At 69.7% G+C, this 56365-nt stretch carries 53 protein-coding genes and 1 tRNA gene (2 of these 54 running past the window's edge); 42 read left to right on the top strand and 12 right to left on the bottom strand.

Annotated elements, in window-relative coordinates:
* The 3 genes in view from D4739_RS07745 to ccsB are tightly spaced (each overlapping or abutting the next) and all read left to right on the top strand, a layout consistent with a single transcriptional unit that may run on beyond the window.
* On the top strand, positions 1-313 hold the end of the coding sequence (locus D4739_RS07745) for a cytochrome c biogenesis CcdA family protein (RefSeq protein ID WP_120061795.1). It extends 470 nt beyond the left edge of the window; 313 of the gene's 783 nt are visible here — the last part of the coding sequence; the start codon falls outside the window, past its left edge; its stop codon occupies positions 311-313.
* Positions 313-1968, top strand: a complete 1656-nt coding sequence (gene resB, locus D4739_RS07750) for a cytochrome c biogenesis protein ResB (RefSeq protein ID WP_120060018.1) — start codon at positions 313-315, stop codon at positions 1966-1968. The genes D4739_RS07745 and resB overlap by 1 nt, the downstream gene beginning before the upstream one ends.
* Positions 1965-2843, top strand: a complete 879-nt coding sequence (ccsB, locus tag D4739_RS07755) for a c-type cytochrome biogenesis protein CcsB (protein WP_120060019.1) — start codon at positions 1965-1967, stop codon at positions 2841-2843. The genes resB and ccsB overlap by 4 nt, the downstream gene beginning before the upstream one ends.
* 5 nt (positions 2844-2848) lie before the next feature.
* On the opposite strand, the gene D4739_RS07760 is transcribed toward ccsB, so the two are convergent.
* Both D4739_RS07760 and D4739_RS07765 read right to left on the bottom strand, forming a co-directional pair.
* A complete protein-coding gene (locus D4739_RS07760; RefSeq protein WP_120061796.1) occupies positions 2849-4123 on the bottom strand; it encodes a Glu/Leu/Phe/Val dehydrogenase dimerization domain-containing protein in 1275 nt (424 codons plus the stop codon).
* 157 nt (positions 4124-4280) lie between these two features.
* The gene (locus tag D4739_RS07765; protein ID WP_120060020.1) at positions 4281-4787 is read right to left on the bottom strand and encodes an Lrp/AsnC family transcriptional regulator; all 507 of its coding nucleotides are present in this window, start codon (positions 4785-4787) and stop codon (positions 4281-4283) included.
* Positions 4788-4907: 120 nt separating this feature from the next.
* On the opposite strand from D4739_RS07765, the gene hppD reads away from it, so the two are divergent.
* From hppD to D4739_RS07800, 7 genes are read left to right on the top strand one after another with little or no spacing between them, the layout of a single operon-like run.
* Positions 4908-6107 (top strand): 4-hydroxyphenylpyruvate dioxygenase, encoded by a 1200-nt coding sequence (hppD, locus tag D4739_RS07770; RefSeq protein ID WP_120060021.1) that lies wholly within the window; start codon positions 4908-4910, stop codon positions 6105-6107.
* Positions 6107-7327 carry a homogentisate 1,2-dioxygenase gene (locus D4739_RS07775; protein WP_120060023.1) on the top strand — a complete coding sequence of 407 codons (1221 nt, stop codon included), beginning with the start codon at positions 6107-6109 and terminating at the stop codon, positions 7325-7327. Before hppD ends, D4739_RS07775 begins: the two co-directional genes overlap by 1 nt.
* Complete coding sequence (locus D4739_RS07780; RefSeq protein WP_120060025.1) at positions 7324-8121, top strand: hypothetical protein; 798 nt, start codon at positions 7324-7326, stop codon at positions 8119-8121. The genes D4739_RS07775 and D4739_RS07780 overlap by 4 nt, the downstream gene beginning before the upstream one ends.
* The gene (gene fahA / locus D4739_RS07785; protein ID WP_120060027.1) at positions 8118-9302 is read left to right on the top strand and encodes a fumarylacetoacetase; all 1185 of its coding nucleotides are present in this window, start codon (positions 8118-8120) and stop codon (positions 9300-9302) included. The genes D4739_RS07780 and fahA overlap by 4 nt, the downstream gene beginning before the upstream one ends.
* A complete protein-coding gene (locus D4739_RS07790) occupies positions 9302-10096 on the top strand; it encodes a CoA transferase subunit A (protein ID WP_120060029.1) in 795 nt (264 codons plus the stop codon). Before fahA ends, D4739_RS07790 begins: the two co-directional genes overlap by 1 nt.
* 4 nt (positions 10097-10100) lie before the next feature.
* Entirely contained in the window at positions 10101-10784 is a 684-nt protein-coding gene (locus D4739_RS07795) for a 3-oxoacid CoA-transferase subunit B (protein WP_120061797.1), read from the top strand.
* Positions 10777-11670 carry a phenylalanine 4-monooxygenase gene (locus D4739_RS07800; protein WP_120061798.1) on the top strand — a complete coding sequence of 298 codons (894 nt, stop codon included), beginning with the start codon at positions 10777-10779 and terminating at the stop codon, positions 11668-11670. The genes D4739_RS07795 and D4739_RS07800 overlap by 8 nt, the downstream gene beginning before the upstream one ends.
* Before the next feature lie 23 nt (positions 11671-11693).
* Here the strand turns inward: D4739_RS07800 and D4739_RS16850 are convergent, their stop codons facing one another.
* Complete coding sequence (locus tag D4739_RS16850; protein WP_182920346.1) at positions 11694-11891, bottom strand: hypothetical protein; 198 nt, start codon at positions 11889-11891, stop codon at positions 11694-11696.
* Between the two features lie 39 nt (positions 11892-11930).
* On the opposite strand from D4739_RS16850, the gene D4739_RS16855 reads away from it, so the two are divergent.
* Together D4739_RS16855 and cds1 are read left to right on the top strand one after the other, a co-directional pair.
* Positions 11931-12194 (top strand): DUF4229 domain-containing protein, encoded by a 264-nt coding sequence (locus D4739_RS16855; RefSeq protein ID WP_182920347.1) that lies wholly within the window; start codon positions 11931-11933, stop codon positions 12192-12194.
* Positions 12194-13249, top strand: coding sequence for an L-cysteine desulfhydrase Cds1 (gene cds1, locus D4739_RS07810; protein ID WP_120060033.1), 1056 nt, complete (start codon positions 12194-12196; stop codon positions 13247-13249). The genes D4739_RS16855 and cds1 overlap by 1 nt, the downstream gene beginning before the upstream one ends.
* Before the next feature lie 92 nt (positions 13250-13341).
* Here the strand turns inward: cds1 and D4739_RS07815 are convergent, their stop codons facing one another.
* Entirely contained in the window at positions 13342-14295 is a 954-nt protein-coding gene (locus D4739_RS07815; protein ID WP_120060034.1) for a 1,4-dihydroxy-2-naphthoate polyprenyltransferase, read from the bottom strand.
* A gap of 10 nt (positions 14296-14305) precedes the next feature.
* Positions 14306-14761 carry a GNAT family N-acetyltransferase gene (locus D4739_RS07820; protein ID WP_220699254.1) on the bottom strand — a complete coding sequence of 152 codons (456 nt, stop codon included), beginning with the start codon at positions 14759-14761 and terminating at the stop codon, positions 14306-14308.
* 33 nt (positions 14762-14794) lie between these two features.
* Between D4739_RS07820 and D4739_RS07825 the strand changes: the two genes are divergently transcribed.
* The 5 genes from D4739_RS07825 to D4739_RS07845 all read left to right on the top strand — a co-directional run bounded on the left by D4739_RS07825 (position 14795) and on the right by D4739_RS07845 (position 21004).
* Positions 14795-15802 carry an AMP-binding protein gene (locus D4739_RS07825; protein WP_238473568.1) on the top strand — a complete coding sequence of 336 codons (1008 nt, stop codon included), beginning with the start codon at positions 14795-14797 and terminating at the stop codon, positions 15800-15802.
* The gene (locus D4739_RS07830) at positions 15802-16749 is read left to right on the top strand and encodes an o-succinylbenzoate synthase (protein ID WP_120060036.1); all 948 of its coding nucleotides are present in this window, start codon (positions 15802-15804) and stop codon (positions 16747-16749) included. The genes D4739_RS07825 and D4739_RS07830 overlap by 1 nt, the downstream gene beginning before the upstream one ends.
* The gene (menD, locus tag D4739_RS07835) at positions 16746-18413 is read left to right on the top strand and encodes a 2-succinyl-5-enolpyruvyl-6-hydroxy-3-cyclohexene-1-carboxylic-acid synthase (protein ID WP_120060038.1); all 1668 of its coding nucleotides are present in this window, start codon (positions 16746-16748) and stop codon (positions 18411-18413) included. The genes D4739_RS07830 and menD overlap by 4 nt, the downstream gene beginning before the upstream one ends.
* 65 nt (positions 18414-18478) lie before the next feature.
* Positions 18479-20344, top strand: a complete 1866-nt coding sequence (locus tag D4739_RS07840; RefSeq protein WP_120060040.1) for a Na+/H+ antiporter — start codon at positions 18479-18481, stop codon at positions 20342-20344.
* An 18-nt stretch (positions 20345-20362) separates the two neighbouring features.
* Complete coding sequence (locus D4739_RS07845; protein WP_120060042.1) at positions 20363-21004, top strand: MBL fold metallo-hydrolase; 642 nt, start codon at positions 20363-20365, stop codon at positions 21002-21004.
* A gap of 7 nt (positions 21005-21011) precedes the next feature.
* On the opposite strand, the gene D4739_RS07850 is transcribed toward D4739_RS07845, so the two are convergent.
* On the bottom strand, positions 21012-21449 hold the full coding sequence (locus tag D4739_RS07850; protein ID WP_120060044.1) for a hypothetical protein: 438 nt from the start codon (positions 21447-21449) through the stop codon (positions 21012-21014).
* An 8-nt stretch (positions 21450-21457) separates the two neighbouring features.
* On the bottom strand, positions 21458-22729 hold the full coding sequence (locus D4739_RS07855; RefSeq protein WP_120060046.1) for an isochorismate synthase: 1272 nt from the start codon (positions 22727-22729) through the stop codon (positions 21458-21460).
* Positions 22730-22820: 91 nt separating this feature from the next.
* Between D4739_RS07855 and D4739_RS07860 the strand changes: the two genes are divergently transcribed.
* From D4739_RS07860 to D4739_RS07945, 18 genes are all read left to right on the top strand, one after another.
* The gene (locus D4739_RS07860; protein ID WP_120061801.1) at positions 22821-23510 is read left to right on the top strand and encodes a demethylmenaquinone methyltransferase; all 690 of its coding nucleotides are present in this window, start codon (positions 22821-22823) and stop codon (positions 23508-23510) included.
* Positions 23507-24847, top strand: coding sequence for a geranylgeranyl reductase family protein (locus tag D4739_RS07865; protein ID WP_120060048.1), 1341 nt, complete (start codon positions 23507-23509; stop codon positions 24845-24847). Before D4739_RS07860 ends, D4739_RS07865 begins: the two co-directional genes overlap by 4 nt.
* A gap of 267 nt (positions 24848-25114) precedes the next feature.
* On the top strand, positions 25115-26035 hold the full coding sequence (locus tag D4739_RS07870; RefSeq protein WP_182920348.1) for a DUF559 domain-containing protein: 921 nt from the start codon (positions 25115-25117) through the stop codon (positions 26033-26035).
* Positions 26036-26369: 334 nt separating this feature from the next.
* Positions 26370-26726, top strand: a complete 357-nt coding sequence (locus tag D4739_RS07875) for an NADH-quinone oxidoreductase subunit A (protein WP_120060051.1) — start codon at positions 26370-26372, stop codon at positions 26724-26726.
* A gap of 132 nt (positions 26727-26858) precedes the next feature.
* The gene (locus D4739_RS07880) at positions 26859-27413 is read left to right on the top strand and encodes a NuoB/complex I 20 kDa subunit family protein (protein WP_120060053.1); all 555 of its coding nucleotides are present in this window, start codon (positions 26859-26861) and stop codon (positions 27411-27413) included.
* A complete protein-coding gene (locus D4739_RS07885) occupies positions 27410-28138 on the top strand; it encodes an NADH-quinone oxidoreductase subunit C (RefSeq protein WP_420799016.1) in 729 nt (242 codons plus the stop codon). The genes D4739_RS07880 and D4739_RS07885 overlap by 4 nt, the downstream gene beginning before the upstream one ends.
* Complete coding sequence (locus tag D4739_RS07890; protein WP_120060055.1) at positions 28135-29502, top strand: NADH-quinone oxidoreductase subunit D; 1368 nt, start codon at positions 28135-28137, stop codon at positions 29500-29502. Before D4739_RS07885 ends, D4739_RS07890 begins: the two co-directional genes overlap by 4 nt.
* Positions 29499-30116, top strand: coding sequence for an NADH-quinone oxidoreductase subunit NuoE (gene nuoE / locus D4739_RS07895; RefSeq protein ID WP_120060057.1), 618 nt, complete (start codon positions 29499-29501; stop codon positions 30114-30116). Before D4739_RS07890 ends, nuoE begins: the two co-directional genes overlap by 4 nt.
* Positions 30116-31447, top strand: coding sequence for an NADH-quinone oxidoreductase subunit NuoF (nuoF, locus tag D4739_RS07900; protein WP_120060059.1), 1332 nt, complete (start codon positions 30116-30118; stop codon positions 31445-31447). Before nuoE ends, nuoF begins: the two co-directional genes overlap by 1 nt.
* Entirely contained in the window at positions 31444-33867 is a 2424-nt protein-coding gene (locus tag D4739_RS07905) for an NADH-quinone oxidoreductase subunit G (RefSeq protein ID WP_120060061.1), read from the top strand. The genes nuoF and D4739_RS07905 overlap by 4 nt, the downstream gene beginning before the upstream one ends.
* Positions 33864-35216: an NADH-quinone oxidoreductase subunit NuoH gene (nuoH, locus tag D4739_RS07910; RefSeq protein ID WP_120060063.1), complete on the top strand. Its 1353-nt coding sequence runs from the start codon at positions 33864-33866 to the stop codon at positions 35214-35216. The genes D4739_RS07905 and nuoH overlap by 4 nt, the downstream gene beginning before the upstream one ends.
* Positions 35213-35788, top strand: a complete 576-nt coding sequence (nuoI, locus tag D4739_RS07915; RefSeq protein WP_120060066.1) for an NADH-quinone oxidoreductase subunit NuoI — start codon at positions 35213-35215, stop codon at positions 35786-35788. Before nuoH ends, nuoI begins: the two co-directional genes overlap by 4 nt.
* Positions 35785-36558 (top strand): NADH-quinone oxidoreductase subunit J, encoded by a 774-nt coding sequence (locus D4739_RS07920; RefSeq protein ID WP_120060067.1) that lies wholly within the window; start codon positions 35785-35787, stop codon positions 36556-36558. Before nuoI ends, D4739_RS07920 begins: the two co-directional genes overlap by 4 nt.
* On the top strand, positions 36555-36878 hold the full coding sequence (nuoK, locus tag D4739_RS07925) for an NADH-quinone oxidoreductase subunit NuoK (protein ID WP_120060069.1): 324 nt from the start codon (positions 36555-36557) through the stop codon (positions 36876-36878). The genes D4739_RS07920 and nuoK overlap by 4 nt, the downstream gene beginning before the upstream one ends.
* 7 nt (positions 36879-36885) lie before the next feature.
* On the top strand, positions 36886-38781 hold the full coding sequence (gene nuoL, locus D4739_RS07930) for an NADH-quinone oxidoreductase subunit L (RefSeq protein ID WP_120060070.1): 1896 nt from the start codon (positions 36886-36888) through the stop codon (positions 38779-38781).
* The gene (locus D4739_RS07935; RefSeq protein ID WP_120060072.1) at positions 38781-40265 is read left to right on the top strand and encodes an NADH-quinone oxidoreductase subunit M; all 1485 of its coding nucleotides are present in this window, start codon (positions 38781-38783) and stop codon (positions 40263-40265) included. The genes nuoL and D4739_RS07935 overlap by 1 nt, the downstream gene beginning before the upstream one ends.
* Positions 40266-40309: 44 nt before the next feature.
* Entirely contained in the window at positions 40310-41848 is a 1539-nt protein-coding gene (nuoN, locus tag D4739_RS07940; protein WP_238473721.1) for an NADH-quinone oxidoreductase subunit NuoN, read from the top strand.
* Positions 41845-42855 (top strand): polyprenyl synthetase family protein, encoded by a 1011-nt coding sequence (locus tag D4739_RS07945; RefSeq protein WP_120060075.1) that lies wholly within the window; start codon positions 41845-41847, stop codon positions 42853-42855. Before nuoN ends, D4739_RS07945 begins: the two co-directional genes overlap by 4 nt.
* Positions 42856-43018: 163 nt before the next feature.
* Here D4739_RS07945 and D4739_RS07950 read toward each other — a convergent pair whose 3' ends face one another.
* The 4 genes from D4739_RS07950 to D4739_RS07965 form a co-directional block, all read right to left on the bottom strand.
* The gene (locus tag D4739_RS07950; RefSeq protein WP_120061803.1) at positions 43019-45091 is read right to left on the bottom strand and encodes a PhoX family protein; all 2073 of its coding nucleotides are present in this window, start codon (positions 45089-45091) and stop codon (positions 43019-43021) included.
* 114 nt (positions 45092-45205) lie between these two features.
* Positions 45206-46051 carry a peptidoglycan-binding domain-containing protein gene (locus D4739_RS07955; RefSeq protein WP_120060077.1) on the bottom strand — a complete coding sequence of 282 codons (846 nt, stop codon included), beginning with the start codon at positions 46049-46051 and terminating at the stop codon, positions 45206-45208.
* A 152-nt stretch (positions 46052-46203) separates the two neighbouring features.
* Positions 46204-47271: a 2-oxoacid:ferredoxin oxidoreductase subunit beta gene (locus D4739_RS07960; RefSeq protein ID WP_120060080.1), complete on the bottom strand. Its 1068-nt coding sequence runs from the start codon at positions 47269-47271 to the stop codon at positions 46204-46206.
* Positions 47268-49118 carry a 2-oxoacid:acceptor oxidoreductase subunit alpha gene (locus D4739_RS07965; RefSeq protein ID WP_238473722.1) on the bottom strand — a complete coding sequence of 617 codons (1851 nt, stop codon included), beginning with the start codon at positions 49116-49118 and terminating at the stop codon, positions 47268-47270. The genes D4739_RS07960 and D4739_RS07965 overlap by 4 nt, the downstream gene beginning before the upstream one ends.
* Before the next feature lie 325 nt (positions 49119-49443).
* On the opposite strand from D4739_RS07965, the gene D4739_RS07970 reads away from it, so the two are divergent.
* The 5 genes from D4739_RS07970 to D4739_RS07990 all read left to right on the top strand — a co-directional run bounded on the left by D4739_RS07970 (position 49444) and on the right by D4739_RS07990 (position 54322).
* Entirely contained in the window at positions 49444-50472 is a 1029-nt protein-coding gene (locus D4739_RS07970; protein ID WP_238473569.1) for a sulfate ABC transporter substrate-binding protein, read from the top strand.
* Between the two features lie 7 nt (positions 50473-50479).
* Entirely contained in the window at positions 50480-51331 is an 852-nt protein-coding gene (gene cysT / locus D4739_RS07975) for a sulfate ABC transporter permease subunit CysT (RefSeq protein WP_120060086.1), read from the top strand.
* Entirely contained in the window at positions 51325-52137 is an 813-nt protein-coding gene (locus D4739_RS07980; protein WP_120060087.1) for a sulfate ABC transporter permease subunit, read from the top strand. Before cysT ends, D4739_RS07980 begins: the two co-directional genes overlap by 7 nt.
* 9 nt (positions 52138-52146) lie before the next feature.
* Positions 52147-53127, top strand: coding sequence for a sulfate/molybdate ABC transporter ATP-binding protein (locus D4739_RS07985; protein ID WP_120060089.1), 981 nt, complete (start codon positions 52147-52149; stop codon positions 53125-53127).
* A 262-nt stretch (positions 53128-53389) separates the two neighbouring features.
* Positions 53390-54322 carry a CAP domain-containing protein gene (locus D4739_RS07990; RefSeq protein ID WP_182920349.1) on the top strand — a complete coding sequence of 311 codons (933 nt, stop codon included), beginning with the start codon at positions 53390-53392 and terminating at the stop codon, positions 54320-54322.
* A 51-nt stretch (positions 54323-54373) separates the two neighbouring features.
* Here D4739_RS07990 and D4739_RS07995 read toward each other — a convergent pair whose 3' ends face one another.
* Complete coding sequence (locus tag D4739_RS07995; RefSeq protein ID WP_120060092.1) at positions 54374-54865, bottom strand: YajQ family cyclic di-GMP-binding protein; 492 nt, start codon at positions 54863-54865, stop codon at positions 54374-54376.
* A gap of 104 nt (positions 54866-54969) precedes the next feature.
* Here D4739_RS07995 and D4739_RS08000 point away from each other — a divergent pair.
* A tRNA-Tyr gene (locus D4739_RS08000) sits at positions 54970-55050 on the top strand.
* Positions 55051-55129: 79 nt separating this feature from the next.
* Positions 55130-56365, top strand: the 5' portion of a protein-coding gene (locus D4739_RS08005; protein WP_120060094.1) for a DEAD/DEAH box helicase. Its footprint extends 489 nt past the window's final position; the window shows 1236 of its 1725 coding nt (coding positions 1-1236); the start codon lies at positions 55130-55132; its stop codon lies beyond the right edge, outside the window.

Below are 56365 nucleotides of genomic sequence, written 5' to 3' on the forward strand. Positions count from 1 at the left end.
CTGGTCGCCCTGCATCGGCCCGACCCTGGTCTCGATCACGGCCCTCTCGCTGAACGAGGCCACCGCCGGCCGCGGGGCGCTCCTCTCCGGCGTCTTCGGGCTCGGCCTCGGGCTGCCGTTCATCGCGGCGGGGCTCTTCTACGAGCGCGCGCTCGTGGCCTTCGGGTTCGTACGCCGCCACCAGCGGCTGGTCATGCGCATCGGTGGCCTGATGCTGGTGCTCGTCGGCCTCGCCATGGTCCTCGGGTGGTACGACTACGCCGTCCAGTGGCTGCAGGTCCGGCTCATCGGCCAGTTCGAGACGGTGGCGTAATGGCGGACAACAGCCCGGGCAACAACCCGGGCAACAACTCGGGCAACACGACCGGCTCTGGCAAGGAGGCCCGGCCGCTCCCGAGCGAGCTGAAGCCCCGCGAGCTGCTGCGCTGGACCTGGCGCCAGCTCACCTCCATGCGCACGGCGCTGATCCTGCTCTTCCTGCTCGCCCTCGCAGCTGTCCCCGGCTCGGTGATCCCGCAGACCTCCGTGGACGCCTACGCGGTCACGCAGTGGCAGGAGGACCACCCCAAGCTGGCGCCGGTCTACGAGAAGCTCGGCATGTTCTCGGTCTTCGAGTCGGCGTGGTTCTCCGCGATCTACCTGCTGCTCGCGGTGTCGCTGGTCGGCTGCATCCTGCCGCGCACCCGCGTCTACTTCAACGCGCTGCGGGCAGCCCCGCCCGCCGCGCCGCGCAACCTGCAGCGGCTGCCCGCTTCGGCAGCGGCCGAGGTCCAGGCTTCAACCGACGAGATCCGCGACCGGGCGATCCGACACCTCCGCCGGCGTCGCTACCGGGTTCGGTCCGAGCAACTGAGGGGCGTCGACCACACCGCGCCGTACTCCTTCGAGATCAGCGCGGAGCGCGGCTACCTGCGCGAGGCCGGCAACCTGGTCTTCCACATCGCGGTGCTGGTCGTCCTCGCGGGCGTCGCGCTCGGCAGCGTGTGGGGCTACAAGGGCGGCGCGATCGTGGTGAAGGGCGACTCGTTCACCAACACCCCGACCCTGTACGACGACTTCGCGGCCGGCTCGCTCACGAACGCCGACGCGCTCGACGGCTTCGGCTTCACGGTCGACGACTTCGACATCGAGTGGCTGATCAAGGGCCCGCGCGCCGGCATGGCCCGCAAGTTCGTGGCGGACCTGACCTGGTGGGACGACAAGGGCGAGGGCGACTCCTACCCGCTGCGCGTCAACCACCCACTGACCATCGGCGGCACGAGCGTCTTCCTGATCGGCCACGGCTACGCCCCCGTCGTCACCGTCAAGGACGGCGAGGGCAACGTCGCCTACTCCGGCCCGACGCCGTTCCTGCCGGAGAACCAGCAGACCTTCCAGTCGTTCGGCGTGATCAAGGTGCCCGACGCCAAGCCGCGGCAGATCGGGCTCGAGGGCCTCTTCCTGCCGACCTACAACGAGGACCCGATGCAGTTCGGCTCGATGTTCGGCGACGACAAGAACCCTTACCTCACCATGCAGGCGTACGCCGGCGACCTGGGCATGAACGATGGCGGATCCCAGTCGGTCTACGCGCTCGAGAAGGACGGACTCTCGCTCCTGGAGAAGCCGGACGGCTCGATGTTCCGCGTCGACCTGCGGGTGGGGGAGACCGTCCAGCTCCCGGGAGCCAACGGGTCGGTCACGTTCGAGGGCGTCGAGCCCTGGGTGCGGGTCCAGGTCAGCAAGCGCCCGGGCACGCCGTTCGCGCTCGGTGGCGCGATCCTGGCGCTGCTCGGGCTGCTCGGCTCGCTCTTCATCCGGCCGCGCCGGCTCTGGGTCCGCGCGGTTGCCGGCCCCTCCGGCGAGACGCTGGTCGAGGTGGCCGGGCTGGACCGCTCTGCCGGCGGTGACCTCACGGGCGAGATCGAGGCGATCATGACGTTGCTGAGCGGCAGCCCTGCCGTCGGCGTACCTGAGGAGAAGCAGTGACCAACCAGGCATGGGAGACGCTCAGCAACCAGGCCGTGGCCGGCTGCGGAGTCATCTACTTCCTCGCGATGCTGGCCTACCTCGGCCAGTGGGCGGCGGGACGTGGCGAGCCCGTGGCTGCGGCGGCCTCGGCAGGGAATCGCCCGGTGGTCTTCGGGCGGTTCGCCTACGTGCTGACGGCCTTCGCCACGGTGATCCACTTCGTGGCGCTGGTCGGGCGGGGCATGGCCGCGGACCCGGACCGGGTGCCGTGGGGCAACATGTACGAGTTCACGCTGACCGCCTCTTTCGTCGTCACCTTGACCTACGTCGTGCTGAACCGCCGCCATGTCCACGACTGGCTCGGGCCGTGGGTGGTCCTGCTCATCGTCATCGTGCTCATGGCCGACGTGCTCTGGCTCTACGAGCCCGTGGCACCGCTGACCGAGGCGTTGAACTCGCCGTGGCTGGTGATCCACGTGGTTGCCGCCATCATCGCGACGGGCATGTTCACGCTCGGCGGAGTGGTCTCGATCCTCTTCCTGCTGCGCTCATCGGGACGTCTCAAGGGCCTCCCGGAGGCGGACGTCCTCGACCGGATGGCCTACCGGCTGCACGCCTTCGCCTTCCCGGTGTGGACCTTCGCGGCGCTGATCGCCGGCCCCATCTGGGCCTACTACGCCTGGTCGCGCTACTGGGGCTGGGACCCCAAGGAGATCTGGGCGTTCATCACCTGGGTCGTCTACGCGGCGTACCTGCACGCGCGTGCGACCGCCGGGTGGAAGGGCCGCAACGCTGCGATCATCGCGCTGATCGGCCTGGCGACGCTGTGGTTCAACTTCATCGGGATCAACTTCTTCTTCGGCGGAAGCTCGATCCACTCCTACTCGAAGTGACCTGATCAGGCGCTCTGCGTGAGCGGCACGTCGGCGGCTTGTGGGGTGACGAGCTGTTGCAGCGCGATCTCGACGGCCGCGGCGGCGATGCCGGTGGGCTCGCGCCGGCGTTGGCGGCAGGCCGCGAGAGCGCTGCCGATCGAGGCGGAGACGTCGCCGAAGATGGCCGCGTCGGTGTCCTGGGTGGTGCTCTCCATGAGCAGCGCGAAGGTCCGCGCCATGCCGCTGTTGGCGATGAAGTCGGGGATCACGGCAGCGTGCCGGTCGGCGTGCTCGTAGGTCGGGCCGTAGAAGATCTCGTCGTCGGCGAAGGGCACGTTCGCCCCGCACGAGACCACTTCGAGGCCGCCGGCGAGGAGTGCGTCGACCTGCGGTCGCGTGACCAGGCGCGACGCCGCGCACGGCAGGAAGATCGCGGCGCCTGCCGACCAGATGGCGGCGTCGACCTCCTCGAACGGCACGAGGTCGGGCGCGGAGAGCTGGTTGCCGCGACGGGTCGCCGAGAGCTCGGCGACCCGCTCGGGGCTGAGGCCCGCGGGCTCGAGGATGCCGCCGGAGCGGTCGATGATGCCGATGACCCGGGCGCCCATGCGTGCGAGGTAGTACGCCGCGGTGGCGCCGACGGTGCCCCAGCCCTGGATGACGGCAGGCTTGCCGGCCAGGTCGCCGCCGTACAGGTCGTAGTAGTGGCGTACTGCCTCGGCGACGCCCCAACCGGTGACCAGGTCCGCGACGCTCGGCGGTGTGGTCCCGGGACGCGCGGGCGGGGCGAATGCGGGATCGGTGACCACCTTGGCGACCCCGGCCCGCAGGTGGCCGACGCGCTGGATGCGCTCGAACCCCTCCGCGTGGAAGTGGCCGGTGACAATGCCCTCCTGCGGGTGCCACAGGCCGTTGGCCTCGGTCATCGGCACGACCTCGGACGCCTCGTCGACGTTGAGGTCGCCGCCGGTGCCGTAGTAGGCCTTGAGCAGGGGCGCGACCGCGGCGAACCAGCGGCGCAGCACCCCGTCCTTGCGCGGGTCGGACGGGTCGAAGTCGATGCCCGACTTGGCCCCGCCGATCGGCGGTCCGGCGACGGTGAACTTGACCTCCATCGTCTTGGCCAGGGACTCGACCTCGCGGCGGTTGAGGCCAGCCCGCATCCGGGTGCCACCGCCGGCGGCACCGCCTCGGAGCGAGTTGATCACCACCCAGCCGACAGCATCGGTCTCCGAGTCGTGCCACTCGAACACGACCTCGGGAGGTGTGCTCTCGAACCGGGCCAGGAGGTCCTTCATGTCGCCCACCGTTGCGCTGCGGCAGGCGATCTGCAACATGTGACTGGCAACATGTGCGGCGAGGCAACCTCGGGCCACTTCGGGAGGCTGTTCTCTAGGCAGGATGCCTAGTCGAGCGGTGTCCGGCGCCGTTGGTCGGAGTCGCCGGCCCGATGGGTCAGCGCGGATAGCGGGGTGCGCGTGACGGCTTCGCTTCGACCGTCTGCAGGAGCGGCAGGGTCCGCGGCTTCACGATCGTCGACAGCACCACGATGCTGCTCGATCGTGCGACGAACTGCTGGCGGCTCAGCTGCACCAGCGTCTCCTGCAGGCCCTCGTGCGAGGCGGCCGCGACCCGGCACAGGATGTCGTTGTCGCCGGTCGTGGCCCACGCCTCCAGGACGCCCGGGATCTCCGCCAGCTCGTCGGCCACGGAGTCCAGCTCACCCTGCGCGATGTGCAGCTGGACGAAGCACTGGACGCCGAAGCCGGCCGCGGCGAGGTCGATCTGCGGCTGGTAGCCCGCGATCACGCCCGCCTCCTCGAGCTTGCGCAGCCGTGCCTGGACGGTGGCCCGTGCGACCTTGATCCGTCGCGACGTCTCCAGCACCCCGATCTGGGGCGCCTCGTGCAGCGAGGTGAGCAGGGCCAGGTCGATCTCGTCGAGCTCGATGCCGTGCCGCATGAGCACTCCTTCTATGCAGATTGACTTGCAAACCTCCGACAATCATGGCCGAAGAACGCACGATGACCAATGCTGACTGGTGCAGTTGCTGACCCCGGGTCGCGGGAGTTTGATCGAGGCATGCATGACGTACTCACCGAGTCGGAGCAGCGCGCCGGCCTCGACGTGGAGCAGCTCCGCCAGCTCGTCGGTCTCGTGGACTACGACGAGTCGCGCGACCCGTTCCCGATCACGGGCTGGGACGCGATCGTCTTCGTGGTCGGCAACGCGACCGTGTCCGCGGCGTACTTCCAGCAGGTGTGGGGCATGGAGCTCGAGGCGTACGCCGGCCCCGAGACGGGCTGCCGCGACCACAAGGAGCTCGTGCTCCGCTCGGGGTCGATCCGCTTCGTGCTCCGCGGCGCAGTGCAGGCAGACAGCCCCCTCGTCGCCCACCACGCGCGTCACGGCGACGGCGTCGTCGACATCGCCCTCGAGGTGCCGGACGTCGAGCGCTGCATCGAGCAGGCGCGGTCCGCGGGCGCGACGATTCTCGAGGAACCCCACGACCTGACCGACGAGCACGGCACGGTCCGCGTGGCCGCCCTCGCGGCCTACGGCGACACCCGGCACACGCTGGTCCAGCGGGAGGTGGACGGGCATCGGTACGCCGGCGCCTACCTGCCCGGCTTCATGGCTGCCGCCGGTGTGAAGCGTGAGGGCAGGCGCCTGTTCCAGGCGCTCGACCACATCGTCGGCAACGTCGAGCTCGGCCGGATGGACGAGTGGGTCGGGTTCTACAACCGGGTCATGGGCTTCGTGAACCTGGCCGAGTTCATCGGCGACGACATCGCCACGGAGTACTCCGCCCTGATGTCCAAGGTGGTCGCCAGCGGCAACCACCGCGTGAAGTTCCCCCTCAACGAACCGGCCGTCGGCAAGCGGAAGTCGCAGATCGACGAGTACCTCGAGTTCTATGGCGGGCCGGGCGCGCAGCACCTCGCGCTGGCCACCGGCGACATCCTGCACACCGTGGACGTCCTCCGCAGCCGGGGTGTGGAGTTCCTCGAGACCCCGGACGCCTACTACGACGACCCGGACCTGCGGGCCCGGATCGGTGAGGTGCGGGTCCCGGTCGAGGAGCTGAAGCAGCGCGGGATCCTCGTCGACCGCGACGAGGACGGCTACCTGCTGCAGATCTTCACCAAACCGCTGGGCGACCGGCCCACCGTCTTCTTCGAGCTGATCGAACGCCACGGCTCGCTCGGCTTCGGCAAGGGCAACTTCAAGGCCCTCTTCGAGTCGATCGAGCGCGAGCAGGAGCGACGGGGGAACCTCTGATGCCGCACTATCGGTCGATCGGGGCGGTGCCGCCGAAGCGGCACACGCAGCACCGGGGAGATGACGGGGCGCTGCTCTTCGAGGAGCTGATGGGGGAGGAGGGCTTCTCGTCGGACTCGTCCTTGCTCTACCACCGCTTCATCCCGTCGGCCGTTGAGGCGAGCAGGATCTGGGAGCTGCCCGACCAGTCGCTCACCCCCAACCACCCGTTGCTGCCGCGCCACCTGTCGACCCGTGCCCTGTCCTTCGACGAGGGGTCTGGCACAGACGCAGTGACCGATGCAGTGACCGGTCGGCGGTTGCTGTTCGGCAACGCCGACGTCCGGATCTCGTACGTCGTGGCCGACGCGACCAGCCCGCTCTACCGCAACGCCATCGGCGACGAGTGCCTCTTCGTGGAGGCGGGCTCGGCTCGTGTCGAGACGGTGTTCGGGGACCTGGAGGTCGCTGACGGCGACTACGTGGTGATCCCACGCGCGACGACGCACCGGATCGTGCCTCGTGGCCCGGTCCGCATCTACGCGATCGAGGGCAACTCCCACATCACGCCTCCTCGTCGCTACCTCAGCAAGTTCGGGCAGCTGCTCGAGCACGCGCCGTACTGCGAGAGGGACCTGCGCGGGCCGAAGCGTCCCCAGCTCGTCGAGGACACGGACGTCGACGTCTTCATCAAGCACCGCGTGCCGGGGCTGCCCGGCGGCATCGGTGGCACCGTCCACACACTGCCCCACCACCCGTTCGACGTGGTCGGGTGGGACGGCTGCCTGTATCCCTTCGCGTTCAACGTCGCCGACTTCATGCCGATCACCGGCAAGGTGCACCAACCGCCGCCGGTGCATCAGGTCTTCGAGGGCATCAACTTCGTCATCTGCAACTTCGTGCCGCGCAAGGTCGACTACCACCCGCTGTCGATCCCGGTGCCCTACTACCACTCCAACGTCGACTCCGACGAGGTGATGTTCTACGTCGCCGGCGACTACGAGGCCCGCAAGGGATCCGGCATCGGACCCGGCTCGATCACGCTGCACCCGGGCGGCCATCCGCACGGACCGCAGCCGGGTGCCTACGAGCGGTCGATCGGTGCCGAGTCGTTCGACGAGCTCGCGGTCATGGTCGACACCTTCCGCCCGCTCGAGCTGGGGGCGGCCGGACTCGAGGTCGACGACGGCGTCTACGCATCGTCCTGGTCGCCCGGACGTGAACAGGCCCGGGACCGATGAGCACCCTCGTGCCCGAGGTCCTCGCCGGGCTCCTGGATGACGCCGCGATCTTTCCGCCGGGCAACGCGTCGCTGCCGGAGGCGGTCATCTCGCACGCAGCCCACCTCCGCAACGCCTACGCCGCGGCGCTGGGCCCGCTCGTGGTCCGGGTCGCCGACCTCGCCCTGGTCTGGGACGGGCCGCTGTCCGTGGTCTCCCGGCTCGACGACGCACACGCCGCGGTGGCTGCCGCGGGTCCGCGGCTTCGCGCACTCGAGGTCGCACTCCCCGCCGCCGCGCGCGCCGACGAGGTCCGCTCGCTGGCGTCGCTGGGCGTCGATGTCTTCGTGGAGGTGCCGCGAGACGCCCGGCGCAGCGCCGTACTGGAGGAGCTCGCAGCGACCGGACTGAGCGCGAAGTTCCGCACCGGGGGCCTGACCGCCGACATGTACCCGTCTCCGGCGGAGCTGGCGGGGTCGATCGTGGCCGCGGTGCGCGCGGGGGTGCCGTTCAAGGCGACCGCCGGCCTGCACCACGCCGTCCGGCACACCGATGCCGCGACCGGCATCACCCAGCACGGGTTCCTCAACCTGCTCGTCGCGACGGCTGCCGCGCGGGCGGGCGCCCCGGACGAGGAGGTCGGCGCTGTGCTGGCGTCCCGGGACGAGTGTGGGGTCGCGGACGGTGCACGAGCGCTGACACCGGAGGTTCGCGAGTCGTTCCGCTCCTTCGGCACCTGCTCGATCCGCGAGCCCCTGGACGACCTGGCCAGGCTCGGCCTGCTGCCGACTGCCTGGAAGGAAGGCGCCGCATGAGCCGGCTCCGCGTCGAGCCCGACGATCCGTTCGGCCTCCACAACCTGCCGTACGGCGTGTACCGCGCGGCAGGCGCCGAGCCGCGGGTCGGCGTCCGCTTCGGGGACCGGGTCGTCGACCTCGCGCTGCTGCTCGACGACGAGGTCTTCGCGACCGGGTCGCTCAACCCGTTCCTGGCCCAGGGGCCCGCGCGGTGGGGGAGCGTGCGGTCGCAGATCACCGAGGCGCTCCAGGGCGAGGTCGACGCGGCCGCGGTGCACTACCTGGCCGACGTCGCCCTGGAGCTGCCGTTCGAGGTGGCCGACTACGTCGACTTCTACGCCTCCGAGCACCATGCGTCGAACCTCGGCCGGCTCTTCCGGCCCGATGCGCCCGACCCGCTGACCCCCAACTGGAAGCACCTGCCGATCGGCTATCACGGCCGCTCGTCCTCCATCGTCGTCTCCGGCACCGACGTCGTCCGCCCGTGCGGGCAGCGGCTGCCGCCGGGGGAGAGCGCTCCCGTCTTCGGGCCGTCCACCAGGCTCGACCTGGAGGCCGAGCTGGGCTTCGTGGTCGGCGTCGGCAGCGCGCTGGGCACTCCCGTCCGGGCCGACGAGGTCGAGCAGCACCTCTTCGGCGTCGTGCTCTTCAACGACTGGTCCGCCCGCGACATCCAGGCCTGGGAGTACGTCCCCCTCGGGCCCTTCCTCGGCAAGTCGTTCGCGTCCACGGTCTCGCCGTGGGTGGTTCCGCTCACGGCGCTCGCGGGAGCCCGGGTGCCGGTCCCGCAGCAGGTGCCCGAGCCGTTGCCCTACCTCACCATGGAGCAGCCCTGGGGCCTCGACATCGAGCTGGCGGTGGCCATCAACGGCGAGGTCATCAGCCGCCCGCCGTACGCCGCGACGTACTGGTCGCCGGCGCAGATGCTCGCCCACCTGACCGTCAACGGCGCCCCGACGCGCACCGGTGATCTCTTCGCCTCCGGCACCGTGTCCGGTCCGGACGCCGGCCAGCAGGGTTCGCTGATCGAGCTCACCCGCGGGGGCGCGGAGCCGATTGCGGTCGGAGGGGAGAAGCGCGGATTCCTCGAGGACGGCGACGAGGTCGTGATCGGCGGTTTCGCCCGACTCGCGGATGGCCGACGCGTCGGGTTCGGCGAGGCGCGCGGGCGGATCCTGCCCGCGCGAGGGGAGGACTGATGGACAAGGTCATCGCGACCGCCGCCGAGGCGGTCGCCGACATCGGATCCGGCGCCACGCTGGCCGTCGGCGGGTTCGGCCTGTGCGGCATCCCGTCCGTGCTCATCCAGGCCGTGCTCGACTCCGGCGTCGATGACCTGGAGGTGGTCAGCAACAACGCGGGCGTCGACGACTGGGGCCTCGGGCTGCTGCTCGCCGCCGGCCGACTGCGGCGCATCGTGGCGTCGTACGTCGGCGAGAACCGTGAGTTTGCCCGTCGCTACCTCGCCGGCGAGCTCGAGGTCGAGCTGACGCCGCAGGGGACGCTCGCCGAACGGCTCCGTGCCGGGGGCAGCGGCATCGCGGCCTTCTACACGCAGGCAGGCGTCGGCACGCTGGTCGCGGAAGGCGGCCTGCCCTGGCGCTACGACGCCGCCGGCGACGTGGTCGTCAGCAGCCCGGCCAAGCAGCGCCAGGAGTTCCGCGGCCGGGAGTACGTGCTGGAGGAGGCGCTCGTGGCCGACTTCTCGCTCGTGCGCGCCTCGCGCGGTGACCGGCACGGCAACCTCGTCTTCAAGGATGCTGCCCGCAACTTCAACCCGCTCGCGGCCATGGCGGGGCGGATCTGCATCGCCGAGGTCGAGGAGCTGGTCGAGCCCGGTGCGATCGACCCCAACCACGTGCACCTCCCGGGTGTCTACGTGCACCGCGTGGTGCCGCTGACGCCCTCGCAGGTGGCCGACAAGCGCATCGAGAAGCGCACGACCCTCGTCGGCGGACAGATCAGCGGAGGTGGTCGGGGTGTGGACGCGTGAGCAGATGGCGGCGCGGGCCGCAGCGGAGCTGCGCGACGGCGACTACGTGAACCTCGGCATCGGCCTGCCGACGCTGGTGCCCAACTTCGTGCCCGACGACGTCGAGATCGTCCTGCAATCGGAGAACGGCATCCTCGGCGTCGGCCCTTACCCAGCTGACGATCAGGTCGATCCCGACCTGATCAACGCCGGCAAGGAGACGGTGACCGTACGCCGCGGGGCGGCCTTCTTCGACTCGGCGACCAGCTTCGGGATGATCCGGGCCGGCAAGGTCGACGTCGCGATCCTGGGGGCGATGCAGGTCTCGGCCGCCGGCGACATCGCCAACTGGCTGATCCCCGGCAAGATGGTCAAGGGCATGGGCGGTGCGATGGACCTCGTCCACGGAGCCAGCCGCGTGATCGTCCTGATGGAGCACCTCGCCCGCGACGGGTCCTTCAAGGTCGTTGACGAGTGCTCCCTGCCGCTCACCGGTCGCGGTGTCGTCGGACGGATCATCACCGACCTCGGGGTCGTCGACATCGAGGCCGACGGACTCGTTCTCGTCGAGCTCGCCCCGGGCGTGACGGAGTCCCAGATCCAGGCGGCCACGGAGCCGCCCCTCAAGGTACGCCGCCTGGCCGCGCGCCGCGGCGTACCGATCGAACGAGAGCCAACCGAGCGAGAGGAGGTGGGTGCCGATGTTTGAGGAGGCGCAGCTCTACTCACCCGTGACGACCGACGAGGACGGCAACGTGACGGTGCACCTGGTTGAGGGTCACCCGGGCCTGAAGGACCCGGAGTACCAGCGTCGTCGCAACGAGATCGCGGCCGTGTCGCTGGCGTGGCAGCCCGGTGACCCGCTGCCGCGGATCGACTACACCGAGACCGAGCACGAGGTCTGGCGGACCGTGTGCGAGCACCTCGGCCCCCTGCACTCACGCCACGCGTGCAGGGCCTTCAACGATGCAGTGCGCGCTCTCGACCTGCCGCGCGACCGGGTGCCGCAGCTCTCCGAGGTCACGGACGGGTTGCAGGGGCTGACCGGCTTCTCCTACGTCCCGGCGCCGGGGATCGTCCCGCTGGAGGAGTTCTACGGCTCGCTCGAGGACGGGATCTTCCACTCCACGCAGTACCTCCGCCACCATGCCGCCCCGCTCTACACCCCCGAGCCCGACCTCCTGCACGAGGTGATGGGCCACGGCAACCTGCTGGCCGACCCCTCTGTGGCGTCGCTCAACAGGCTGGCGGGTGCGGCGGCCCGTCGGGTCACGACTCCGGAGGCGCTGCAGGTCGTCGCCGACGTCTTCTGGTTCACCGTGGAGTTCGGCGTGCTGTGGGAGGAGGGGTCGCTGAAGGCCTACGGGGCCGGGATCCTCTCGTCCTACGGCGAGATTGAGGAGTTCGGTTCGATGGAGATCCGGCCGCTCGACTTCGCCGCCATGGCGACCATCGACTACGACATCACGCACTACCAGCCGGTGCTCTTCGCCGCGGACTCGTTCGGGCAGATGGTCGACGAGGTGGGCGGGTTCTTCGCGGCGTGCGACGACGAGACACCGGACCGGCTGGGCGTGGTCCGGAAGCCGGGCTGACCCGGCAGATGTCCGGGGGAGCGTCAGTCCGGGTCGCGCCGCGGGGGCTTGCGACGGCGGTTGAGGTCGCGGAGGAAGTCGGGGTCGTCATCCGGCCCGAGCGGTCGCTGCGGCCCCCTCTGCGGAGGCTTCCTCGGCCCACGCCTCTGGCGCTCGAGGAGCATCACGCAGCCGTAGACCGCAAGCGCGATGACCAGCACGACGATCAGGAACTTGAGCACGTTTCCACTGTAGCCCCGGGCTCCACCTACGCTGTCGGCGTGAAGGATTTCGTCGTCTACACCGCGCTCCGTCTGCTGCTGTTCCTGGCCACTGCTGCCGTCGTGATGGGCGCCTGGCGCCTGATCACCGGCGAGCTGTCGCAGACCGCATCATTCGTCTGCCTCATCGCATCGTTCCTGTTCTCGGGCATCGTCGCGCTGAAGCTCCTCGAGCCCCAGCGCGCACGCTTCGCCCGCCGGGTCGAGGACCGCGCGTCCGCGGCCGCCTCCAAGCTCGACGAGTTGCGGTCCAAGGAAGACTGATGAGCCGTGCGTGGGTGCACGAGGCGGTACGCCGCGTCGACGCGGATGCCAACCGCTCCGCCGACACCCACCTGCACGTCTTCCCGCTCCCGGAGGAGTGGGGCATCGACCTCTACCTCAAGGACGAGTCGGTCCACCCGACCGGGTCGCTGAAGCACCGGCTGGCGCGGTCGTTGTTCCTCTACGGGTTGTGCAACGGCTGGATCTCGTCGGACACGACTGTGGTGGACGCGTCGTCGGGGTCGACCGCGGTGTCCGAGGCCTACTTCGCCCGACTGCTCGGCCTGCCCTACATCGCGGTGATGCCCGAGTCGACCTCGCCCGAGAAGATCGCGCTGATCGAGTTCCACGGCGGGCGGTGTCACCTCGTGCCTGCGGGGGTGTCGATCAACGACGAGGCGCGTCAACTGGCCGCGTCGGTTGGCGGGCACTTCCTGGACCAGTTCACCTACGCCGAGCGGGCCACTGACTGGCGGGGCAACAACAACATCGCCTCATCGCTCTTCTCGCAGCTGTCGCGTGAACGGCATCCGGTGCCCCGCTGGATCGTCGTGGGCGCCGGCACGGGCGGCACCTCCGCCACGATCGGACGGTTCCTGCGCTATCAGCGGCTGGATTCCGAGCTGTGTGTGGTTGATCCGGAGGGCTCGGCCTTCTATTCGTCTTATGTGACTGGGGATCCGTCGGTCGTTGCTGCTGGTTCGCGGATCGAGGGGATCGGCCGGCCGTGCGTCGAGCCCTCGTTTGTGGCGGGCGTGGTGGACCGGATGATCGCGGTGCCTGACGCCGCCTCGATCGCTGCGATGCGCTGGTGCTCGTCGGTCACCGGGCGTCGTGTCGGTGGGTCGACCGGCACGTCGCTGTGGGGCGCGCTGGAGCTGATCGCGGAGATGCGTTCTCGTGGCGAGACCGGGTCGGTGGTCACGCTGATCTGCGACAACGGCGAGCGCTACGCCCACACCTATGACTCGGATTCGTGGCTTGCTGGGCAGGGCATTTCCATTGCTCCGTATGCCGAGCGGCTGGAGTCGTTCCTGGAGACCGGCACGCTCTGACCGCCCCGCCTGTGTGTAACGCGCAGTTCGCCCGACTTCTGCCGCCGTCGACTGGGGCGGAAGTCTGCTGAACGGCGCGTTACACGGGGCAATCAGGCGATCAGCAGGCCGACGAAGACGCCGGCGCCGAGGAGGAGCTCGGCGATGCCGGTCTTCTGCAACACCGGGATCAGGCCGGGGCCGGTGGCCCCGGAGAGTACGACGCGGATGCCTGCGATCGCGGGGGCCAGGAAGACCAGGCCGAGGAGTGCCCACCAGCTGGTGAGGGCTGCGGTGGCGATCAGGGCGGCCAGGGCGACGGCCGCGAGCAGCACGTAGAACCGGCGGGTGTTGGTGTCGCCGAGGCGCACCGCCAGCGTCATCTTCCCGGCGACCGTATCGGTCGGGATGTCGCGGAGGTTGTTGGCGACGAGGATCGCGCAGGCGAGCGCGCCGATCGCGGTTCCGGCGAGGAGGGCGGGGGTGATCCAGTCGTTCTGCCACTCGAGGAAGCGCCGGGTCATCTCGGCCTCGGATGTCTCCGCGCCACCCATGAAGACGTAGAACTCGCGGTGCACCTGCACGAAGGTCGTGCCGACAACCGCGACGAGCCCGAAGAACACGAAGACCATGACCTCGCCGAGGCCGAGGTAGCCGTACGGCTTCGAACCGCCGGTGTAGAACCACGCCGCGAGGATGCAGATCGCGCCGATGCCGAGCAGCCACCACTCACCGGTGGCCGCGACCAGGGCAACGCCAGCGACACCAGCGACCCCGAAGCTGAGCAACATCGCCCGCTTCACGGCCCCAGCAGTTGCCTTCTTCGATCCGACGAGCCGCATGGGCCCGACGCGGTCATCATCGGTACCCCGGATCCCATCCGAGTAGTCGTTGGCGTAGTTCACCGCGACCTGAAGGGCGAGCGAGACGACCAGCGCGAGCGCGGCGTACGTCCAGACCGGCTCGTAGAACCACGCAGCGACACCCGTGCCGGCGAGGACGGGAGCAACGGCGGCGGGAAGCGTGCGCGGGCGGGCGCCGGCGAACCATTCAGCGGGGGTGGCCATGACCCGAGATTCAAGCAGGCGGGCGGACCATGTGGATGTGCGGGATCCCGGCGTCGTCGTAGATCTCACCCTCGGGCACGAAGCCATGGCGGCCGTAGAAGCCGCGCAGGTGGTTCTGGGCGCCCAGCCTGATCGGCAGACCGGGCCACAGCGCCTCGCACGCCGCGACGGACTGCGCGACGAGGTGGCCACCCGTGCCGCCGCGAGCGGCAGCGGCGACGACCACCCTGCCGATGTGGCTCTCGCCGTGCTCGTCCGGTTCGAGAAGCCGGGCATAGGCGAGCAGCGCCCCTTCGGCGTACCCGAAGAGGTGGTGGGTCTCGCCCTCGAGGTCGCGGCCGTCGATCTCGAGCTCGGCCGACACCTGCTGCTCGTCGACGAACACGATCCCGCGCAGCTGGAGCATGTCGTAGGTCTGCCGTGCGGTCAGGTCGCGCTGGTGCACCAGCTGCCAGGTCAGTTCCACGCGCCCAGTATCGCCGGGCGGTAGGTTCGGGCCGTGCCTGCCGACCCGCTTCGCCTGTCCGGAGATCCCCACGCCGACATCGCCGCGCTGCGGCACTGGCTGAACGCCGAGGACGACCAGCGCCTGGTCATCGAGACCTCCGGTTCGACCGGCCGCCCGAAGCGCGCGTTGCTCTCGCGCTCGGCGGTCCTTGCCTCCGCCGGCTCGTCCGCCCGCGCCGTCGGCCATGGGCCGTGGGCCCTGGCACTCCCGTCCAACTACGTGGCCGGCGTCAACGTGATCGCGCGCTCGCTCCTCGCCGGGCACGACCCGGTCGTCGCCGACGGCGCCACGTGGAAGGCAGGCCCACGGTTCGCGAGCTTCGTCCCCACGCAGCTGGCCCGATTCGTGGCCGACCCGGACGCCATCGAGGTGCTGCAGGAGCTCGACTGCATCCTGGTCGGCGGTGGTCCGGTCGACCGCTCGGTCCTGGCACAGATCCGTTCGTGGGGCGTCGACGTCCACGCGACGTACGGGTCGAGTGAGACCTCCGGCGGCTGCGTGTACGACGGGTACCCGCTGCCCGGCGTCGAGATCGCCCTGACCGACGACGGACGGATCAAGCTCGCGGGACCGATGCTCTTCGACGGCTACCTCGACGACCCGGAGCTCACTGCCGAGGCCCTGGTCGACGGCTGGTTCATCACCTCCGACCTCGGCGCCATCGCAGAGGACGGGCGGCTCACGGTGATCGGCCGCGCCGACGACATGCTGATCAGCGGGGGAGTGAAGGTGCCCGCCCCTGCGGTCGCGCGACGGCTGAATGAGCACCCGGACGTCCGTGCGGCCGAGGTCGTCGGGTTGCCCGATCCCGAGTGGGGACAGCGCGTGGTCGCGGTCATCGAGGGCGCGATCGAGCTCGACGAAGCCCGCGACTGGGTCGCCGCGACCTGCCCGCGCACCTGGGCCCCGCGCGCACTCGTCACCGTCGAGCACCTCCCGCTCCTGGCCAACGGCAAGGTCAACCGCGCCGCGATCCGCGCGATCGCACAGGAGGCCTGATGGAGGCCCGCGTCTTCTCGATCCCGATGCGCACACGCTTCCGCGGCATCACCGTGCGTGAGGGCATGCTGCTGAAGGGCGATGCCGGCTGGGGTGAGTGGAGCCCCTTCCTCGAGTACGACGACGAGGTCGCCGCCCCATGGCTCGAGTGTGCCGTCGAGGCAGCCGCCGGCAACTGGCCCGCCCCGGTCCGCACGAGCGTCCCGGTCAACGTCACGGTGCCCGCTGTCGGACCCGAGCAGGCGCACGCGATCGTCAGCGCCGGCGGCTGCACCACCGCCAAGGTCAAGGTCGCCGAACCGGGCCAGACCCTCGCCGAGGACGAGGCCCGTCTCGAGGCCGTCCGCGACGCGCTCGGCCCCCGGGGCAAGGTCCGGATCGACGCCAACGGCGCCTGGTCGGTCGACGATGCCCTCGCCGCGCTGACCAGGCTCGACCGGGCCGCCGGCGGCCTGGAGTACGCCGAGCAGCCGTGCGCCACGGTCGAGGAACTGGCTGCGGTGAGGCGACGCACCGACGTACTGATCGCTGCCGACGAGTCGATCCGGCGGGCCGCTGATCCCTATCGCGTCCGCGACCTCGAGGCGGCCGACATCGCCGTGCTCAAGGTGCAACCGCTGGGAGGAGTCCGTGCTTGCCTGCGGATCGCCGAGGAGATCGGCCTGCCGGTCGTGGTCTCGTCCGCGCTCGAGACGAGCGTCGGCATCGCCACCGGCGTAGCGCTCGCCGCTGCCCTGCCCGAGCTGCCCTACGCGTGCGGACTGGCCACGGTGCAGCTCCTGGCCGACGACGTCGCGGTGTCGCCGCTGTTGCCCGTCGACGGCGCGCTCTCCACGCATCTGCCCGTTGTCGACGAGCACGCCTTCCGTCGCATCGCTGCCGCCCCTGACCGCATCGAGCACTGGCACGCGCGGCTGGACCGCGTGCGGCAGGATCTGGGTCTGTGAACGCCTCGACCGCCCTCGCGCACGCTGTTCTGGACGGTCTGGTCGACGACGGCGTCACCGACATCGTCCTCGCACCGGGATCACGCAACGCCCCTCTCGCCTTCGCGGCGTACGACGCCGACGCGGCGGGTCTGCTCCGCCTGCACACGCGCAGCGACGAGCGGACTGCCGGATTCCTCGCCCTGGGCCTGACCAAGATGGGGCGCCGCACCGCCGTCATGTGCACGAGCGGGACGGCCGTCGCCAACCTGCTCCCGGCGGTGATGGAGGCGGCGCATGTCGGGCTGCCGCTGATCGTCGTGACCGCGGACCGGCCGGCCCGGCTGCGGGGCACCGGCGCCAGCCAGACGACCGACCAGCGCACGGTCTTCGGCCGGTTTGCCCAGAGCTTCGACATTGATCACCCCGACAACGCTGTGCCCGCCATCGCCCGAGGGGGTCGGCAGCAGCCCCCGGACGGCTGGATCGGTGAGGTCTCGGACGTGTGGCACCTCAACGTGCAGTTCGACCTGCCGCTGACTCCGAGCTCTCCCTATGTCCGCGCCGCCGGTGTTCCGACGGCGACAGCGGTCGGTCGCTGCCAGCTGCCGGCACCGGTCACGGCTGACGCGCCCGTCCTCGCGCAGGGCCCGCGCACGGTGGTGGTCGCCGGCGACGACGCCGGGATGCGGGCGCGGCAGGTCGCGGAGGCCGGCGGTTGGCCCCTCTTCGCCGAACCCACCTCCGGATCGCGCACCGGCAGCCACGCGCTGCGGACCTATCGCCTCCTGCTCGACACCGATCTAGGTCGGAGAATCGAGCGGGTCGTCGTCTTCGGCCACCCCACCCTGAGCCGGCCGATCGCCCAGCTCCTGGTCCGCCCGGACATCGAGGTGATCTCGGTGCGGAGCCCCGGCATCTGGCCCGAGCGGCCCTTCCCCGCCACGGAGTACGCCGCGGTATGGGCCGCGGAGGCCCCCGCCGAGCCGGGCTGGCTCGATGCCTGGCGTGAGCTCGACTGCGCGACCGCCGGCGCCGTCGACCGGCTGGTCGGCGCCGAGCCCGGGCTCACGCCGTACCAGGTGGCGGCCAGCGTGCACGCAGCCATCGGTCGCGGGGAGCTGCTGGTCGTCGGAGCCTCGAGCCCGATCCGCGACCTCGACATCATGGCCCGCCCGGGCCCGGTCGGCGGCCGGCGCAAGGTGATCGCCAACCGTGGCCTGGCCGGCATCGACGGCACCGTCTCCACTGCGATCGGAGCGGCGCTGGCGAGGCAGCACGAGGGCCGGACCATCGCGCTGATGGGTGACGTGACCTTCCTCCATGACTCCGGTGCGCTGGTGATCGGTCCGCGCGAGCCGCGTCCGGACCTCACGATCGTGGTGGTCAACGACGACGGGGGCTCGATCTTCACGATGCTCGAGCAGGGTGCGCCCGAGTACGCCGATCGCTACGACCGCCTGTTCGGCACCCCGCACGGTGTCGACATCGCAGCCCTCTGCGCGGCCACCCGCACGCCGCACTGGAAGGTCGAGAGCCTGCCCGAGCTCGAGCAGGCGCTCGCAAGCCCCAACGGCGGCATCGACGTCATCGAGGTGCGCGTACGCCGCGACAACAGGCGGGTACTCGACGCCACCATCCGCGATCTCGTGACCAAACCTGACCCCTCGGCGGGCCAAACCTGACCCCTCGGCGCGCCAAACCTGACGGCTCGGCGCACCAAAGCTGACGGTTCGGGGAGGATGAGCGCGTGGAAATTGCCTTCCTGCTCGTCCTGCTCGCAGCGACCGTCCTCGCCAGCACGGCGCTGGCCGACCGGATCCGGTTTCCGGCACCCCTGCTGCTGATCGCAGTGGGCGCTGCGGGGGCCTACCTGCCGTTCGTGCCGGAGGTCCACCTCGATCCCGAGATCGTGCTGCTGGGGCTGCTCCCGCCGCTGCTGTACGCGGCGGCGCTGCAGACCAGCCTGGTCGACTTCAACGCCAACCGGCGCCCGATCCTGCTGCTCTCGGTCGGGCTGGTCATCTTCACCACCGCGGGTGTGGCCGCGGTCGTCCACGCCCTCCTGCCCGGGATCGGCTGGCCAGCGGCGTTCGCGATCGGCGCCGTGGTGGGGCCGCCGGATGCCGTGGCTGCGACCGCCATCGCACGGAGGATCGGCCTGCCGCGACGGCTGGTCACGATCCTGGAGGGCGAGTCGTTGCTCAACGACGCGACCGCGCTGGTCGCCCTGCGCACCGCCATCGCCGCGGGCGCCGGCGGCGTGACCCTCCTCGAGGTGAGCGAGGACTTCGCGGTCGCCGCTGGCGGAGGTGTCCTGATCGGCCTCGCTGCGACGCTTGTCGTCGCCAAGGTGCGCAAGCTGATCACCGACCCCGTCTTCGACACCGCACTCTCGCTGGTCACCCCGTTCGCGGCGTACATCGCGGCCGAGCGGTTCCACGCCTCCGGCGTCATCGCGGTCGTGGTCGCCGGCCTGCTGCTCGGCCACAAGGCCGCGATCCTGCAGTCCGCGCCGTCGCGGATCGCCGAGCGGACCAACTGGAGCACGATCGCCTTCGTCCTCGAGAACGCGGTCTTCCTCCTGATCGGCCTGCAGGCCGGCTGGATCATCACCGACGCAGGCAGCAGTGACCTCGGCTGGGCCCGGATCGGCGCGGTCTGCGCGGCGTCGCTGGCGGCGGTCATCGTGCTGCGGATGCTCTGGGTGTTCCCCGCGCGCTACCTGCTCGTGCGACCCGGCCCGGACCCGCTCACGGGCAAGCGCCCGCCGTGGACCTACACGTTCCTGCTCGGCTGGGCGGGCATGCGCGGCGTCGTCACCCTTGCCGCCGCCTTCATCATCCCGGACGACACCCCGCACCGCGAGGTCCTGCTGCTCATCGCGTTCACGGTCGTGGCCGGCACGCTGTTCCTCCAGGGCCTCACCCTGCCGTGGCTGGCCCGCTGGATGCGCGTCCCGTCACCCGACCCGGCCGAGGACGCGCTCGCCCGCGCCACGCTCCTGCAGCAGGCCTCGAAGGCCGGCCTCGCGCGCCTCGAGGAGCTCGAGTACGACGACCCGCACGGCGTCGGCGACCTCGTCCGGCAGCGCCTCGACCAGCGCAACTTCGCCGCCTGGGAGCGGCTGGCCACGACCGTCGACCAGGAGTCGCCGAGCGACCTCTACAACCGGGTCCGGCTGGAGATGATCACCGCCGAACGCGAGCGGGTGCTGGAGATCCGTAGTGCCGGGACCGTGCCGGCCGACGTCGTGAGCGAGGTCCTCGCCATGCTCGACATCGAGGAGTCCGTGCTCGACCACTCCGCCCGCGAGCGCGCCCGCGTCGTCGCGTCGACCACCGACCGCTCCCGTCGCACGGGTGACTCCTGCGCCCACCTCGAGGCCCACCCCGCCGTCGTCGCCGAGGCAACAGCCTGCGAGGACTGCCTGGCCGAGGGCACCAGCTGGGTGGCGTTGCGCCAGTGCCTGACCTGCGGCCACATCGGCTGCTGCGACTCCTCACCGCGCCAGCACGCCACCGCCCACTTCCACGCGAGCACCCACCCGGTCATCCAGTCCGCCGAGCCGGGCGAGGACTGGCGCTGGTGCTTCGTCGACCACACCACGGGCTGAACGTCCTACCGTAGGCAGATGCGGATCACGAAGTTCGGCCACGCCGCCGTCAGGGTCGAGTACGACGGTCGCGTGCTGCTGATCGATCCCGGAGTGTGGACCGGCGCCGAGGCGATCGACGGCGCCGATGCGGTGCTGATCACGCACGAGCACCCGGACCACGTGGATCCCGCGCTGCTGCGTCGTACCGATGCTCCGGTGTGGACGATCGAGGCCGTCGCTCGTGACCTCGAGGCCAACGCTCCCGACGTGGCCGAGCGAGTCCTGGTCATCGAGCCGGGGGAAGAGTGGTCAGCTGCCGGCCTCGACATCACCGCTGTGGGCGAGCTGCACGCGGTGATCCATCCGGAGTTGCCGCGCGTCACCAACAGTGGCTACCTGATCACCGACGGGACCACCCGGCTCTTCCACCCCGGCGATGCCCTGACGGGCCCGGGTGAGGAGGTCGACGTGCTCTGCCTGCCGGTCTCGGCGCCGTGGCTCAAGGTGAGCGAGGCGATCGACTTCGCCCGCGGGGTGGGGGCAGGCCGCAACCTCGCGATCCACGACAAGGTCTACTCCGAGGCCGGGCTCGGCATCGTGGACGGCCACCTCGGGCGGTTCCTCGGTGCAGCCGGACAGGACTACGTCCGGCTGCCCGAGGGCGCCGATCTGGACTGACCGCGGACTACTCCGCGCAGGTGGTGAGGCCGTAGTCGGCGGCCAGCTTGTTCGCGTCCGCGAACGCGTCGTCGCCCATGATCGCCATCGGGGTCTCCTTCACCTTGGCCACCTCGGCCTCGAGGGCATCGAGCATGGCGTCGACCTCATCAGCATCGGCCTTCGGGGGCTCCAGGTCGCGGACCTTCTCGACGGTCGAGGTGAGCTCCGGGATGACCTTCTTCTCGAGGAAGGCCGTGATCTCCTCCATGCTCGAGTTCTCGGAGATCTCCGAGCCCAGCTTCTCGATCCGCGCCTCGCTCGCCGCGCAGATCGCGTCGGCCTGCTTGATGAACTCTGCCTTCGTGAGGGCGGACGGCTCAGCCGCTGCCTTCGTCTCGTTCTCGCCGCAACCCGCAAGGGCCAGGGTCGAGCAGGCGGTCAGGGCGATCAGGAGCTTCTTCATCACGGTCCTCAGGAGGTCGGAGCAGGGCCGGGCGCGAGGGCATCGCGCACCGGGACGAACTTGGCTTGCGACTCGGCCAGCTCGGCCGCCGGGTCCGAGTCACCGACGATGCCGCAGCCTGCGAACAGACGCACGGTGTCACCATCGAGTAGTCCGGAGCGGAGCGCAATACCCCACTCGCCGTCCCCGCTGGCATCCATCCAGCCGACCGGGGCGGCGTACCTGCCGCGGTCCATGCCCTCGATCTCGGTGATCAGCTCGCGCGCGACCGGCGTGGGGGTGCCGCCGACGGCCGCCGACGGGTGCAGCGCCTCCGCGAGCTGCAGCGAGCTGACGTCATCGGTGTCACGGATGACTCCGGCGACATCGGTGGCCAGGTGCAGGACATTCGGCAGGTGCAGCACGAACGGCGTCTCCGGCACGTTCATCGAGGAGCAGTAGGGCTCGAGCGACTCGGCGACCGACCGGACGGCGTACTCGTGCTCCTCGAGGTCCTTGCTCGAGTGGGCGAGCATCGCGGCCAGGGCGAGGTCGCGGGAGTCGTCACCGGTGCGCCGGATGGTGCCGGCCAGCACGCGCGAGGTGACCAGCCCACGCTCGCGGCGGACCAGCAGCTCGGGGGTGGCGCCGAAGAGGCCGTCGACGTGGAACGTCCAGCAGGTCGGGTACGACGCGGCGAGCTGCCGCAGGGGCCACCGCACATCGATCGGCTCTGACGCCGTTGCCAGCAGGTCGCGCGCGAGGACGACCTTCTCGAGGTCGCCCGCGTTGATCCGGGCGACCGCATCGGCGACGACCCCCATCCAGCGCTCGCTGTCCAGGGCGCCGTCGGAGAAGACGACGCCTTTCGGAGGAGCCGGCGGCTCTCGACGAGCCAGCGTTGGGGCGACATCGCCGACGGTGGTCACCCAGGCCAGATCGCCGCGGCGGCCCACGATCACCTGAGGCACGACCAGCGTCGATTCGCCCGGCTCGTCGGCGAAGGCGAAGGCGCCGAAGCAGACCAGCCCGGAGCCGGGTTCCTGCACCTCGTCGGTGATGTCGGCCTGTGCGGTCGTCTCGGCCCACCACTTGGCAGCGTCGGAGAACCGGGTGCTGCCGCTGGTGTGGACCTGCGCCGCGATGCCCCAGCCGACGAGGCCCTCGCCGCGGCGCAGCCAGCTGACGGGTGCCTCGGTGGGGAGCAGGTCGAGCAACCCCGACATCCCAGAGGCCGTGTCGACGTCGATCGACGTCGTGCGGACTCTCAGGGCGGAGGGCCCCTCGGAGCTCAGGATCATGCGCGCAGCCTAACGGGAGGGTTATCAAGGTGTTCGGAGCGGCCGGGCAGGTGGATGGGCGTCCCGAGGGGGCACGCCTTACTCTGTGGCCGTGACCCGAGCAGAGCTGGACAAGCAGCCCACTGACGTACGCCGCATGTTCGACGCCGTGGCCAAGCGCTACGACGTGACCAACGACGTGCTGTCGATGGGGCAGGACCGCCGGTGGCGCAAGCAGGTGCTGGCTGCCGTCGACGCGCGACCGGGTGACCGGATCCTCGACCTCGCTGCCGGCACGGGCACCTCCTCGCTCCCGTTTGCCGAGGCAGGCGCCCAGGTCATCCCGTGCGACTTCTCGGTCGGGATGCTGCAGGTCGGCAAGAAGGCTCGCCCGCAGCTGCCCTTCGTGGCCGGCGACGGCACGAAGCTGCCGTTCGCCGACGACACGTTCGACGCGGTCACGATCTCCTTCGGCCTGCGCAACATCGTCGACCCGGTCGCGGGACTGCGCGAGATGCGCCGCGTGACCCGCCCGGGCGGCCGGCTCGTGGTCTGCGAGTTCTCCCACCCGGTGAACCGGGCGTTCCGCAAGGTCTACCTCGAGTACCTGATGAAGACGCTCCCGAGCATCGCCCGCGGCGTCTCCTCCTCCCCGGACGCCTACGTCTACCTCGCCGAGTCGATCCGCGCCTGGCCCGACCAGGCGGGTCTCGCCACGCTGCTGCAGGACGCGGGCTGGGGCTCCGTCGAGTACCGCAACCTGTCCGGGGGGATCGTCGCGCTGCACCGGGGGACCGCGTGACCTCGCCTGCTGACGCGCTCTTCGGGCTCGGTGATGCGGGCGCCGCTTCCGATCGCGAGGCCCAGGTCATCGTCGTCGGTGCTGGCCCGGCTGGCGCCGCGGTCGCCCACCACCTGGCGGCCGCCGGAGTCGACGTACTCCTCCTGGAGAAGGCCGCCTTCCCCCGCGACAAGGTGTGTGGCGACGGCCTGACGCCGCGCGCGGTCAAGCAGCTGATCGGCATGGGCTTCGACCTCGACCAGCCCGGCTGGCAGAAGAACAAGGGGCTCCGGATCCTCGGCGCCGGTCACCGCATCGAGCTGCCGTGGCCCGAGCTCGCCAGCTTCCCGTCGTTCGGCATGGTCCGTCCGCGCATGGAGCTCGACGAACTGCTCGCGCGCCACGCGCAGAAGGCCGGTGCCCGCCTCCTCGAGCGCACTGCTGTCACCGGCCCGGTGCTCGACACGTCCGGTCGCGTGGTCGGAGTGACGGCCCGCCCGCTCGACGAGAACGGCCGCCGGATCCCGGGTTCTGCGGGGGAGGAGGTCACCTACCGAGCGCCGATCGTCGTCGCCTGCGACGGGGTCTCATCCCGCCTCGCCACCTCGCTCGGGATCACCCGCCGCGAGAACCGCCCGATGGCGGTCGCGGCCCGCGCCTACTACAAGACCCCGATGCACGACGACGCGTGGATGGAGTCCTGGCTGGAGCTGTGGGACGGCCCGGTCGGCGCGTCCAACCAGCTGCCCGGCTACGGCTGGATCTTCCCGTGCGGCGACGGCACCGCCAATGTCGGCCTCGGCATCCTCGACTCCTCGAAGATGTTCCAGGACTTCAATCCCAAGGACGCCATGCGCAAGTGGCTGGCGAACACCCCCGAGGAGCTCGGCTTCCGCGACGAGAACCTCGTCGGCGAGATCCGCTCCGCTGCGCTTCCCATGGGCTTCAACCGCAAGCCGCACTACTCCCGCGGGCTCCTGCTCGTCGGTGACTCCGGCGGCATGGTCAACCCGTTCAACGGCGAGGGCATCGACTACGCCCTCGAGGCCGGCCACATGGCCGCCGACATCATCGTCCAGGCGCTGGCCCGGCCGTCCGGGGTCTCGCGCGAGCGCGTCCTCGAGGGGTACGCCGCGGCTCTGGACGCGGCGTACGGCGGGTACTTCACGCTCGGTCGTGGCTTCGCCAAGCTGATCGGCAGCCCGACGTTCATGAAGTTCGCGACCAAGCACGGCCTCCCGCGCCCCGCCCTGATGCGGTTCTCGCTGAAGCTCATGGCGAACCTGACCGACCCGCGCGACGGCGACGCCCACGACCGGATCATCAACGCATTCAGCAAGGTCGCGCCCGACGCCTGAGGCCTGGCGACGGCTCGGCGTGCCGCAGCCACCAACTCGCCCGGGGCAATTGGTTGCTGTCCTTCCGCTGGATCCGCAGCAATGAACTACCCCGGGGCACTTCGCCGCACGCCGAGGGGAGCCGGCTGGACCCACCTCGCCCCTGTGGATGACGCTCGACCTCTGTTGGCCGTGTTGGGGCACGCTGCCGGCATGAGTGGATCTGTTGTCGGACGTAGGAAGCTGAGGCCCCGTCGACCGCCCCGACCGCTGGCGGCCTTCGACAGGATGCAGCCATTCACGCGCGCGGAGGCGCTGCAGGCCGGGATCCCCGACTCGGCGTTGCGCGGACCCGGATTCAGGCGGCTGATGGGCAATGTCTACGTCGACAGCGCAGTCGAGCTCACTCCGGCACTTGCGGCGAAGGCACCGCTCGCGGTTGCGCCGCCGAGTGCGTGGGTCAGTCATGTGTCTGCCGCACGACTTCTTGGCGTTCCCGTTCCCACGCTGCCTGGTGAGCACATCTCCGTCCTCGCGAAGCAGGACCGCCTCCGGCGTTCGGGCGTCACATCGCACGTCGCTCCAGGGACCTCGCTGGTCACACGACGTGGCGGAGCACGCATCTCGGCACCGGCGCAGTTATTCGTGGAGCTCGCATCTCAACTTGGGCTCGTTGACCTGGTCGTAGCGGGGGACTGGCTGGTTCGTCAGGGACTGGTGACGCTCGAAGTCCTTCGCGAGTTCTGTGCCGCGTCGCAGCTGCGGGCCTCGGTTCTGGCGCGCGAGGCTGTCGTGTTCGTCAGGGAGCGGGTCGACTCGCCGATGGAGACGCGTGTCCGCATGCTCCTCGTCCTCGCCGGACTCCCCGAGCCGGTCGTCAACCTGAAGGTGAATGTCGGGGACGGGAGCGGTCGACGCCGCTACGACCTCAGCTGGGCGGCGGTGAAGGTGATCGTGGAGTACGACGGGCGTCATCACGCCGAGCGGATCGAGCAGTGGGAGAAGGACCTGCTTCGCCGGGAGGGGATTGACGACGACGGCTGGCGCATGATCGTTCTGGTGGCGAAGGACGTCTACAGCCGGCCGGATCGCACTCTTGAGCGAGTCGTTCGAGTGTTGCGCGCCCGTGGTCTCGAAGGGTTGCCTCGGCACCTCGATGACTCCTGGCGTGCGCACTTCCCGGTGCGCACGGAGGCCATGGAGGCGTGAGGTCGGGCGGTCGCCGGGAGGTGATCAGTCGGAGCAGTCGGCGACCAACTCGCCCGGGGCAATTGGTTGCTGTCCTTCCGCTGGATCCGAAGCAATGAACTACCCCGGGGCACTTCGTCGTACGCCGCGTGGTGCGGGCCGCTGGCCGCCCGCCGGACGGCCACTGCTGGTACGCGGCTGGTGAGTGTCGGTGGCCAGGCGGGCCGCTTCCCGGACACTCCGGACACACCCTGACCCCCGGGGGTGACAGGTGTCGCGAAAGTCATAGACTGTGACCCGGACCACTTCGTGAATGAATTCACAAGCGCACGAGGTGGGCGACGAGAGGGGAGCAATGGAGCTCTACACACCCGTTCTGGTGCTGGCCGCGATCGCGGCCGGGTTCGCCGTGTTCTCCGTCGTGATGAGCGCGTTCACCGGCCCGAAGCGCTACAACCGGGCCAAGGTCGACGCCTACGAGTGCGGCATCGAGCCGACGCCCCAGGCGCTCTCCGGACGCTTCCCGATCAAGTACTACATCGTGGCGATGCTCTTCATCGTCTTCGACATCGAGATCGTCTTCCTCCTCCCGTGGGCCGTCCGCTCGGATGCGCTCGGCTGGTTCGGGCTGGTGGAGATGGTCATCTTCCTCGGCACCATCTTCGTCGCCTACGCCTACGTATGGCGTCGCGGCGGCCTGGACTGGGATTGAGGCCCGCGATGCACGCACCCTGCCCGCGTTGTCGTCGGTCGACGGCCGCGTCGCTGCGCTCCGCACAAGGGCCGCCTTCCCTCCTCCGCCTTGGCGTGGCACGCACCTCACGACCCTCAACGGAGGCATGACATGGGTCTCGAAGAGAAGCTCCCCAGCGGCGTACTCCTCACCACGGTGGAGGGCGTCGCCGGCTACATGCGCAAGGCGGCTTTCTGGCCGGCCACGTTCGGCCTGGCCTGCTGCGCCATCGAGATGATGACGTCCGGCGGCCCGAAGTACGACCTCGGCCGGTTCGGCATGGAGGTCTTCCGCGCCAGCCCGCGCCAGGCCGACCTGATGATCGTGGCGGGCCGGGTCAGCCAGAAGATGGCCCCGGTCCTGCGCCAGATCTACGACCAGATGGCCGAGCCCAAGTGGGTGCTGGCCATGGGCGTCTGTGCCAGCTCCGGTGGCATGTTCAACAACTACGCGATCGTGCAGGGCGTCGATCACATCGTCCCCGTCGACATGTACCTCCCCGGCTGCCCGCCGCGGCCCGAGATGCTGATCGACGCGATCCTCAAGCTCCACGACCAGGTCCAGCACGGCAAGCTCGGTGCCAACCGCCGCGCGCAGATCGCCGAGCTCGAGCAGGACGCGCTGATCGCCACGCCCACCAGCCTGATGAAGGGCCTCATGCGGTGACCCCCACTCCAGAGGACCAGTCGAAGGCCCAGCCGGCCTCGCACGAGCCCTCGACCCCCGAGATCGAGGCGCAGACCGACTCGACCAGCGGCTTCGTCGTCGCGGCCCCGGCCGTCGGCGTACGCCGCGGCATGTTCGGTGCCACGGGCTCCGGCGACACGAGCGGTTACGCGGGCCTCGTGGCGCCGATCATCTACCCCGCCGCGGCCGAGCGCCCCTTCGGCGGCTGGTACGACGTGGTCGCGGACTCGATCCACGGCCTGATCGAGCGCGTCGTGATCGATCGCGGCGAGATCACGTTCCACATCGCCCGGCAGAACCTCGTGGCCGCGGCAAACATCCTGCGCGACGAGCAGCGGTTCGAGTTCTGCGCGGGTGTGCACGGCGTGCACTACCCGGACGACGCCGGGCGCGAGCTGCACGCGGTCTACTCGCTGCTGTCGATGACCCACAACCGCCGGATCCGGGTGGAGACGACGACGCCCGACGCCGACCGGCACCTGCCGAGCCTGGTCGCGATCTACCCGACCCTCGACTGGCACGAGCGCGAGGCGTGGGACTTCTTCGGCATGATCTTCGACGGCCACCCGGCGCTGACCCGGATCGAGATGCCCGACGACTGGCCGGGCCACCCGCAGCGCAAGGACTACCCACTCGGCGGCATCCCGGTCGAGTACAAGGGCGGCACCATCCCGCCGCCGGACCAGCGGAGGTCCTACTCATGACGACGACCAGCAACACCGACACCGGCAACACCGACGCCTTCGGCGCCGGATCCGAGCCCCACGAGGGCCGCGTCTTCACCGTCACCGGCGAGGACTGGGACCAGTTCGTCAGCGAGCTGGGCTCGGACGAGAGCTTCAGCGAGCGCATCGTGGTGAACATGGGGCCGCAGCACCCCTCGACCCACGGCGTCCTCCGGCTGATCCTCGAGCTCGAGGGCGAGACGGTCACCGAGGCCCGCTGCGGCATCGGCTACCTGCACACGGGCATCGAGAAGAACATGGAGTTCCGCACCTGGGTGCAGGGCGTCACGTTCGTCACCCGCATGGACTACCTGAGCCCGTTCTTCAACGAGATGACCTACTGCCTCGGCGTCGAGCGGCTGCTCGGCATCGACGAGCAGATCCCCGAGAAGGCCCAGATCATGCGGGTCCTGCTCATGGAGCTCAACCGCATCTCCAGCCACCTGGTCTGCATCGCCACCGGCGGCATGGAGATCGGCGCGCTGACGGTCATGACGATCGGCTTCCGCGAGCGCGAGCTCGTGCTCGACCTCTTCGAGCTGATCACCGGCCTCCGCATGAACCACGCGTTCATCCGCCCCGGCGGCGTCGCGCAGGACCTCCCGCCAGGTGCACTCGACGAGATCCGCACCTTCGTCGCCCTGATGAAGAAGCGTCTCCCCGAGTACGCCGCGCTCTGCAACGCGAACCCGATCTTCAAGGCCCGCCTCGAGGGCGTCGGCCACCTCGACCTCGAGGGCTGCCTGGCGCTGGGCATCTCCGGCCCGGTGCTCCGCTCGACCGGCTACGCGTGGGACCTGCGCAAGACCTCGCCGTACTCCGGCTACGAGACCTACGACTTCGACGTCATTACCTGGGACACCTGCGACGCCTACGGGCGCTTCCGCGTGCGCCTCGCGGAGATGGAGGAGTCGCTCAAGATCGTCGAGCAGGCGGCCGAGCGGCTGGCCGGACTCGAGGACGCGCCGGTGATGATCGCCGACAAGAAGATCGCGTGGCCCAGCCAGCTCGCGATCGGCTCCGACGGCATGGGCAACAGCCTCGACCACATCCGCCACATCATGGGGGAGTCGATGGAGGCGCTGATCCACCACTTCAAGCTGGTGACCGAGGGCTTCCGGGTCCCGCCCGGCCAGGCCTACGTGCCGATCGAGTCGCCCCGCGGCGAGCTCGGCGCGAGCATCCACTCCGACGGCGGCACGCGCCCGTTCCGCGTTCACTACCGCGACCCGTCGTTCACGAACCTGCAGGCCACGAGCGTGATGAGCGAGGGCGGCGCGGTCGCCGACGTCATCGTCGCGATCGCGTCCATCGACCCCGTGATGGGAGGCGTGGACCGATGACGCCCACGACGTACGCCGAGCTCGAGCAGATCGCCGCGCGCTACCCCGAAGCCCGCTCGGGGCTGCTGCCGATGCTGCACCTGATCCAGGCCGCGGAGGGCTATGTGACCCCCGACGGCATCGAGGCGTGCGCGAAGATCCTCGGGATCAGTGCCGCCGAGGTGAGCGGTGTCGCGACCTTCTACACGATGTACAAGCGCCGCCCGATCGGTGAGCACCACGTCGGGGTCTGCACCAACACGCTGTGCGCGGTGATGGGTGGCGACCGGATCTTCGCCGAGCTCAAGGACCACCTCGACGTCGGCAACGACGAGACAACGGCCGACGGCAAGGTGACGCTCGAGCACGTCGAGTGCAATGCCGCCTGTGACTATGCGCCGGTCGTGATGGTCAACTGGGAGTTCTTCGACAACCAGACCCCCGAGTCGGCCAAGCGGCTGGTCGACGACCTCCGCGCGGGCCGCGAGGTCACCGCCACCCGGGGCGCGAAGATCTGCTCCTGGCGTGACGCCGAGCGCGTGCTGGCCGGCTTCCCGGACGACCGCGCCGACGAAGGTCCCTCTGCCGGGCCGGCCTCGCTGGCCGGCCTCAAGACGCTTGAAGGTGACGCCTGATGGCCAGTCCGATCACCCCCGTCCTCACCGCCAACTGGGGCGAGGAGCGCAGCTGGACGCTGGAGGCCTACGAGGCCCGGGGCGGTTACGGCGCGCTCCGCACCGCACTGACGAAGACCCCGACCGAGATCGTCGAGCAGGTCAAGGAGTCCGGCCTCCGCGGTCGCGGCGGCGCCGGCTTCCCGACCGGCATGAAGTGGGGCTTCCTTCCCCCTTATGACACCGACGACGAAGCCGAAAATCCCCCGCGGTACCTCGTCGTCAACGCCGACGAGTCCGAGCCGGGCACCTGCAAGGACATCCCGCTGATGATGGCCAGCCCGCACACGCTGGTCGAGGGCGTGATCATCAGCTCCTACGCCATCCGCGCCAACACCGCGTTCATCTACGTGCGCGGCGAGGTGCTGCACGTGATCCGCCGCCTCCAGCGCGCGGTGCAGGAGGCCTACCTGGCCGGCCATCTCGGCAAGAACATCCACGGCTCGGGCTATGACCTGGAGCTGATCGTGCACGCCGGTGCGGGCGCCTACATCTGTGGCGAGGAGACGGCGCTGCTCGACTCCCTCGAGGGGCGTCGCGGCCAACCCCGCCTACGCCCGCCGTTCCCCGCGGTCGCCGGTCTCTACGCGCGTCCGACGGTGATCAACAACGTCGAGTCGATCGCCTCGGTGCCCGCGATCATCAGCCAGGGCTCCGACTGGTTCGCCAGTCTCGGCACCGAGAAGTCCAAGGGCTTCGTCATCTACTCGCTGTCCGGCCACGTCACCCGTCCGGGACAGTACGAAGCGCCCCTCGGCATCACGCTGCGCGAGTTGCTCGACCTCGCCGGTGGTGTCCGTGAGGGCCACCAGCTCAAGTTCTGGACCCCGGGCGGATCGAGCACCCCGCTGCTCACCGCCGAGCACCTCGACGTACCCCTCGACTACGAAGGTGTCGGCGCCGTCGGCTCCATGCTCGGCACGCGTGCGCTGCAGATCTTCGACGAGACCACGTGTGTGGTCCGCGCGGTGCTGCGCTGGAGCGAGTTCTACAAGCACGAGTCGTGTGGCAAGTGCACCCCGTGCCGTGAGGGCACGTGGTGGCTGGTGCAGGTCCTGAGCAAGCTGGAGAAGGGCGAGGGGCGACCCGAGGACCTCGACCAGCTGCTCGACCAGTGCGACAACATCGCGGGCCGCTCGTTCTGCGCGCTCGGTGATGGCGCGACCAGCCCGGTGATCAGCTCGATCCAGCACTTCCGCGAGGAGTACCTCGCGCATCTGGCTCATGGCGGCTGCCCCTTCGACCCCGCGAAGTCCGAGTTCTTCGGTGCCGCTGAGGAGGTCCACGCATGAGCGCCGAGGTGGAGAAGGCACAGAAGGTCACGCTGACGATCGACGGTCGCTCGGTGACCGTCCCGGCCGGCACGCTGGTGATCCGCGCGGCCGAGCAGGTCGGCGTCCAGGTCCCGCGGTTCTGCGACCACCCGCTGCTCGCCCCGGTCGGTGCCTGTCGCCAGTGCCTGGTCGAGGTGCCCGACGCGGGCAACGGCCGTCCGATCCCGAAGCCGCAGGCCTCGTGCACGCTCGCTGTCGCGCCCGGCATGGTGGTCGAGACCCAGGTGACCAACCAGGTGGCCGAGAAGGCGCAGCGCGGCGTGATGGAGCTGCTGCTGATCAACCACCCGCTCGACTGCCCGGTCTGCGACAAGGGCGGCGAGTGCCCCCTGCAGAACCAGGCCATGTCGACGGGCAGTGCCGAGAGCCGCTTCTCCGCGAGCGGTGGCGTCAAGCGCACCTTCGAGAAGCCGATCAACGTCTCGGCGCAGGTGCTGCTCGACCGTGAGCGCTGCGTGCTCTGTGCCCGTTGCACCCGCTTCTCCGACCAGATCTCCGGTGACCCCTTCATCGCGCTCGTCGACCGCGGCGCGTTGCAGCAGGTGGGCATCTACGAGAAGCAGCCCTACGACTCCTACTTCTCCGGCAACGCGATCCAGATCTGCCCGGTGGGCGCGCTGACCAGCGCCGACTACCGGTTCCGTGCCCGGCCGTTCGACCTGGTCTCCACCCCGACCATCGCGGAGCACGACGCGTGTGGTGCCGCGATCCGCGTCGACCACCGTCGCGGCAAGGTCATGCGCCGCCTGGCCGGCAACGACCCCGAGGTCAACGAGGAGTGGATCTCCGACAAGGACCGCTTCGGCTTCCGCTACGTCCGCGCGGCCGCCCGGCTCACCCACCCGCTGGTGCGTGACACCGAGACCGGTCAGCTCCGCGCCGCAAGCTGGCCCGAGGCCTTCACCATTGCTGCACGGGGTCTTGCAGCCGCCCGTGAGGCCGGCGGCGTTGGCGTGCTGACCGGCGGGCGCCTGACCGCCGAGGACGCCTACGCCTACAGCAAGTTCGCGCGCGTGGTGCTCGGCACCAACGACATCGACTTCCGCGCCCGCCCGCACACCGCCGAGGAGACCGCGTTCCTCGCGTCGGCGGTCGCGCTGACCGGCCCCTACGACGGGGGAGTCTCGTACGCCGACCTGGAGCGCGCCGCGAGCGTCCTCCTGCTCGGCCTCGAGCCCGAGGACGAGGCGGCCACGATCTTCCTGCGCCTCCGCAAGGCCGCGACGGCAGCCGGTGCGGGGACCCGCATCGCGTCGGTCGCGCCCTACACCTCGCGGGGACTGGCCAAGATGAAGGGCCGCCTGATTCGCACGGCTCCGGGCGAGGAGGTCGCTGCGATCCGCGCGATCCCCGGCGACACGGAGCTCGCACTCGGCGACACGGGCGTGATCCTGGTGGGGGAGCGGCTCGCGCTCACGCCGGGTGCGCTGACTGCCGCGGTCGAGCTGGCCGAGGCCACCGGCGCCCGGCTGGCCTGGGTGCCGCGCCGTGCGGGTGACCGGGGTGCGGTCGAGACCGGCTGCCTGCCCAACCTGCTTCCCGGCGGCCGGCCGGTTGCCGACGCCGCTGCCCGTGTCGACGCCGCCGCGGCCTGGGGCCTGACCTCACTTCCGGCGGCGCCCGGTCGCGACGGCGACGGCATCATCGCGGGGTTGTCGTCCGGTGACCTCGGGGGTGTTGTCGTCGCAGGTGTCGACGTCGACGACCTGGCCGACCCCGCCGCTGCCCGGGCTGCGCTCGACGCCGCCGGTTTCGTGGTCAGCCTCGAGCTGCGTGAGACCGACGTGACCCGTGTGGCCGACGTCGTCTTCCCGGTCGCACCCGTCACCGAGAAGGCCGGCACCTTCGTCACGTGGGAGGGGCGTCCGCGCACGTTCGGCGCGATCTTCTCCGTGCCTGGCTCACTGCCCGACGTGCGGGTCCTCGCCGGCATCGCCGCGGAGCTCTCCGCGCCCCTCGGCTTCCGCACGATCGAGGAAGCCCGCGCCGAGCTCGAGGAGGTCGGGCCGTGGGACGGCGAGCGGCCGGCACTCCCCGGCGTACCCGTCCATGGGGAGCGCAAGGTGCTGAAGACCAAGCTCACGCTCGCCACCTGGAAGCAGCTCATCGGCACCGCCTCGCTGCTCGAGGACGAGCACACCCTGCAGGCCACCGCCCGCCCGGCGGTCGCACGCATCACCGCCGAGACCCACGCGATGCTCAAGGGGGTCGCCGAGGTGACCCTCAGCGGAGACCGCGGCCAGATCACCCTGCCGGTCGAGGTCGCCGACCTCCCCGAGGGCGTGGTCTGGGTGCCTGCCAACGCCTTCGGGACCGGTGTCCTGGCCGAGCTCAGCTCGCCCGGCGGCATGGTCTCGGTGAAGGGAGCCCACCGATGAGTGCACTCGCTGCCTTGACTCCTCTGCCGTCCGCCCTTCCATCGGTGGTGGAGGACCTCGGCGCCTTCGGCCAGGACCCCTGGTGGCTGGTCCTCGGCAAGGCGGTCGCGATCTTCGTCGTGCTTGTCCTGCTGACCCTCTTCAACATCTGGTTCGAGCGCCGTGTCGTGGCCCGCATGCAGCACCGCATCGGCCCCAACGTGCACGGCCCCTTCGGCCTGCTGCAGTCACTCGCCGACGGCGTGAAGCTGGCGCTGAAGGAGGACATCATCCCGAAGGCCGCCGACAAGGTGGTCTTCGTGCTGGCTCCGGTGATCGCGGTGATCCCGGCGTTCGTGACCTTCGCGGTGATCCCCTTCGGCCCCGAGGTGGGGCTCCCGTGGACCGACCGCACCACCCCGCTCCAGCTCACCGACATGCCGGTCGCGGTCATCTTCGTGATGGCGATCGCGAGCATCGGCATCTACGGCATCGTGCTCGGCGGCTGGGCCAGCGGCTCGACGTACTCCCTGCTCGGCGGGCTCCGCTCCAGCGCACAGATGATCTCCTACGAGGTGGCCATGGGCCTCTCGCTGGTCGCCGTCTTCCTGTACTCCGGCTCGATGTCGACCAGCGCGATCGTCGCAGCGCAGGAGCAGGTCTGGTTCGGCATCGCGCTGCTGCCCTCGTTCGTCATCTACGTGATCGCGATGGTCGGCGAGACCAACCGTGCGCCGTTCGACCTCCCCGAGGCCGAGGGCGAGCTCGTCGGCGGCTTCCACACCGAGTACTCGAGCCTGAAGTTCGCGCTCTTCTTCCTCGCCGAGTACATCAACATGGCGACCGTCTCCGCGCTGGCGACGACGCTCTTCCTCGGCGGCTGGCGCGCCCCGATCGGCGTCACGCAGATCTGGGCCGGCGCCAACGAGGGCTACTGGCCGCTGCTGTGGTTCTTCGGCAAGGTGCTGCTCTTCATCTTCGGCTTCATCTGGCTGCGTGGCACCCTGCCCAGGCTGCGCTACGACCAGTTCATGTCGTTCGGCTGGAAGGTGCTGATCCCGGTCTCGCTGGTCTGGATCATGATGGTCGCGACGTTCCGCACGGCGCGCCAGCAGGGTTCGCTGGACGGCCTGTTCGACGGTCCTGTCGTGCCGATCGCCACCGGTGTCGTGCTGGCGGCGTGCCTGGTGCTGGCCTTCTGGCCCTCGAAGGAGCAGACGCCCGTGCCGACGAACGCCACTCCTGTCGCTCCTCGTCCCGGCTCGTTCCCGGTGCCGACGCTGCCCGAGGGCGGCGCCGTCCGTGGCGCAGCTGCCCCGCTCGTCTTCGCAGAATCCCCACTGTCCGACTCCCGAGAGGAGCGCTCGTGAGCGCCAAAGAGAGCCTCTGGGACCCGGTCGCCGGGTTCGGGGTCACCTTCCGCACGATGTTCAAGAAGGTGGTCACCGAGCAGTACCCCTTCGAGAAGCACCCGACCGCACCCCGCTTCCACGGCCGGCACCAGCTCAACCGTTACCCGGACGGCCTCGAGAAGTGCATCGGCTGTGAGCTGTGTGCCTGGGCCTGCCCGGCCGACGCGATCTATGTCGAGGGCGCCTCCAACACAGACGAGGTCACCGCCGACGCCGATGGCGAGATCCGCTCGGGCCGGTTCAGCCCGGGTGAGCGCTACGGCCGCGTCTACCAGATCAACTACCTGCGCTGCATCCTGTGCGGGCTCTGCATCGAGGCCTGCCCGACCCGCGCGCTGACGATGACCAACGAGTACGAGCTGGCCGACGACAACCGCGCCGACCTGATCTACGAGAAGTCCGACCTGCTCGCTCCGCTGCTGCCCGGCATGGAGCTGCCGCCGCACGCCATGCAGCCGGGCACGGACGACGGTGACTACTACCGGGGCGCGCTCCGCACGCCGTCGGCCGCCGAGGGAGGCGAGAAGTGATCGCCTTCTGGCTGCTCGCGCCGATCATGGTCGTCTCTGCCCTCGGCATCCTCGTGGTCCGCAAGGCCGTGCATGCGGCCCTGCTGCTGGCGGTCGTCATGGTCTCGCTCGCCGTCCTGTACGCCGTGCTCGAGGCCCCGTTCCTCTTCGCGGTGCAGATCATCGTCTACACCGGCGCGATCCTGATGCTCTTCCTCTTCGTGTTGATGCTGGTCGGCGTCGACGCCTCCGACTCGCTCACCGAGACCATCCGTGGCCACAAGCTGGCCGCGCTCGTGGTCGGGCTGCTCTTCGGCAACACGCTGGTGATCGCGATCAGCCAGGTCGGCTTCGGGACCGCGATCGGCCTCGAGGAGGCCAACGCGGGCGGCAACGTCCAGAACCTCGCCGACCTGCTGTTCTCCACCTGGGTGCTCGCCTTCGAGACCACCTCGGCGCTGCTGATCACCGCAGCCGTCGGCGCGATGGTGCTCGCCCACAAGGAACGCCTCGACCCGAAGGAGACCCAGGCGTCCCTGGCCGCTCGTCGCGTCCGGGAGTACGCCGACTCCGGCAAGCACCTCGGCCCGCTGCCGGCCCCGGGTGTCTACGCCCGCCACAACGCGGTCGACACCCCGGCCCTGCTGCCCGACGGTTCGCCCAGCGAGCTGTCGCTCTCGCGCGTGCTCACGGCCCGCGGTGACGGCGAGACGACGGCCAAGGACGCGAAGGCGATCGAAGCGATGACTGACAGCCATGGAGTTGGCAGTCACGGGGAGGAGACCCGATGACCGCCCTGGCCGTGGCCGGGTTCGACCCGGCGCCCTACGTCGTGCTCTCCTCGATCCTGTTCACCATCGGCTGTGTCGGCGTGCTGATCCGGCGCAACGCGATCGTGGTGTTCATGTGCGTCGAGCTGATGCTCAACGCCTCGAACCTCGCACTGGTCGCCTTCGCCCGCCAGCACGGCAACCTGACCGGCCAGGTGGCCGCCTTCTTCGTGATGGTGGTGGCCGCGGCCGAGGTGGTCGTGGGCCTGGCGATCATCATGACCCTGTTCCGGACCCGACGCTCGGCCTCGGTCGACGACGCGAACCTGCTGAAGTTCTGAGGACGCGATGATCACGCCTGCACTCGTCATCGCCCTGCCGCTCCTCGGCGCGGCGGTGCTGCTGCTCGGTGGCCGCTTCACCGACACCTGGGGCCACCTGCTCGGCTGCGCCACCGCGATCGGCTCGTTCCTGGCCGGCCTGGTGCTCTTCTTCCGTCTCCTCGGCCAGGACGCCCACGACCGCCACATCAGCCAGCACCTGTTCGACTGGATCGAGGTCGGCAGCTTCAAGGTCGGCTTCGACCTGCTCGCCGACCCGCTGTCGATCCTCTTCGTGCTGCTGATCACCGGCGTCGGCTCGCTGATCCACGTCTACTCGATCGGCTACATGGCGCACGACCCGCGCCGCCGTCGCTTCTTCGGCTACCTGAACCTCTTCGTCGCCGCGATGCTGATGCTGGTGCTGGCCGCCAACTACCTGCTGCTCTTCCTCGGCTGGGAGGGCGTCGGCCTCGCGTCGTACCTCCTCATCGGGTTCTGGCAGCACAAGCCCTCCGCGGCTGCTGCGGCGAAGAAGGCGTTCGTGATGAACCGTGTCGGCGACATCGGCATGAGCCTCGCGATGATGCTGATGTTCACGACGTTCGGCACGCTCGCCTTTGGAGCCGTCGACGCCGGCGTGCACGGCACCGCTTCGGCGCACGCCTCCGAGTCCACGCTGACCTGGATCGGGCTGCTGCTCCTGCTCGGCGCGTGCGGCAAGTCCGCGCAGGTCCCGCTCCAGGCCTGGCTGCTCGACGCGATGGAGGGCCCGACCCCGGTCTCGGCCCTGATCCACGCGGCGACCATGGTCACCGCCGGCGTCTACCTGATCGTCCGCTCCGGTGCGATCTTCGAGGCCGCTCCGATCGCGCAGGGCGCGGTGATCACCGTCGCCGTCGTGACGCTCCTGTGGGGTGCTGTCATCGGTTGCGCGAAGGACGACATCAAGAAGGCGCTCGCCGGCTCCACGATGAGCCAGATCGGCTACATGATGCTCGGCGCAGGGCTCGGCCCGGCCGGCGCGGCGTTCGCGATCTTCCACCTGATCACCCACGGCTTCTTCAAGGCCAACATGTTCCTCGGCGCCGGCTCGGTCATGCACGCGATGGACGACGACGTCGACATGCGCCACTACGGCGCACTGCGCAAGATGCTGCCGGTCACCTTCCTGACCTTCGCGATGGGCTACCTCGCGATCATCGGCTTCCCGGGCTTCTCCGGGTTCTGGTCCAAGGACAAGATCATCGAGACCGCCTTCGGCCACAACGTGTACGTCGGCCTGCTGGCGCTGCTGGGCGCCGGGATCACCGGCTTCTACATGACCCGGCTGATGCTGCTCACCTTCTTCACCCCGGAGCCTGACGGCAAGGGCCGTTGGGGGGACGGAGTCCACCCGCACGAGTCGCCTCGCGTGATGACGGTGCCGCTGGTCGTCCTCGCGGCGCTCTCCGTGCTCGGCGGCCTGATGCTGGCCGGCGGGTGGATCACCAGCTGGCTGGAGCCGGTGACCGGTCACGCGGAGCACCACGAGCTGCCGATGCCTGCCATCGTGATCACCCTGCTGGTCATGCTGACGGTGGCCGCCGGTGTGGCGACCGCCTGGTTCTCGGTCGGCAAGCACTTCGTCCCGCGCAAGGCCCCCGCCGACGTGCCCTGGCCGGTCCGCGCCGCCCGCGCCGACATCTACGGAGACGCCATCAACGACACCCTCGTCGTGCAGCCCACACGCCGTCTGGTCGACGGCCTGATGGTCTTCGACAAGTCCGGCATCGACGGTGTCGTGATGGGCCAGGCCGGTGCGGTCGGCGGCATCGCCTTCGCACTCCGCCGCATGCAGAACGGCTTCGTCCGCTCCTACGCCCTGTCCGTGCTCGGTGGCGCCTTGGTCATCGTGCTGGCTCTCCTGGTGGTGAACCTCTGATGGGCGCGCTCAGCTTCCTGCTCCTCCTGCCGCTGGTCGGTGCCGTTGTCACGGCCGTCCTTCCGGGTGGTCCCGGCGCAGTCCTGCCGAAGTGGTCGGCGCTCGCGTTCTCGCTGGCCACGCTCGTCTTCGGGGTGGTGCTCGCGGCCAACTACGACAACGGTGGCGGCACGCAGTTCACCGAGGACCACACCTGGATCAAGGCGTTCGGCGCCCACTTCGCGCTCGGCGTCGACGGCCTCGGCCTGGTGATGGTGCTGCTCACCGTCGTCCTGGTCCCGGTCGTCATCGGTGCCTCCTGGAATGACGCCGACGGCGCCAACACGGGTCGCCAGGGGGTCTTCTTCGCGCTGATCCTCGCCGTCGAGGGCCTCGCCCTGGCCGTCTTCTGCGCCCAGGACGTCTTCCTCTTCTACGCCGTCTTCGAGGCGACGCTGATCCCGGCCTACTTCCTGATCGGCAGCTTCGGCTCCGGCGAGCGTCGCGGCTCGGCCGCGGTGAAGTTCCTGCTCTACATGCTGGCCGGTGGACTGGTCATGCTCGCCTCGGTGATCGGCCTCTACGCGCTGTCCGCCCGCAGCGGGGACGCGTCGTACCTGATCTCGGACCTGGCGGAGCTCGACATCTCCACCAACACCGGGCGTTGGCTCTTCCTCGGCTTCTTCCTCGCGTTCGCGGTGAAGGCACCGCTCTTCCCGTTCCACACCTGGCTGCCCGACACGACCGCCGCGGCGACCCCGGGCACGAGCGTGCTGCTGATCTGCGTGCTCGACAAGATCGGCACCTACGGCATGATCCGGTTCTGCCTCGAGCTCTTCCCCGAGGCGTCGCGCTGGGCCACGCCGGTCGTCGTCGTGCTGGCGCTGATCTCGATCGTCTACGGCGCACTGCTCGCGCTCGGCCAGGACAACGTCCTCAAGCTGATCGGCCTCACGTCGCTGAGCCACTTCGGCTTCATCGTGCTCGGCATCTTCGTGATGAACGCGCAGGGGCTGTCCGGCTCGATCTTCTACATGCTCAACCACGGCCTCGCCACGGCGGTCATGTTCGTTGCCGCCGGCTACCTGATCCACCGCTCCGGCACGCCACTGCTCTCGCGCATGGGCGGCGTCGAGAAGAAGGCTCCGGTCATCGCCGGGCTCTTCCTGCTCGGTGGCCTCGGCACCCTCGGTCTCCCGGGGCTCTCGCCGTTCGTGTCGGAGTTCCTGGTCCTGGTCGGTGCTTTCGAGCACCACCCGTGGACCGGCGCGGTTGCGGTGACCGGCATCGTCCTCGCGGCCGCCTATGTCCTCGTGGCCTACCAGCGCGCGATGACCGGGCCACCCCGTCCGGAGCTCGCCGGGGTCGGTGACGCCGTCCCCCGCGAGGTCATCGCGATCGCTCCGCTCGTCGCGGTGATGCTGGTGCTCGGCTTCGTGCCGCAGCCCGCGCTCGACGTGATCAACCCGTCCACCGACCGCACGCTGGAGGTGGTGCAGCCGTGAACGAGTTCCACAGCCCCACGATCGAGTACTCCCTGCTCTGGCCGATGCTGGTCGTCCTCGGCGCCGCGTGCGCCGGCGTACTCGTCGAGGCGTTCGTCCCTCGCAAGGCGCGCTTCCTGAGCCAGGTCGTGCTGTCCCTGGCCAGCCTCGCGACCGCCTTCGGCGGTGTCGTGTACGTCGCGACGCAGCTCACCTCGCGTGGCGACGGCAAGGCGTTCGGCACGGTCGCCGCCGAAGGTTCTGTGGCGGTGGACGGCCCGGCCGTCTTCGCCTGGGGCCTGATCCTGCTGATCGCGATCTTCGGAGTGATGCTCTTCGCCGAGCGTCGGCTCGAGGGTGGCGTCTCCGCGTTCGCCGGTCAGGCCGCTGCGTTGCCCGGGACGTCGGACGAGCGCCGGGTCTCCGAGCGCGGGCTCGAGCACACCGAGGTCTACCCGCTGCTGCTCTTCGCGGTCGGCGGCATGCTTCTCTTCGCCGCCGCATCCGACCTGCTGACCCTCTTCGTCGGCCTCGAGGTGCTCTCGCTGCCGCTCTACCTGCTCTGTGGCCTGGCGCGTCGTCGTCGGCTGCTGTCGCAGGAGGCGGCACTGAAGTACTTCTTGCTCGGCGCCTTCTCCTCGGGCTTCCTGCTCTATGGCATCGCGCTGGTCTACGGCTACGCCGGGACCGTGACCTACGCGGGCATCTCCGAGGCCATCGCCAACACCCCGGGCGACCGGGGGCTGCTGCTGCTCGGCATCGGCCTGCTCGCGGTCGGCCTCTTCTTCAAGGTGGGCGCCGCTCCGTTCCAGGCGTGGACGCCCGACGTCTACCAGGGCGCCCCGACGCCGGTCACGGCGTTCATGGCCGCGGCGACCAAGGTCGCGGCGTTCGTCGCACTGCTCCGTCTCTTCGACGTGGCGTTCGGTGCCGAGCGCTGGTCCTGGCTGCCGGTCTTCTGGGTGGTTGCCCTCCTGACGATGGTGCTCGGTGCCGTCCTTGCCATCGCGCAGACCGACGTCAAGCGCATGCTGGCGTACTCCTCGATCGCGCACACCGGCTTCCTGGTCACCGGCATCCTCGGCACGGGCGCCGTCGTGACCGGCGACCAGATCACCACGACGACCGCCGTGCTCTTCTACCTGGTGACCTACGGCTTCGTGACCCTCGGCGCGTTCGCGGTGCTGACCCTGGTCCGTGACGATGCGGGCGAGGTTTCCACGCTGGCAGGCTGGGCCGGACTCGGGCAGCGTTCCCCGCTGGTCGCCGGCGTCTTCGCGCTCTTCCTGCTCTCGCTCGCGGGTCTCCCGCTCACGGCCGGGTTCACCGGCAAGTGGGTGGTCTTCGCCGCTGCGATGACGGCAGACGCCTGGCCGGTCGTGGTGACCGCGGTTCTCACCTCGGCGCTCGCCGCGTTCTTCTACATCCGGGTGATCGTGGTGATGTACTTCGCCCAGCCGCGCGGTGAAGGTCCGACCGTTGCGGTGCCCGGTTTCCTGACCACCGCCACGATCGCGGTTGCAGTCGCTGCGACGGTCGCGCTGGGCGTCGTACCCGGCCCGGTGCTCGACCTCGCGGCCCATGCAGGAGAATTCATCAGGTGAGTCCAGAATCGTCCGGCCCTGCCCTCGCTCTCCCCGTCCTCGACGAGGAGCTGGCGGCGCGTCTGCGCGCCCGCCTGGTCGAGGTGGAGGAGGCGCTCTCCGGCCACATCCAGAGCGAGGCGGCCTTCGTCACCGAGGCCGCGCGCCACCTCATGGATGCCGGCGGCAAGCGCTTCCGGCCGCTGCTGGTGCTGCTCGCTGCCGAGACCGGTCCCAACGCAGCGTCCGACGAGGTCATCCACGCTGCCTGCGTCGTCGAGCTGACCCACCTGGCGTCGCTCTACCACGACGACGTCATGGACGAGGCCGACCTGCGCCGCGGCGCCGACTCGGCCAACGCCCGCTGGGACAACCACGTCGCGATCCTCACTGGCGACTGGCTCTTCTCGAAGTCCTCGGAGCTGACCGCCGACCTCGGCCCGGACGCCGTGCGCATCCAGGCCCACACGTTCAGCCGGCTCGTCGAGGGCCAGATCCTCGAGACCGTGCCGCCTGCCTCGCCCGAGGTTGCGCTGGAGCACCACCTGCGCGTGGTCGCCGGCAAGACCGGCTCGCTGATCGCGACGTCCGCGCTCTACGGTGCCCGCTTCGCCGGAGCGCCCCGCGAGATCGAGGACGCCCTCGCGGCGTACGGCGAGATCGTCGGCGCTGCGTTCCAGATCAGCGACGACATCCTCGACATCGCCTCCGAGTCCGACGAGTCCGGAAAGACCCCGGGCACCGACCTTCGCGAAGGCGTGCCGACCCTGCCCGTCCTGCTCGTACGCCGCGCCGGCCGGCCCGAGGACGCCCGCCTGATCTCGTTGCTGGACGGGGATCTCTCCTCCGACGAGGCGCTCGCCGAGGCGCTCGTGCTCCTGCGGGCCCACCCGGCGATGGCTGAGGCTCGGGCCTACGTCGTCGCGCGTGCGCAGGAGGCCAAGGACCTGCTCAAGGTGCTGGCCGAGGGACCCGTCCGCGACGCCCTCGAGGCGTTCGCCGACGTCGTCGCCACCCGCACCGCCTGACCTCTCCTCGTCGAAACGTCGACACGGCGCGACTTCGACGTCGACACGGCGCGACTTCGACGTCGACACGGCGCGACTTCGACGTCGACACGGCGCCTCATCTGGCCAGCAGCCAAACAAAGCGCCGTGTCAACGTGCAGGTTGCGCCGTGTCGACGCGGGGGTCAGGCCTTCCAGGTCACCACGACACCGGGGCGCGGGAACTCGTGCGTGTGCGGCCAGGTGCTGTCCGGCGTCGCGAACGTCGAGCCGGTGCCCTCGCCCGGGTGCTGCACGGCGACCCAGACCGACAAGTCGTCGTGGGTGATCAGCGGACCGCAGGTCTCCGCGCCGACCGGCACGGTGAGGAACTGCTGGACGTGGCCACGCTCGGTGCCCGCGACCGGGCAGCGGAAGAGGCCGTCGTTGCCGCCGAGGACCGCTCCGTCGGTGGAGATCCACAGGTTGCCGACAGAGTCGAAGGCGACGTTGTCCGGGCAGGAGATCGGGCTGACCTGGTCCTTCGGGAAGCCCGAGAAGTAGGTCTCCGGCGACTCCGGGTCACCGCAGACGAGCAGCAGCGTCCAGGCGAACGAGGTGCCCGTGTGGTCGCCGCCGCCCTCGGTGATCTCGAGGACATAGCCGTTGCGGTTGCCCGACGCCTTCGTGAGCGGCGCCCCGAGCGAGGGGCGCGTGTACGACGATGCGATCGGGTTGGCCTCGTCGACGGGCCACTTCTTCGCCCGGTCGGAGTTGTTGGTCAGCGCCGCGTAGATCTTGCCGTTCACGGGGTTGGGCTGGACGTCCTCGGGGCGGTCCATGCGCGTGGGCGCCACCTTGTCGGCCGCCAGGCGGGTGTCGATCAGGACCTCCGCGACGCTCATCCCCGCGACGTACGACGTGGTGTCGCTGGTCAGCGGGATCCAGGTGCCGAGACCGTCGTACTCGCCGTCGGCCGGGGTGAAGTTGCCCGATGCGTCGACCGCGAAGGCGTCATCGCCGGTCAGGCGGGCGACGTACAGCGTGCCTCGCGTGAGGAGCTGCATGTTGCGCAGCCGTGAGGCCTGGGTGTCGCGCGCGTCGAACGTGTCCGCCGAGACGAACTTGTACATGTAGTCGCCGCGCTCGTCGTCGCCCATGTAGGCGACCGCGCGGCCGTCGGCGGCGATCTGGATGTTGGCGCCCTCGTGCTTGAAGCGGCCGAGCATCGTGTGCTTGCGCGGGGTCGACGTGGGGTTGAACGGGTCGATCTCGACGATCCAGCCGAAGCGGAACGGCTCGTGCGGCTCGGCGGTCAGGTCGAACCGCGGGTCCACCGACTTCCAGCCCCGGTCGCCCGTGCCGCTGATCCCGTAACGGGCGTACGACGTGGTGTACCGCGCGTCGAGGGCACCCGACTTGCCGAAGTACTGGTTGAAGTTCTCCTCGCCCGAGAGCACGGTGCCCCACGGCGTCTGGCCGCCAGCGCAGTTGTTGAACGTGCCCAGGACCTTGCGGCCGGACGGGTCAGCGGTGGTCCGCAGGCGGTCGTGGCCCGCGGCGGGGCCGGTCATCTCGAACTGCGTGGTGCCCGTGATCCGGCGGTTGTAGCGGTTCTCCGGGTCGGCCTGGCGCCACTGCCCGGAGCTGGGGCCGCCGACGCGCTGGATCTTGACGACCGACAGGCCGTGCGACTGGATCGCGATCCGGCGGATCTCGTCGGGGGTGTAGACGCCCGCGGGGAACATGAGCTCCTCGTTGGTGTACTCGTGGTTCACCACGAGCAGGGCCGTCGCGTCGTTGATCGGCAGGACGCCGACGTAGTCGGAGTTGTAGCCGAACTGCTTCGCCGCCGACTCCTCGGTCTGGGCGAAGGGGTCGAACGCGGGGGCATCGCCCAGGACCGGGTCGCCCCAGTTGATGACGGCGCGGGTCCGGTAGCCGTCGGGCACGGTGACCGTGTCGCGGACGTTCGGAGCGACGGGGGTCCAGCCACCCGCGGCGGCGGTGGAGCGGGGCACGCGAGGGCCGGCGGCGGCGTTGTTGGCCAGGCCGCCGATGACCAGTGCGCCGGCTCCGACTCCAGCAGCGGCGAGGACGGTGCGGCGGGCGAGGGCCTTCTCGATGATCGAGGAGACGTGGGTGTTGCCGGAAGTGTTCGGCTCGGGGTGGTCGCAGGCGTTGCCGCAGCGGTAGAAGCACGTCGCGGCACTACGGGACCCGTGCGGGCCATCGGTGAGCAGCGGCAGCATCCGCCGCTTCGAGGGGGTCGTCGTCATGCCAGCGACGCTAGGCACGGTGGGTGTCCGCCAGGTGAAGTCGAGGTGGCGGGCCGCAGCCCGGAGTGTCACAAAAGGGTCACTCCGGGCTGCGGCTCCTGCCGGCAGAGCCGATCAGCTGCGCTTGGACTTCTCGTACCAGGTGAACGCCCGACGGTACGCCGAGGGCGTGTTGTCCGCGGCGTGGCTGGCCAGGCCGTTCCTGCCGACGTAGTAGTCAGCGACCTGGTTGCGGGCGCCCGAGGAGAGGTCGGTGTCACCGATCGCGATGGCGTGGATGTGGTAGGGCCAGTTGCCCTGGCTCGGCGTGCGCAGCCAGGCAGCGAAGCCCACGGTGCGGAGTGCCGCGATGGCCTGCCAGCGCTGCGTGGAGCTGAGCGCGGAGACGCTGATGTCGACCGCGCCGCCGCCGTCGTGGGTGCCGGCGGAGGCAGCGACGCCACCCGCGTTGTAGGAGCCCTGGGTGACGACCAGCGAGAACGGCACCTTGGCGTCAGCGGAGACCAGCATGTTGCGGGTGCGCTGGTTGACCTTCTTGCTGCTGTAGGTGGTCATCCCGCCGACCGAGATCTTCCGGATGACGTTGTAGCGGTTGTAGCCGAGCTTGGTCAGCGAGGTCGGGCCCGGCAGGCCGTTGGCGGCGAGGCCGGAGTAGCCGAGGCGTCGCTGCCACGCGGAGTACGCCGACGTGGTGCTGTTGCCGTACCAGCCGTCGACGGCGGTGCTCAGGCCCTTGGCCCGGAGGGCCGACTGGACGAGGCGGACCGAGTCGTTGCCGGCGAGACCGGTCTGGCCCCGGAGCGGCTCGACCTGCGCCTGGACGACGACGTACTCCATGTTGACGTTCGGCAGGACGGCTTCGGCAGGGGTGGTGGTGACCGCGAGGGCGGTCGTGGCGGAGAGGACGAGACCTGCGGTCAGGCCGAGGACGCCGCGCCGCTTGAAGGTGTTCGATGACATTGCGTGTGCTCCCGAGGTGAGGTGGTTGGGCGTCCCAACCGTCTCGGAGATCCGCGCGTGCCGGAATGGGCAGAACTACCCAAGTCTCGCCGTGTCGACCTCGAGGTTGCGCCGTGTCGACCTCGAGGTTGCGCCGCGTCGACGTCTCGACGTCAGGCGACGGTCCAGGTGTCGCCACCGCTGATCAGCCCGGCCAGCCGGGTGGACGGGTCACCCGTCACAGCGGCTGCGGCAGCGGAGACCTGGTCGCGCGCGCGGTCGTCGTACGTCGGGCGGTCGACCTGGCGGAAGATGCCGATCGGCGCCTGGCTGAGGTAGTCCGCAGCGGTCAGCCGCGAGATCGCGAATGCCTGCGAGGGGTCCGGGTCGTGGGCGTCGTGAACCAGGAGCGCGTCCTCGCCGACCTCCTCGACGAGCGCCACCGCCACCCCGCCCGAGGGGCCACGCACCAACCCGCGTGCGCCGTCCACCCCGAAGCGGATGGGCTCTCCGTGCACGAGCGGGATCAGCGCGTCGGAGGCGGTTTCGCGGCCCTTGATCGCGTCGAAGGCGCCGTCGTTGAAGATCGGGCAGTTCTGGTAGATCTCGACGAACGACGTGCCCCGGTGCGCCGCGGCGGCCGACAGCACAGCGGTGAGGTGCTTGCGGTCCGAGTCGATCGTGCGGGCCACGAACGAGGCCTCGGCGCCGAGTGCGAGCGACACCGGGTTGAACGGGTGGTCGATCGAGCCGGACGGGGTCGACTTGGTCACCTTGCCGACCTCGGAGGTGGGGGAGTACTGCCCCTTGGTCAGCCCGTAGATCCGGTTGTTGAACAGCAGGATCGTCATGTTCACGTTGCGGCGCAGGGCATGGATCAGGTGGTTGCCGCCGATGGAGAGCGCGTCGCCGTCGCCGGTGACGACGAAGACGGACAGGTCCGGCCGCGACGTCGCCAGCCCGGTCGCGATCGACGGCGCCCGCCCGTGGATCGAGTGCATGCCGTAGGTGTCGAGGTAGTAGGGGAAGCGCGACGAGCAGCCGATGCCGGAGACGAAGACGACGTTCTCCCGCTTGAGGTGGAGCTCGGGCAGGAAGCCCTGGACCGCTGCGAGAACGGCGTAGTCACCGCAGCCCGGGCACCAGCGCACCTCCTGGTCGGAGGTGTAGTCCTTGCGGTTCTGTGGCTCGTCGGTGGTCGGGACGTCGCGCAAGCCGGGGAACGGGAGCTCGGTGGTCATGACTGCTCCTCCTCGCGGGCGGGCGTGAGGTCGACTTCGATGCCCTCGGCGTCCGCAACGAGCGCGCCGATCGCGTCGGCGAGCTCGGCGGCCTTGAGCGGCAGGCCTCGCACCTGGTTGTAGCCCTGCGCGTCCACCAGATATCTCCCGCGGAGCAGCAGCGACAGCTGGCCGAGGTTCATCTCCGGCACGAGCACCCTGTCGTAGCGCTTCAGGATGTCGCCCAGATCGGAGGGGAACGGGTTGAGGTGCCGCAGGTGCACCTGCGCGACGCGGTAGCCGGCCTTGCGCACGCGGCGTACGCCGGCGCCGATCGGGCCGTAGGTCGAGCCCCACCCGATCACCAGCACGCGAGCGGCGCCGCTCGGATCGTCCACCTCGAGCGGCGGCAGCGACTTGGCGATCGCGTCGACCTTGGCCTGCCGGGTCCGCACCATCAGGTCGTGGTTGGCCGGCTCGTAGGAGATGTTGCCGTGGCCGTCGCCCTTCTCCAGACCGCCGATGCGGTGCTCGAGACCAGGAGTGCCGGGGATCGCCCAGGGCCGGGCGAGTGTCTCCGGATCGCGTGAGTACGGCGCGAACGCGGCCGCCGCGTCCTCGGAAGGAGCGACCGCGAAATCGGGATCGATCAGCGGCAGGTCATCCACGGAAGGCACCCGCCAGGGCTCGGAGCCGTTGGCGAGATAGCCGTCGGAGAGCAGCATGACCGGGGTGCGGTAGGTGATCGCGATGCGGGCAGCCTCGACCGCGGCCGCGAAGCAGTCGCCCGGGGACTGGGGCGCGACGATCGGCACGGGTGCCTCGCCGTTGCGTCCGAACATCGCCTGGAGCAGGTCGGACTGCTCGGTCTTGGTGGGCAGGCCTGTCGACGGGCCGCCGCGCTGCACGTTGACCACGAGCAGCGGCAGCTCGGTCATGACGGCCAGGCCGATCGCCTCGCCCTTGAGGGCGATGCCGGGACCGGAGGTGGTGGTGACGCCGAGCGCCCCGCCGAAGGAGGCGCCGATCGCGGCACCGATGCCGGCGATCTCGTCCTCGGCCTGGAACGTCGTCACGCCGAAGGCCTTGTGCTTCGACAGCTCGTGGAGGATGTCGGAGGCTGGCGTGATCGGGTAGGACCCGAGGAAGACCGGCAGGCCGCTGCGCACACCGGCTGCCACCAGGCCGTAGGAGAGCGCCAGGTTGCCGGTGATGTTGCGGTAGGTGCCGGGCGCCATCGCGGCGGGCTTCACCTCGTACTGGACGGTGAAGGTCTCGGTGGTCTCGCCGAAGTTCCAGCCGGTCTTCAACGCCGTGATGTTGGCGTCGCGGATGTCGGGGACCTTGGCGAATCGCTTGTCCAGGAAGGTGATCGTCGGCTCGATCGGACGGCCGTACATCCAGGAGAGCAGCCCCAGGGCGAACATGTTCTTGGCGCGGGCGGCGTCCTTGCGGGACAGGCCGAACTCCTTGACCGCCTCGACGGTCATGCCGGTCAGGTCGACGGGCTGGACCTGGAAGGCGCCGAGCGGATCGTTGGCGTCACCCAGCAGGTCGAGCGGGTTGACGTCGTAGCCGGCCTTGACGAGGTTGCGCGCGGAGAAATCGTGGGTGTCGACGATGATCGTCGCCCCGGCCGCGAGATCGCCGACGTTGGCCTTGAGGGCCGCGGGGTTCATCGCGACCAGCACGTCGGGGGAGTCGCCCGCGGTGAGGATGTCGTGGTCTGCGAAGTGCACCTGGAACGACGAGACGCCGGGGATGGTGCCCTGCGGGGCGCGGATCTCGGCCGGGAAGTTGGGCAGCGTCACCAGGTCGTTGCCGAAGGCGGCGGTCTCCTGTGTGAAGCGGTCTCCGGTCAGCTGCATGCCATCTCCGGAGTCGCCCGCGAAGCGAATGATGACGCGGTCGAGCTGCTTGCGCTGCTTGGGTTGCGAGCTCAACGGGACCCACTTTCTTCAGCGTTTCCAGCACCCCTTCCTGTCTGTCGGTGTCCGGAGGGGCGGCGCTCATCACATTAGCCCCGCTGTACGCCGCGGCGTAGGCACTCCGGCCACGAGTCTGTGACGCAGGACACGTCTCATAGTCGAGCGATCAAGGTGACAAAGAAACTAAAGACACCTAATGTTCTCGACATAAGCCTGATTAGACGTCTTGGTGGCAGGACGCACGGGCAGTGTGCAGAAAGAGAGCATGGACATGGGCATCAAGCTCAAGACCGCAGTTGCAACCTCTCTGGTGGGAGTGCTGGGCCTGACCGCGTGCGGTGGAGCAGACACCGCTGGCGGCAAGGGCGAGGTCATCGACCTCGTTGCGTACTCGACGCCGCAGATCGCCTTCCAGAAGATCGAGACCCTCTTCAAGAAGACCGACGAAGGCAAGGGCGTCACCTTCAAGGAGTCCTACGGCCCCTCCGGTGACCAGAGCCGTGCCGTCGAGAGCGGCCAGAAGGCTGACTTCGTCAACTTCTCGCTCGAGAGTGACGTGACCCGTCTGGTCGACGCCAAGAAGGTCGACGCCGACTGGAAGACCGCGACCGGCCACGACGGCATCGTCGCCGACTCCGTCGTCGTTCTCGTTGTCCGCAAGGGCAACCCGAAGAAGATCGAGGGCTGGGACGACCTGATCAAGCCGGGCGTCGGCATCGTCAGCCCGAACCCCGCCTCCTCCGGTGGTGCTCGTTGGAACACCCTCGCGGCCTGGGGTCACGTGATCGCCAACGGTGGCACCGAGGCGGAGGCCAAGGACTACCTGACCCAGTACTTCAAGAACGCTGTCTCGCTCCCGGGTTCGGCCCGCGATGCGCTGACCTCGTTCACGAGCGGCAACGGTGACGTCCTCGTCTCCTACGAGAACGAGGCGATCCTGGCTCGTCAGAAGGGCGAGGACGTGGACTACATCGTCCCCGACCAGACCCTGCTGATCGAGACCCCGGCTGCGGTCACCACGAGCGGCGGCCAGGCGGCCAAGGACTTCACGAAGTTCCTCTTCACCGAGCCGGCGCAGGCGGAGTTCCTGAAGTCGGGCTACCGCCCGGTGGTGGACGGCGTCACCGGTGACGTCGAGGGCGCCAACGACCCGAGCGACCCGTTCCCGACCCCGAAGACCCTGCTGACCATCGCCAAGGACTTCGGCGGCTGGGACGCGGCGAAGAAGAAGTTCTTCGACGAGGAGAACGGCATCGTCACCCTCATCCAGATCGCCACGGGCACCTCAGAGTGAATGCCGCGTGACATCGACGATCGCTGAAACTCCTGGCCGGGCCGCGCGCAAGCGCCGCCCGGCCAGGGGCGTAACTGCCCTCAACAGGTCGACGGGACTTGCCCTTGGCATCTCCCTCGTCTGGTTCAGCCTGCTCGTGCTGATCCCGCTCGCCGCCGTCGTCGTCCAGGCGACCACCGGCGGCTGGGACGGCGTACTCCGCGTGCTGCAGAACCCCCAGACCGTCGCTGCCCTGAAGCTCACGGTCGTCGAGGCCGTGCTGGTCACGCTGCTCAACGTCGTGATGGGTACGACGATCGCGTGGGTGCTCGTGCGTGACCGGTTCCCCGGTGCGTCGGTGCTGGACGTCATCATCGACATCCCGTTCGCGCTCCCGACGATCGTGGCCGGCCTGGTGCTGCTCGCGACCTACGGACCGAAGAGCCCGATCGGCATCAACATCGCGAACTCCGAGACCGCCGTCTTCCTGGCGCTGGCCTTCGTGACGCTGCCCTTCGTCGTCCGCTCGGTGCAGCCTGTTCTCGAGGAGCTCGACAAGGACGTGGAAGAGGCGGCCTCGTCGCTCGGTGCGAGCCGGCTCACCACGTTCCGCCGGGTCATCCTCCCCAGCCTGATCCCGGCCATCGTCGGCGGGGCAGGCATGTCGTTCGCCCGTGCGATCAGTGAGTACGGATCGCTCGTGCTGTTCGCGGGCAGCCTGCCGTTCCACACCGAGGTGGCGTCGGTCCGCATCGTCAGCGCGATCGAGAACGGCGACGAGGGCACCGCGGCAGTCGTCGCGACGATCCTGCTGCTGGTCGCGCTCGTCGTCATCGTGGCGCTCGACTACCTGCAGAGGCGGGTGACCCGACGATGGTGAAGACTCCGCTCCTGCTGCGCTACGTCCTCCGGATCGTCGTGGTGGGTTACCTGTTCCTGCTGGTTGCCTGGCCGGTGTCCCTGGTCGTGCGCAACACCTTCGCCGACGGGTTCGACGCGCTCAGCTTCGCGCTCGCCGACCCCAACGTGATCCATGCGCTTCAGCTGACCGCGGTGGTCGCGGTGATCTCGGTGGTGATCAACACCGTCTTCGGCGTCACGATCTCGCTGCTGATCGTGCGCAACGAGTTCCCTGGGCGGCGGTTGCTGACCATCCTGCTGGACGTGCCGATGTCGGTGTCGCCGGTGGTGGTCGGTCTCGCACTGGTGCTGGTCTTCAACTCCGAGGACGGCTGGTTCGGCACGACACTGGCCGGCTGGGGCATCCAGATCATCTACTCCACGCCGGGCATCGTGCTGGCCACCGTCTTCGTGGCTCTCCCCCTGGTGATCCGGGAGATCATCCCGACACTCCAGGAGGTCGGCGACGAGCAGGAGTGGGCGGCCCGCAGCCTCGGCGCGAACGCCGTACAGACGTTCCGGCTGATCACCCTGCCGACCATCAAGTGGGCGGTCATCTACGGCGTCGTGCTGGCGCTGGCCCGGTCGGTCGGTGAGTACGGCGCGGTGAAGATCGTGTCCGGCAACGTCATCGGATCGACCCAGACCGCGACGCTCCTGGTCGAGGAGCGCTACCAGGCGTTCGACCAGCCCACGGCGTACGCCGTCGCGTTCATGCTCGCGATGGCCGCCGTCATCTGCATCGTGATCGTCGCGATCCTCCGTCCCAAGCACAGCGAAGCCTGAGGTCCTGTCATGAGTATCGAGATCAAGAACATCAACAAGACCTTCGGCGACTTCGTGGCGCTGGAGGACGTGAACCTGACCATCCCGACCGGTCAGCTGACCGCACTGCTCGGCCCGTCGGGCGGCGGCAAGTCGACGCTCCTGCGGATCATTGCGGGCCTCGACAACGCCGACAGCGGGACCGTCGAGATCGAGGGCGTCAACGCCACCTCGCTACCGCCGCAGAAGCGCAACGTCGGCTTCGTGTTCCAGCACTACGCGGTCTTCAAGCACATGACCGTGGCCAAGAACGTCGCGTTCGGGCTCGAGATCCGCAAGCGGCCCAAGGCCGAGGTGAAGGCGCGAGTGGCCGAGCTGCTCGAGCTCGTGCATCTCGCGCAGTTCGCCAACCGCCTGCCCTCGCAGCTCTCCGGTGGCCAGCGCCAGCGCCTCGCGCTCGCACGTGCCCTCGCGGTGGAGCCGACGGTGTTGCTGCTCGACGAGCCGTTCGGTGCGCTCGACGCGAAGGTTCGCAAGGAGCTGCGTGACTGGCTGCGCCGCCTGCACGACGAGGTCCACGTGACGACTGTCTTCGTGACGCACGACCAGGAGGAGGCCCTCGAGGTCGCCGACGAGATCGTGGTCATCAACCAGGGCCGCATCGAGCAGGTCGGCTCGCCCGACCAGCTCTACGACGAGCCGGCGACCGACTTCGTCATGTCGTTCCTCGGCGAGGTCACCGTCCTCGACGGACAGCTGATCCGTCCGCACGACATCGAGCTCTCGGTCTCGCCGGTCCACTCGGCCGGGGTGGAGGGCACGGTCGCGCGGGTGCTGCGGGTCGGGTTCGAGGTGCGAGTCACGGTGCTGACCGACAGCGGTGAGGAAGTGGTCGTCGTACTCACCCGGACCCACGCCCGCAACCTCGGTGTCGATGTCGGCAAGCACGTCTGGCTGAACGCCGCCGCGGGTGCGATCTCGGTCTCGGCCATGCGGACCGTCTCGGCCTGATCTCGCACGCCTGCCGGCCCCCGGTTGTGGGGCGGCAGGTAGTTCTACGCGGGGGGCTACCTGTCTTCAGGGAGCCCCCCGCGTGGGCACCGAAATGCCCGATCGGGTGACTTGTCCGAATTGGGTATCCCCGGTCACTATGAACCGGGCCCGCCTGTACGGCGCTTGAGGGAGCGCCGGGCGGCCCGCGAAACGTGATTCCTGGGGAGGGAGCATGCGCGTAGTTGGCGCGCGCCGATTTGTCGGCGCAACAGTGGCCGCGGTGGCTGCAGCAGTGGTCGTCGTACTGCCGGGAGCCGTTTCGGCCCCGGCGTCTGCGGCCTGTCTGGTGGGCCTGATTCCGTCGGTCAGCACGGTGAACAGCGGTACGGCTGCGCTCGCGGCGACGGACTACCGAACGGCGTCGATCCTGTCGCAGTCCGGCAGCACGGCGAAGGCCCGCGGTCGTGCGAACCAGAAGTTCACCGTCGCGGCGACGGTCACGACGACGATCAAGCTGGACGCGTGCCTTCTGGGCCTCTCGCTCCCGATCTCGCTCTCGGCGACCCGGACGGTGAAGCAGGCGCGTTGGGCGAGCGGGGTCGAGGACCGCCTCGGCTACGGCGGCGACCGCCGCTACGAGGCCAAGACGAAGGCGCGCACCGCTGCCTCGAACGAGGCACGTGCGACCGCGCTCTCGCGGGTGGTCGCCCAGGCTCGCGCGGCGGCGTACGACGCGGCGCTGGTGACGGCAACGCTGCAGGGGTTGCTGAGCAGCGCGGAGGGCTACCGGGCCATGGTCATGAGCGAGTGGTCGGCGCTCGCGAACCAGGCCCGGGCCAGCCGTGGGCTCGCGCCGGTGCGGTTCGTCCAGGCGTTCAGCCCGCTGGCGACCGACTGGGCGCGGACCATCCACTCGACCTACGACTCACGCCTGCGCAACGGCACGGTCCACGACACGGGGTTCTGGAAGGACCTCACGCTGTCGGGGTGCTCGAGCGGGTTCCGCTCCGGCGAGATCATCGCGCAGCTGTGGCGCTCGGGTGATCCCCGCCGGGTCGCGAAGGACGCGCTCGACTCGTGGCTGGCATCGTCGAGCCACCGCGCGATCCTGCTCGACAGCCGCTACTCGATGAGCGGCATCGGGGTCTACGTCTCGGGCGACTGGGTGACCATGGTCGGCCGGTTCCGCAACGGAAGCTGCTCGCTGGCCTGACGGGTTCCGTGGGCGCCTGCTTGGGAGGGCGCGCGCCCACGGAACCGAATCTCAGCGGTAGTTGGTGAACTGCACCGCGAAGTCGAGGTCCTCGCCCTTCACGAGCGCCTGCACGGCCTGCAGGTCGTCACGGCTCTTCGAGGTGACCCGGAGCTCGTCGCCCTGGATCTGCGCCTTGACGCCCTTGGGCCCCTCGTCGCGGATCAGCTTCGCGACCTTCTTGGCGTCCTCGGTGGTGATCCCCTCCTTGAGCGCGATCGCGATCTTGCTCTGCTGCCCGGACTGCCGCGGCTCCTCGGCGTCGAGGATCTTCAGCGACTGCCCGCGCTTGATCAGCTTGCCCTGGAAGACGTCGAGCACAGCGGTCGCGCGGTCGGCCGCGGACGCCACGATCTCGATGGCCTGCTCGCCCTGCCAGGCGATGGTCGCGCCCGTGCCCTTGAAGTCGTAGCGGGTGGCAATCTCCTTGGCCGTCTGGCCCAGGGCGTTGTCGACCTCCTGGCGGTCGATCTTGCTCACGATGTCGAACGACGCGTCGGCCATTGCTGCTCCTCCTGAGCCGCCCGGAGGGGCGGCCGTTTTTCGTCTGGGTGGTCTGCTGCGCTATTCTTTCGCCTCGTTGCCGTCGGGGAAACCCGGGGTAGCACGGCAGGTTGCCCGAGCGGCCAATGGGAGCGGACTGTAAATCCGTCGCGAAAGCTTCGAAGGTTCGAATCCTTCACCTGCCACATCCAGAGAAACGGCCTCTGACCTGCGTCCAAGCGGGTCGGGGGCCGTTCTTCGTTGCTGAAGGGATAGCGTCCGCAAGTGGCCAAGTCTCGTCGATCCAGCTCCAGTCGACGCAGTTCGGGCAGCCGGGGACCGAAGGCTGAGCGGCCGCTGCCGTTCGTCGGCCCGGGCGAGCGGCTGTGGGTGCTGGACATCCCCTATGGCACGCAGGTCGACGCCGCGAGCTGGCACCCGGCCGTCAAGACCCACCTGTACGTCGGTCGGCGGCTGCCCGCTGAGCTCGAGCCCTATCGGCCCGGTCCGTACACGCTTGGCAGGTTCGTCGAGAACACCCTGAACCCCGACTCCCCGGTCAAGAACCCCGAAGCAACCGACGAGCTCGAGCCGCGGCAGATCCAGTTCGAGGGAGCGGATGTGATCGCGGCAAGGGCCGAGGCTGGCGGACGTCAGTTCCTGCTCGCCGACGAGCCGGGGGTCGGCAAGACGATCACCGCTGTGCTCGGGGCAACCGCGGTCGGCAGTCTGCGGGGTGCGCAGCGGGTCCTGGTCGTCGCGGATCGACCGGCCGCAATCACCATCGGTCACTGGTGCCGGACGATCACCGCGCTCGGCGACGGTGGCATGGACTGGGTGGTCATCACCTGGGACCGGCTGGAGAAGGTCGCGGCGTACGACTGGGACGTGATCATCGCGGACGAGGCGCACGCGCTGCGGCGTACGACGACGAAGCGCTGGAAGCTCTGGGCGAAGATCTCCGGGCACTCGAAACCGCACGACAAGGCGCCGTTCGTCATCGCCACCACCGCGACGCCGGGCCACACCCCGCTCGAGCTGCCCTACCTCGCCCCTGCCTATGCCCAGGTCCTCAACGAGCCGATGAGCGCCTGGTACGCCGCGCGGCAGCCCGCCGTCGTCTTCGGCGAGGCGCTCGAGCGGCACGGAATCGGGATCGAGGAGGGACGCTACGGCGGCACCTGGTCCGCCGATCCCGCCCGCCGCGCGGCCGACCTGAAGCTGGTCCGCGGATGGCTCGCCGACGAGCGGCCGCCGGCGATGCTGCACCGCGCGGCACCGTGGGGCCCGGTGCCGATCTCGGGCATGCCGGTCACGCTCGACCCGGCCGAGCGGGCGGCGTACGAGGCCGAGTGGGGCGAGTTCTGCCGGGAGATGGACATCGCCCGGCGTGGCCGCAACACCGCCAAGGGTCGGGCCGCACTGCTGCGGTTCCGGCAGAAGGCCGGCCTGATCCGGGTCGACTCGACAGTCGCGTGGATCGCCCAGCAGGTCGCCGCCGAGCGGCAGGTCGCGTGCTCG

Source organism: Nocardioides cavernaquae (assembly GCF_003600895.1).
GTDB lineage: Bacteria > Actinomycetota > Actinomycetes > Propionibacteriales > Nocardioidaceae > Nocardioides > Nocardioides cavernaquae.

Excerpts from the sequence above, each read along its gene's own strand:
- resB (WP_120060018.1), top strand. The coding sequence starts at position 313 with ATGGCGGACAACAGCCCGGGCAACAACCCGGGCAACAACTCGGGCAAC.
- D4739_RS07760 (WP_120061796.1), bottom strand. The coding sequence starts at position 4,123 with ATGAAGGACCTCCTGGCCCGGTTCGAGAGCACACCTCCCGAGGTCGTG.
- D4739_RS07765 (WP_120060020.1), bottom strand. The coding sequence starts at position 4,787 with ATGCGGCACGGCATCGAGCTCGACGAGATCGACCTGGCCCTGCTCACC.
- hppD (WP_120060021.1), top strand. The coding sequence starts at position 4,908 with ATGCATGACGTACTCACCGAGTCGGAGCAGCGCGCCGGCCTCGACGTG.
- D4739_RS07775 (WP_120060023.1), top strand. The coding sequence starts at position 6,107 with ATGCCGCACTATCGGTCGATCGGGGCGGTGCCGCCGAAGCGGCACACG.
- D4739_RS07780 (WP_120060025.1), top strand. The coding sequence starts at position 7,324 with ATGAGCACCCTCGTGCCCGAGGTCCTCGCCGGGCTCCTGGATGACGCC.
- fahA (WP_120060027.1), top strand. The coding sequence starts at position 8,118 with ATGAGCCGGCTCCGCGTCGAGCCCGACGATCCGTTCGGCCTCCACAAC.
- D4739_RS07790 (WP_120060029.1), top strand. The coding sequence starts at position 9,302 with ATGGACAAGGTCATCGCGACCGCCGCCGAGGCGGTCGCCGACATCGGA.
- D4739_RS07795 (WP_120061797.1), top strand. The coding sequence starts at position 10,101 with ATGGCGGCGCGGGCCGCAGCGGAGCTGCGCGACGGCGACTACGTGAAC.
- D4739_RS07800 (WP_120061798.1), top strand. The coding sequence starts at position 10,777 with ATGTTTGAGGAGGCGCAGCTCTACTCACCCGTGACGACCGACGAGGAC.
- cds1 (WP_120060033.1), top strand. The coding sequence starts at position 12,194 with ATGAGCCGTGCGTGGGTGCACGAGGCGGTACGCCGCGTCGACGCGGAT.
- D4739_RS07815 (WP_120060034.1), bottom strand. The coding sequence starts at position 14,295 with ATGGCCACCCCCGCTGAATGGTTCGCCGGCGCCCGCCCGCGCACGCTT.
- D4739_RS07830 (WP_120060036.1), top strand. The coding sequence starts at position 15,802 with ATGGAGGCCCGCGTCTTCTCGATCCCGATGCGCACACGCTTCCGCGGC.
- D4739_RS07845 (WP_120060042.1), top strand. The coding sequence starts at position 20,363 with ATGCGGATCACGAAGTTCGGCCACGCCGCCGTCAGGGTCGAGTACGAC.
- D4739_RS07850 (WP_120060044.1), bottom strand. The coding sequence starts at position 21,449 with ATGAAGAAGCTCCTGATCGCCCTGACCGCCTGCTCGACCCTGGCCCTT.
- D4739_RS07855 (WP_120060046.1), bottom strand. The coding sequence starts at position 22,729 with ATGATCCTGAGCTCCGAGGGGCCCTCCGCCCTGAGAGTCCGCACGACG.
- D4739_RS07870 (WP_182920348.1), top strand. The coding sequence starts at position 25,115 with ATGCAGCCATTCACGCGCGCGGAGGCGCTGCAGGCCGGGATCCCCGAC.
- D4739_RS07875 (WP_120060051.1), top strand. The coding sequence starts at position 26,370 with ATGGAGCTCTACACACCCGTTCTGGTGCTGGCCGCGATCGCGGCCGGG.
- D4739_RS07880 (WP_120060053.1), top strand. The coding sequence starts at position 26,859 with ATGGGTCTCGAAGAGAAGCTCCCCAGCGGCGTACTCCTCACCACGGTG.
- D4739_RS07890 (WP_120060055.1), top strand. The coding sequence starts at position 28,135 with ATGACGACGACCAGCAACACCGACACCGGCAACACCGACGCCTTCGGC.
- nuoE (WP_120060057.1), top strand. The coding sequence starts at position 29,499 with ATGACGCCCACGACGTACGCCGAGCTCGAGCAGATCGCCGCGCGCTAC.
- nuoF (WP_120060059.1), top strand. The coding sequence starts at position 30,116 with ATGGCCAGTCCGATCACCCCCGTCCTCACCGCCAACTGGGGCGAGGAG.
- D4739_RS07905 (WP_120060061.1), top strand. The coding sequence starts at position 31,444 with ATGAGCGCCGAGGTGGAGAAGGCACAGAAGGTCACGCTGACGATCGAC.
- nuoH (WP_120060063.1), top strand. The coding sequence starts at position 33,864 with ATGAGTGCACTCGCTGCCTTGACTCCTCTGCCGTCCGCCCTTCCATCG.
- nuoK (WP_120060069.1), top strand. The coding sequence starts at position 36,555 with ATGACCGCCCTGGCCGTGGCCGGGTTCGACCCGGCGCCCTACGTCGTG.
- nuoL (WP_120060070.1), top strand. The coding sequence starts at position 36,886 with ATGATCACGCCTGCACTCGTCATCGCCCTGCCGCTCCTCGGCGCGGCG.
- D4739_RS07935 (WP_120060072.1), top strand. The coding sequence starts at position 38,781 with ATGGGCGCGCTCAGCTTCCTGCTCCTCCTGCCGCTGGTCGGTGCCGTT.
- nuoN (WP_238473721.1), top strand. The coding sequence starts at position 40,310 with ATGCTGGTCGTCCTCGGCGCCGCGTGCGCCGGCGTACTCGTCGAGGCG.
- D4739_RS07950 (WP_120061803.1), bottom strand. The coding sequence starts at position 45,091 with ATGACGACGACCCCCTCGAAGCGGCGGATGCTGCCGCTGCTCACCGAT.
- D4739_RS07955 (WP_120060077.1), bottom strand. The coding sequence starts at position 46,051 with ATGTCATCGAACACCTTCAAGCGGCGCGGCGTCCTCGGCCTGACCGCA.
- D4739_RS07960 (WP_120060080.1), bottom strand. The coding sequence starts at position 47,271 with ATGACCACCGAGCTCCCGTTCCCCGGCTTGCGCGACGTCCCGACCACC.
- D4739_RS07965 (WP_238473722.1), bottom strand. The coding sequence starts at position 49,118 with ATGCAGCTGACCGGAGACCGCTTCACACAGGAGACCGCCGCCTTCGGC.
- D4739_RS07970 (WP_238473569.1), top strand. The coding sequence starts at position 49,444 with ATGGACATGGGCATCAAGCTCAAGACCGCAGTTGCAACCTCTCTGGTG.
- D4739_RS07980 (WP_120060087.1), top strand. The coding sequence starts at position 51,325 with ATGGTGAAGACTCCGCTCCTGCTGCGCTACGTCCTCCGGATCGTCGTG.
- D4739_RS07985 (WP_120060089.1), top strand. The coding sequence starts at position 52,147 with ATGAGTATCGAGATCAAGAACATCAACAAGACCTTCGGCGACTTCGTG.
- D4739_RS07995 (WP_120060092.1), bottom strand. The coding sequence starts at position 54,865 with ATGGCCGACGCGTCGTTCGACATCGTGAGCAAGATCGACCGCCAGGAG.